Origin of the sequence: Nonomuraea longicatena (assembly GCF_039525605.1) — a bacterium.
Taxonomy (GTDB): domain Bacteria; phylum Actinomycetota; class Actinomycetes; order Streptosporangiales; family Streptosporangiaceae; genus Nonomuraea; species Nonomuraea longicatena.
On the sequence record NZ_BAAAHQ010000013.1, the window covers coordinates 1 to 56,186 of the forward strand.

Consider the following 56,186-nt stretch of genomic DNA (forward strand, 5'->3'; position numbering starts at 1 on the left):
CCGCCGACGGCCTTCAACTACTCGGTTTCACAACATGAGAACGCATCGGCCCTGTCAAGGGGGGAGATGGGAAGGTTGGACTTTCCGGCGATCCGGTGGCAGACGATAACCAATGTGTGGATCTTCGGCCAGGCGGGGATGCGCTTGTATTTGCCGCCGACCAGGTCGCAGGCCGTAGCCCTGGGTAGGTGGCGGAAGAAGTCGCGGTCCGTCGCCTCGGCGATGACCGTCTCCGCCGTTTTCTCCAAGGTCAGATAGGTGGGTTCTCCGGCTTCCACGCGGTACAGCTTGCTGATCCTCGCGGCGAGCAACGTCAGATGCCTGCCGCCGCGACTGGTTCCACCCATGATCATATTCATCCAGATCACACGAGATTTACGGAAGTTTCCGGACCCGGGGCTGTGGTGAGTGAATGTGGCGACTCGGCCCCAAGAGGCAACTCATGGTGTCACAGGTTGGGGCGCTGACGGCTGCCGTTTCTGGCGGTCCGAAAGATCATTTACAGGGAAATATCCGAAGATATCCGGATACATCCGGGTAACTTCCGTGACTGTCCGAACCATGATCAACGCCCGAACCCGTGCTCGTGACACTGCTAGATGTTCATGCCGTCGAATCGGTGTCCGACGTGAGGAGCTACGGGTCAATGAACAGGACGAGCATCGTTTGGTGCGTGGTGGCGGGCTTCCTGCTCGCACTGCTGATCGGGGTCGCGGGTACGCTGCTCGCCGTCGGCGACGGCAACACACTGACCGGGGCTGTGATCGTGGGTGCGGGTGCGGCGGGAGGGGCGCTCGCGCTCTGGGTCACGGTCAGCCTTGCCGTACACAGCCTGCTGAGGGGCAAGTGAGCGGGCGTCTCGCCGTACAGGCCCTGCTGAAGGGCACGTGAGCGGGTGCTACGGGCGGCCCAGGGCGCGGTAGTGCCATCCCGCCGTACGCCACGCCGAGGCGTCGAGGGCGTTGCGGCCGTCGACGATCCGGCGCTGCGCCACGGCGGCCCCCGCCACCTCAGGGTCGAGCTCGACGAACTCCTGCCACTCCGTGAGCAGCAGCACCACGTGCGCGCCGCGCAGCGCCTCCAGCGCCGACTCGCCGTACGCGAGCTGCGGGTGGGCCTTGCGGGCGTTGTCGAGCGCGATCGGGTCGTACACCGTCACCCGCCCGCCCTGCTGGCTGATCGTGACGGCCACGTCGAGCGCGGGGGAGTCGCGGATGTCGTCGGAGTCGGGTTTGAAGGCCGCGCCGAGCACCCCGACCGTGCATCCCTGGAACGAGCCGCCCGCCAGTTCGCGCGCCAGGTCCACCATGCGGGCGCGTCGCCGCATGTTGATGGCGTCGACCTCACGCAAGAACGTCAGCGCCTGGTCGGCGCCCAGCTCACCGGCGCGGGCCATGAAGGCGCGGATGTCCTTGGGCAGGCAGCCGCCGCCGAACCCGAGCCCCGCGTTGAGGAACTTCCCGCCGATCCGGTCGTCGTAGGACAGCGCCTCCGCCAGTTGCCGCACGTCGGCGTGGGCGGCCTCGCAGACCTCCGCCATCGCGTTGATGAAGGAGATCTTGGTGGCGAGGAAGGAGTTGGCCGCGGTTTTGACCAGTTCGGACGTGGCGAAGTCCGTGACCACCATCGGCACCTCGCCGAGCGGTTCGTACACCTCGCGCAGCACCTTCTCGGCCCGTTCGGAGCGCACGCCGATGACGATGCGGTCGGGCGCGAAGGTGTCCTGGACGGCCCGGCCCTCCCGCAGGAACTCGGGGTTCCAGGCGAGCTCGGCCTGGGCGCCGATCGGGGCCAGCCGGGCGATCTTGTCGGCGAGTCGTGCGGCGGTGCCCACGGGTACGGTGGACTTGCCCACGATCAGGCACTCCCGCGTCAGATGCGGTGCGAGTGATTCGATCGAGGCGTCGAGGTATGAGGTGTCCGCGGCGTACTCGCCGTGTTTCTGGGGTGTGCCGAGCGCGAGGAAGTGCACGTCGCCGAACTCGGCCACCTCCTCGTACGACGTGGTGAAACGCAGCCGTCCCGAGCCGAGGCCGCGCCGGAGCACGGTTTCGAGGCCCGGTTCGTGGATCGGGAGCTCGCCATTACGCAACCGACGGATCTTCTCGGCGTCGATGTCCAAGGCCAGGACGTCGTATCCGAGGTCTGCCATGCACGCCGCATGGGTGACGCCCAGATATCCGGTCCCGATCACCGTGAGGCGATATGGCACGAGTGAGCTCCTTTCGGTCGCCAGGCATGCTACCGGTCCTTTACTCCTCTGTGCCTCCTGTGTAAACGGGCAAACCGTACCGACTGGTAACAAGATGTTCGGACGTCCTAGTATCTGTGTTATGAGCTTCCCTCTCTACGCGCCGGCCGAGGAGCACGCCATGCTCCGGGAGACCGTACGCGCCCTGGCCGATGAGAAGATCGCCCCGCGCGCAGCGGCGGCCGACGAGACCGAGGAGTTTCCCTGGGACGTCTACAAGGCGCTCGTCGCCTCCGACCTGCACGCCGTCCACGTGCCCGAACAGTACGGCGGCGCGGGGGCCGACGCCCTGGCCACGGTCATCGTGATCGAGGAGGTGGCCAGGGCCTGCGCGTCCTCGTCGCTGATCCCGGCGGTCAACAAGCTGGGGACCGTACCACTGCTGCTGTCGGCGTCGGAGGAGCTGAAGGCCCGCTACCTCGCGCCGGTCGCCGGCGGCGAGGCCATGTTCTCGTACGCGCTGTCCGAGGCCGACGCGGGCTCCGACGCGGCGGGCATGAAGACCCGCGCCGTCCTCGACGGCGACCACTACGTGCTCAACGGCACCAAGATGTGGATCACGAACGCGGGTGTCTCCGAGTACTACACGGTGATGGCCGTGACCGCGCCGGGAGAAGGGGCCCGCGGCATCTCCGCCTTCGTCGTGGAAAAGTCTGACGAAGGGGTCTCCTTCGGTCCCAAGGAGAAGAAGCTCGGCATCAAGGCATCGCCGACGCGGCAGGTCATCCTGGAGAACGTCCGCATCCCGGCCTCCCGCCTGATCGGCGAGCCCGGCTCCGGCTTCAAGACCGCCCTGGCCACCCTCGACCACACCCGCATCACCATCGCCGCCCAGGCGCTCGGCATCGCGCAGGGCGCGCTGGACTTCTCCATCGGGTACGTCAAGGAGCGCCGCCAGTTCGGCAAGCCGATCTCCGACTTCCAGGGCGTGCAGTTCATGCTCGCCGACATGGCCATGAAGCTGGAGGCGGCCAGGCAACTGACCTACCATGCGGCGGCCAAGTCCGAGCTCGCCATGCACGGCAGCCCGCAGAAGGATCTGACCTTCCTGTCGAGCGCCGCCAAGTGCGCCGCCTCCGACGCCGCCATGGACATCACCACGGACGCGGTCCAGCTCCTGGGCGGGTACGGCTACACCCGCGAGTTCCCCGTCGAACGCATGATGCGCGACGCCAAGATCACCCAGATCTACGAGGGCACCAACCAGATCCAGCGCATGGTGATGGCCCGCCAGCTCCTCAAGTAGTCCCTGACCTGCGAAAGCCCCGCCTTCCTGTCGTAGGAGGCGGGGCGCGCCGTGCGGTCGTCGAAGCTCAAACGATCACTGTTCCGTCCCTGTTCCGTGAGAGACGCCGCGCGGACGGAACAGGCGGTCGTCGATCGCTCTGCGGGCACGGTCATGTGAGCCCGGCATCAGGTGGGCATACACACGGAGGGTGAAGCCCGGGTCGGCGTGGCCGAGGTACTCGGCGAGTTCCTTGTCCGGTGCCGGGATCACGCCCGCTGTCACCAGAGCGGGCTTCCAGACGGGTCCGCTGTAGCTCCTGGCCTTGATGAAGCGGTCATCCATTCACATAGGCCAGGCCGCCGACGTCCGCGCGCTTCTCAACCGCAGATGGCTCCAGCTAGGCCGCGCTCATTGCCGGGTCCTGCGGGTGGTTTGTGCAGCGGGCGGGGCTTCCGCCGGCCCGTACCCCAGATGACGGGCGGCGGAAGCCCCGGGCCGCTCCCCTGGGGACCTGTGCCAAGGGGAAGGCGCCGGGCCGTGCTGGGGATGGATGTGCACGGCCGGGCGCGAGGCTCTCAGAGTTGGAGTGTGGGTCTCTGCCAGGGTTGGAGCTGACGGCCTGGCAGAGACCCTCCCCTCGGGGGTCCCGGCCCCGAGGGGATGCCCGGCCTCTCCTCCATCTGCGGAGGCCGGGAGTCTTGCCCCGCTCCGGGTGAGGTCGAAGCGGGGATGGCGTGGGTCAGGGCGAAACGGAGGGTTCGCCCGGAGTCCGCGCGGTCGAGCCCGGCCGGAAGCCTGGGTCCTCGTCCGAGGCGGCAGCCGGGAGCTTGGGGGTCAGCGCATCCGGCGGGGAGCAGGTCTCGCAGCAGAAGTCGCCGCAGTGGTTGAGGCAGCCCGGGTATGCGCACCGGTGGGTGTGCTGGCACAGATGTCGGCCACGGCGCACCCGCCCTTCCTCCCTGGGGTCGAGGGCCAGGGGCCGGTTGCGGTCGCGCTCGATGTCCACCGGGTCACCGGGTCGATTCCGCGGGGGCTGTCGCCTGGGTCCATGCCTTGGCGGGGATGCGGGGGATGCAGAGCCGTTCGAGGGCGGTGTTGGCCTCCTCGCGGGTGAGGCCGCGCAGGGCGATGAGCTTCAGGTGGCGCTGCCAGCGGGCGTCCGTCCAGGGGTCGTTGACGCCGACCGGCGGGATGTCCGCGTGCTGGGCGAGGGGCATGGAGGTCAGGTAGAACGCGGCCAGGAACGGCAGCCACGCGGCCGGGACGTACAGGGGGCCGATCACCGCCGCGACGAGCGTGCCGACGGTGACCAGGAGGAGCGCGGTGGTGCGGATCGTCCGGAGGTGGCGGCTGCGGTTCATACGGGCCTCCTGAATCTGTGGTGGCGAGAAGTGACGGGGGTGCGTCCCCGGGAGTGTCGCGGTCCCGGGGACGCGCACCCTGAGCCCGCTCCGGCGTTCGGCTCTTCTCGCCCCCACGGGTGGGAGCCGGGCCGGAGCGGACGTGTGCGGGGGCTACTGCGGCATCGCCGCTTCGAGCCCCTGAAGGCGGCACGTCGGCGCCGGGTACCGGGCGACGAGCAGCCGATAGTGAGCGGCGACCATCTCGGCTGCGGCTCGCGGCGAGTCGGCAGGTGCGTAATGCACTGCTGCGGATCTGCGGTCTTTGGGCGTCCAGGAGAAGGTGAGTCCGTCGCAGCGGACCAGAAGACCGGTCCACACCGACACCCAGGTGTCGCCACCATTCCGAGATGGTTGAGGGTCCGCGTTAATGCCCCAGGCTGAAAGCTCAGTCGCGAGCAGTTCGGCGGCTTCGCTGGGTCGCACCCTGCTTCCCGAGGAGGACCGGATTACTGCTGCTGTCAAGGTCATGCATTGAAGGTAAGCCCCTGAGAAATGACTAAGGGGGACTCGTTGTCCCCCCTAGTTTTGAGGCTATATGTCGTTTTCGGGAATAAAGAGTTCTCTCTATGCGGCGACTCCGAGGGCCTCGGCGAGTTCTACGGCGTCGGCCTTCAGCGGGCCGGGCGCAGCCTTGGCGACGTCGGCCGCCAAACGACGCGCCAGCGGGATGTACCGAACTCCTTCAGGGGACACACGGTGCGCCTGGTTGAGGTAGTGGAAGGCTGCCGTCGTTTCGCTCCGCTGGTGGTGTCCTGCGGCGATGTCGAACAGCAGCCGGGAGCGTCGCTCAAGCGACTTGACGCTGGTGGGCGAGATGGCCTCCGCCCTCCTGAGCGCTTCCCCCGGCGTGAGGAGCCCGACGCCCACCGTCACACCGTGAAGGGCGACGTTGGAGGCGTCGAACGCCGACTGCGAGTGCGTGTACCCGGCCGGAAGGCGCTCCGCTGTGTGCTGAGCCGCCTCCAGGTACCGTTCGGCGTCGCCGGACAGGCCGTCCAGGCCACAGGAGACCGCCGCCTGGAGGTTCAGCGCCCCGTAGATGCCGAGCACCTCGGGGTCGCCACCTTCGAGCGTCTCCCGGAGAAGATCCATCCCCGCCTCATCGGTGCGGACCGCCTCCTCGGAGTACCCGGCTGCGCGCTGGCCGATCGCGGTTGACCACGCGGCCAGTGCGAGCGATCGGGGGTCGTCCGCTTCTTCGCTGTGGGCTCGTCCACGGTCCAGGGCTATCCAGTACAGTTCTGGCTCGCAGATGTGGGCCAGCAGGCGTTGCACCAGCCGGTAGAGGTCGCCGGTCGCGGCGTGTGCGACTCGTCTGTCTCCCTCTTGGTGGGCGCGGATGCAGACGTGGGCGTCGTGGATGAGACCGGGCAGCAGCGAACCGACTTCCGTCCTCTGGTGTGTGCTGCTGTGCCACAGGCGCCACGCGGAATCCACCCGGGCCTTGAGAGCCTCCGGGGTGATCGGGGCCAGAGACGGCGTCGAAGGGAGGGAAGCGCCGTGAAGGGCCGCCCGGATTTCGGCCACGGCCGGGTGTGACAGCTTCCCAATGGCGTTGACGGGGATGCTGACCGGATCTCCGGTGAGGCTGGACAGATCGGAGAGGCGTAGCGCTTGGGCGAGACGTACCAAATGGGTGAGCGAATGAATGGGACGCTGACCGGACTCGATCTTCTTGAGCCAGGCAGGAGACATCCCGACAAGGCCAGCGAGTACGGGGCGGCTCATTCCTTTGCGCTCGCGAAGAATGCGGATGCGATCACCTGTCGGAAGACCTGAAGGGAATTCGGGTGTAAGGCTCATCTGACACCGCCGCAGGAATAGGGAATGTCTATCAGCAGGGTACGCTCGCCGTCCTCGTGACGGCAGAGACGAGCGCGATGGAAGCCACGCGCCGGGTCGGGCGGATCGAGACCGTAGCCGATCGCCACTTCGGTACCCCTCACGCGGGTCGGGGCGATCGCTGCCGCGCCGCTTCCGGTGCTCGGGCCTGGCGGCCCTGGGCTCCGGGTCGGCTTGCCACCGGACACGCGGGTTGCCGTGGTCGCCTGTACGGCAGGAGGCGCGGCGATCTTCGATGAAGCTCGGTTCTGTCACCACGGGCCGAGGGCGATCGACATGATGAGCGTTATGATCATCAGACTCCGCATCGTCGCCTATGCGTTCCTGCTCGTGATCTGCGTGACCGCATCGGCTGTCCTGTCCCCATTCAACGTGGGCGTGGGGCGCAGTCTGTGGTCAGACCCCCAAATGCTCGACCAGGTCCTCGGACAATGGCGCACCGTCGCCGCCCTCGCCTACACCTCGGGCAGTACCGTCGGCTACTTCTGCGCGATCATCGCAGGCCGTCTGGCCGCCCGCTGGCGCACGCCGCACCCCCGCCTGGCCTATCTGGCCGCCGCGATCTTGGGCCTGGGCCAGTTGGGCGCTTCGTGGGCGGCCGCCTCGCCCACCCTGGTGAAGGACTTGGAGGCGGACGAACGATGGATGCAGATCCCCCTCGACCCGGGCTTATGGCATCACCCCACCGTCCTCGTCGCGATGGTTCTTGTCTTCGCCACTCTCCTGCTCGCCGCCCGTCTGGCCTTCGACACGGCCGTGGACCCGCCGAAGCGCGGTGACATGCTGGTCGCCGCCTCGTTCGCGCTGATCCCGACCGCTCATCTCGCCGTCCCGCTGCTGCCCGTGCTCATTGGAGTGGGCCCATACCATTAGGGTCAAACCTCGATGCCTGCTGCCACGTGAGCTCCCGGCCCCGCAAGACGCTCGGCTGGGACACCGACATCGCGATTCTCCCGAACCTCGCCGGACCCGAGACCGGAGTCAGGAGACGGAGTGGTGGAAGCCGGCGGCCTCAGCCTCCTTCTCCGTGCAGAAGAACGGACCGTCGAACGGCGTCACCGCGTAGTACTCGTCCCCAGGGACGTCGTAGCTCATGGCTGCCGCGAAGCCGCTGGCCACGACGGGCAGGCCGCCGCACCTGACCACGTGGTACGGATAACGGGCCATCGTGTCGACCAACGGTGTGACCGACACGATCGCGTACACGGCCACGGCCGCCACGAGCGCGCGCAGCCAGTCCGGCCGGAAGCGCAGCAGGGCGAGCAGGATCAGGCCTGCGAGGTAGGCCAGCATGAACAGCACCAGGTACAGCATCGAGAACGGCACCCACGACCGCCCCCGCAACGCGACGATCACCGCGACCAAACCCAGGACGGGCAGCCCGACGACGAACACGGCCAGCCACGCGCTCGCTCGTTGAAACGACCTCATGCGTGATGTGATGATCAGGTTCACGGGTTGGTTCACCTGCGTTGCGACGATTCCTCGAATGCGCCTGATCAGAGCGGGGCGAGGATCATGAGGACCTCGTCGCGGGTGTCGTCGGGAGCGAGCCGGAGTGCGCCCGGGCCAGCGGCCGATCTCACGCCAGCCGAGCCGTCCGTAGAACTCCTCCAGCCCTTGGCCTCCTCGGGCGGCGAGATGCAGTTGTTCCAGCCCCAGTTCGTCTCGGGCGATCCTTCGGAGTTCGTGGACGAGGGCGGCGCCGATGCCTTGTCCGCGCCGGTCCGGGTGGGTCTGAAGATGGTGAACGGTGCCCCAGTGCCGGACGAGCCGGTAGGGGTCGCGGTTGAGGACGGCCCATCCGGTGAGGACGCCATCGGTCCTCGCGACGAGAAGCCGACTCCGCTGCGGGTCGAGTCCGTCGAGAACCTTGTCCGCGACGGGGGCGACGTCTTGGCAGCCGACCGGCGGAAAGGGGAACCCGGCGGCGCCGCCCGCGTTGGTGACGGCGATCCAGCAGTCGATCAGCTCCTGCCGGAGCCCGGCCGTGACGTCGTGCAGGCTGGTGATCTGGACGAGGTCGGGGGTGCTGTCGCGCGGCATGGGAGGGATCGTGTCAGACCCCTCTGACACGATCCCTCGTAAACGGCGAGGACGGCGGTGGGTTCATGGACTTGGACGGCTTCTGGGAACTGGTGGAGCGCTCCGCCGAGGAGACGGGCAGCCGGTCGGCGCGGCTGGAGTGGCTTGCGCGCCGCCTGTCCGCCCTGCCCGCCGAAGAGATCGTGGACTACGAGTGCTGGTTCACCCGCTGCGCCGACCGGGCCTGCACCTGGGACGTGTACGCGGCGTGCTGGGCGGTCAACTCCTCCTGGTCCTCCGACGGCTACGAGTACTTCGTGCGCTGGCTGATCAGCCTCGGCCGAGCCGACTTCGAGAAGATCGTCACCTGCCCCGACCTCGTCTTCGAGCTGCCGCAGATCCGGCACGTGGTCGAGCTGAAGCGTACCTACGCACACAAGCGGACCACCTGGTCGGCCGATGGCGGCTTCCGGCTCGACCGGGTGACGCACACCCGGCGGCAGCGCGTGCCTGACGAGGTGTACCCGGAGTTCGAGGCGTTCGCCTACGTGCCGTACGAGGTGTACGAGGCGCGCGGCCTCGATCCGGCGGACCTGTACGAAGCGGTGGCCGCGCGGGGGGTGTACAGCAAGTTCCCCTTCTTGAGTAACTACGCGCATCCCGACGGCGAGAGATGGGACTACGGAGACGAGACGGAGTTCCGCCGCAGACTCCCTCGGATCGCCCGTCAACTCGGAATGTTCGATATATCGCCCGACCCATCGGAAAAAGAAAGGGGGGCATTGGAAATCACAATGTGTCCACCACTCGGGTAGGCCCGCCGTGGGCGTCCACGAACGCTTTTGCCGACCGTGCGAAAGTCCGTACCAACTCCGTCTCCCTGTTGGTCGGCCAAAGGACCAGATACTCGATGGGCGGCGCGTCGCTGAATGGCACGAAGGTGAGGCCGGACCGGTTGAAATAGCGCTCGCCCACGGCCGACACCGGACTCACGCCCCGGTCGGCCGTGATGAGTGACAGCGCGTCCTCCCAGGTGGCGATGACGTGCCCGCAGCAGGGGATCGGCCTGCCGCTCGGGGTGTGGTGCGGATAGTGGTAGTCCAGCCAGTACGCGGGTGAGCGGTCGTTGGGGGCGACCAGCCGGGTGTCGGCCAGGTCTTCGAGGCTGACGGACTCCCGCGACGCGAAGGGGTGCGAGGAGGCCACCAACAGCGAGCGCGGCTGGCTGACCAGCATGGGCCCGACGGTGAGGTCCTCCTCCTCGACGGGGAACTCGGTGATCTGCAGGTCGATCTCGCCGGCGCGTAGCGGCCCGAAGATCGCGTAGAACGGCACTTCCTGGATCTCGATCTGTACGTTCGGGCACACCTCGGCGAAGGCGTCGGCGATCTTGACGAGCAGGTGCCCGGTGAACGCCGCGGAGTATCCGACCCTGAGTAGCCCACTGGTGCCCCGGCCTGCGGCGGCGGCCCGGTCGGCCTCGTCGAGGATGCGGCGGTAGGCGGGTCCGATGCCGTCGCGCAACTGCCTGCCGACCGCGGTGATGGTGACGCTGCGGCTGGTGCGCTCGAAGAGCCGGACGCCGAACCGCCTCTCCAGTTTTGGCGATGGTCTGGCTGACCCGGCTCTGGGACACGCCGGTTCGCTCTGCGGTACGGCCGAAATGCAGTTCTTCGGCGAGAGTCAGAAAAATTTCGATCTCATGCCGTTCCATGCCCCCTCCCTCGGAACGATGAGTTAAGCGAATGGATCCTTACACAACTCGTCGTTGTTCGGTAGCCGGAATCTCCCCGATGGTGAATGTCACACATCTTCGGCCGCCCGATGCGGGGCGGCCGGCATACCTCGAAAGGCATATTGTGACAGTCACGCTCGGGGCTCCGCCCCAGCTGGGCACCAGAGGCCTGCTCACGTTGGTCACGTTGTGCGGGGCGACGTTCATGACGGGCCTCGACTACTCCATTATCGTGGTGGCGCTGCCGGAGATCGGCAGGGACCTCGGTTTCGCCTCGGCGGGCGATCTGCAATGGGTGGCGACGGCGTGCGTGCTGCCCACGGCCGCGTTGCTGCCGCTCTGCGGGCGGTTGTCCGACCTGGTCGGCCGCCGCAACCTGTTCGTCGGCGGTGTGGCGGCCTTCACCGTGATCTCCCTGGTCGCGGGGCTGGCGGTCTCGCCCGCCATGCTGATCGTGGCGCGCGTCGGCCAGGGTGTGGCCGCCGCGGCGATCGGCGCGACCGCGATCGCGCTGATGACCACGACCTTCCCCGAGGGCCCCCAGCGGACCAGGGCGCTGGGGATCAACGGCGCGCTGCTGTCGCTGGGCTTCGTCGCCGGGACGATCGGCGGCGGCATCATCACCAACGGACTGAACTGGCGCTGGACCATGCTGATCCTGGTCTTCATGGGGGCGCTGATCCTACTCGGCGCGCTGGCCCTGCTGCCGCGCGACGGCGAGCGCGGTACGGCGCGGCTGGACGTCCCGGGCGCCGTCCTGGTCAGCACCGGCCTGTTCGCGCTCGTGTACGCCTTCACCGTCGGGGCCGAGAGCGGCTGGACCGACCTGTCGACGCTGGCCGCGCTGGTGGCGGCGGTGGCGCTGCTGGGCAGCTTCCTCAGGGTGGAGGCCCGCCACAGCGACCCGCTGGTGCCGCTGCGCCTGCTGAACCGGCCGACGGTCAAGTGGAGCAGCCTGATCGGATTGATCACCTTCGGCATGTGCGGCGGCACGACCCTGCTGCTCAGCCTGTACATGCAGGACGTCCTGGGCTACTCCCCGCTGGCCAGCGGATTCGGGTTCCTCGGGGAGGGGATCGCCGCGCTGCTGGCCGGGGCGGTCGCCTCGCGGCTCATCGGCGTGCGCGGCGCCACCCAGGCGATGATCATCGGACTGGTCGTGCAGGGCGTCGGAACCGCCGCCATGGTGTTCCTGCCCGCCGAGGGCAACTTGCCGCTGTTGCTGTCCACGTCCTCGGCGATGGGGTTCGGGCATGTCCTCACCGTGGTGGCGGTCATCACCACCATGACCTCGGGCCTGCCGGACACCGACCAGGGGGTGGCGGGCAGCCTCGCGCAGATGCCGCAGTTCGTCAGTGCCATCGGCGTCGCGGGCCTGGCCGCCATCACGGCGGCCACGACCCGCTCCCTCGCCCCGACCACCACGCCGGAACTGGCCGCCCTCGGCGGTCTGCAGACCGCCATGCTCACCGCCGGTGTCATCACCCTCGCCGGAGTGGCGCTCACCGCGCTGCTGCCCCGCCAGGCGAAGAACCGCACCCTTTCGGAGAGATCACTGTGACGAGCAAAGACGCCAAGCTCGCGGCCATCAACGCGTTCTTCGCGGCATACGCCGCCAACGACCTGGACGGCATGCGGGCCGTACTGACCGAGGACGTCGAGTGGACCATCCCCGGCCACCACCCGCTGTCCGGCACCAAGTACGGAGTGGAGGAGGTCGCCGCGTTCTTCACCCAACTCGGCAAGAGCGGCTTCCAGGCCGAGCCCCTGTTCCTGGAGGCGGACGACGACCACGTGGTGGACATCCACCGGGGCTGGACCACCGAGGGCGTCGGCAGCGTCGACACCGTGTGGGCGCTGGTCTGGCACTTCGACGGCGAGGGCAAGGTGGACCGGGTGTCCAACCTGTCCGGAGACCAGCACCAGATGGACGCCTTCATGTGGGCCAACTACAGCCTGGCCCCGATCCCGGACCGCCTCTCATGAGGGCGCTGCTGATTCTGGGCGCCTGCCTGGCCGTCGGTGCGTGCAGTGGGGGGACCGCACCGGAGAGGGCACTCACCGAGATCAGGCTCACGGCACCGACCGCCTCCGCCGGCGCGGAGGACGTGGAGGCCGCTGCGGCCGTCGTCGACCGGTTCATCGCGGCGGCCAACAGCGGCGACGTACCGGCTCTGCGTGAGGTGTTCGCGACCGACGCCCGCTTCGACCGCGCGGGCGCGGTCTTCACCGGCCGCGACGAGATCATCGATCGCTTCCTCAAACCCGACGTAACCGACGCGGGCGGTCGCTACAACGAGACGGGACGGCTGGTCGAGGGGGACCGGCTGACCGTCGCCTTCACCTTCGACACCGGCGGCGGCACCGAGCGGTTCACCTACAGCGTGCTGGTGCGCGGTGAGCAGATCGTCGACGTCATCGGCCGCTACCTCCCGTCAGTGTCGGAAGGCGGTTCGTAGGGCCCGGATGGGTTCGGTGTCGGCGTCCTCGGTGCGGTAGGCCAGCCCGACGATGATCTCCCAGCGCGGCAGGTCCGCGAGCGGCACTTCGACCAGGATGCCCGTCGCCAGGTCGGCCGCGACGGTCGAGCGGGTCAGCAGGCCGACGTGAGTGCCCCTGCGGGCGAGGTTCGCGACGGTCTCGGCGGGAGAGACCAGATGCAGACGGGACGACGGGATAGCCGCGGCACGCAGCAGCGACAGGAACCGCGCGGCGCCGTCACCCCAGGTGTTGCACGCGACCGCGAAGGCCGCGAGATCGCGGATGCCCGGCCGCTGCGCTCTGGCGAGTTCGTGGCCGGGGCTGACGACGCACACCACAGGGGTGGCAAGGAACGGTTCCACGGTGACCGTACTCGGGTGGGGGCAGGGCACCACGAACCCGGCGTCGGCACTGCCGTCGTGCAGGAAGCGCACCACGTCCTCGCTGTGGGCGTCGGTGCAGGTGACCTCGACGTCGAGGGGCGCCAGCGCGTCGAGAACCCGTGGGATGGTGCTGGGGGCGAACGTGGCGTGCATGGCCACCCGGAGGCGGGGCCGCTCGTCCTCGGCGCGCGCGGCCGTGACGGCCTCGTCGGCGAGCGTCAGCAGTCTGTCGGCGTACGGCAGCAGGCGCTCGCCGGCGGTGGTCAGCCGGACGCCTCGGCCGCTGCGCAGGAACAGGCGTTGGCCGAGGTCGCGCTCCAGCCGGGACATACGCTCGCTGACGGTCGGCTGACTCAGGTGCAACAGGGCCCCGCCTCGCCCGAAACTGCCGGCTGCCGCGACGGTTTGGAACACTTTGAGGTCATCCAGCGACAGGTTCATAGGGAAACCCTATTACCGGCAATCGGAAAGCGGTGTCTTCCCTTTCAGTCGGCCGTATACGACGCTGGATCTCGCGGCCCTACTCACATCCTGTCGGGTGGGGCGCGAAACGTCAGCCTGGAGATGTGGCCGGCCTGAACCACCGGCCCGAGGTGTACCCCGCCGATGATCGAGTTGTGCACATCCGCCGCCCGCGTGGTGGGCGGTGAATCCAGGGACGTGAGCAGATGCACGAACCCGGCCGCCGTCTCCGGATCCGACGTTGACAGGCGGCGCAGGCGGAGCCGCCATTCGGCCTCGATGTCCGCCGCCACGGCGCTGTCGCCCTGCTCGTGTGCGGCGACCAGTTCGCCCCGGGAGGCGTCCAACTCCGTCAGCAGGCTCCCATTGCCCGAGAACAATCGGGCGAACACCTTCTTCGCCTCGGTCCAGGATTCTGTGAGCATCAGGCCGACCAGAGCGGCTGCGGCCGAAGTCACGAGTCGCGCCTCCACGATCCACCTCCGGAACATCGGTTACGCGGGCTCGTCCGGGGGGTCGGCGGGCTTGGACGGTGCGTCGAACCGGGACGCCAGGTCGGCGGCCAGATCGTGCTTTCCATGCGCGGTGAGCAGGTCGGCGAAGCTGCTGCTGAACAGGGCGCGCCGGTTGTCGTCGGGGAAGCCGGTCGCCAGGAACGCCGAGAAAACCTCAACCCACTCGTCCCCGTTCGCCGACGCCGCCGTGGGCTGGGGACGGTCCGGCAGTTCCCGGTTGTTCGCCGCAGAGGTCACCTGGGCGAGGATGCCCAGGTCCTCCACCACCTTATCGACCTGTTCGTCGTGTTTGGCGAGCCACCAGACCACTGCGCTGCCGGGATCCTTCAGCACGTCGCCGCCGAGATACTCCCGCCTGCTCTGCTCGTACTTGCGCTCGTGTTCCCACACGGCCTTCTTCTTGCGGATCTCGGCGAGCTTGGTCAGCCGCCGCTGGTCACTCTCCGAGATGACGACCGTCACCGCCTCGGCCATCGCCCGGACCGTTCCCGCGTCATTCGCCTGCATCGTGCCGAGGGCGCCGTTCAGTTCGTACTGGACGAGCGCGGCCCGCTCAGGGGGACTCTTCTCCGCGACGCGGATGGCACGCTCCAGAATCGCGTCCATCGCGAGGTTGCCGAGATTCGCCGAAGAACCACCCGGTGACCCGGACGTCGGCGACCAGCGCACCGTCGCGGAGAAGAGGAAGTCGTAGTCCTTCTCCGCACTCGGTATCGGAACGAGTCCGATCGTCAGCTCCTGCGGGAACGCGGGCGGCGGCGGAGAGAACACCACTTCTCTCGGTGGTACGGCGGGCGCTCTGCGTTCGGTGAGTTTCACCGCCAGGAACACGATGACGCCCGCCGGTGCGGCGATCACCAGCCACGTCCAGGGTGGCAGTGGGGCGAACACCATGAGGCCGGCGAGCACCAGCCCCGCGAAGACGGACAGGTAGACCACCACCGTTCTACGGCCGGAGTCCATGCCGATGTCCTCTCGTTCGTCGAAGTGAAATGAAGCTCACGCGGCCTGGAGCCCGAGAGCGAGGTTGATCTTCTTGCGGAGAAGGGCGACATGACGCCCGGTGTCGCCCGGGGTGCGGAAGGCCAGGTTGCGGGCGAGCGCGTATACGGGCGCCAGCAGGTCCACCCGCCCGCGCCCGCCGCCGACGAGTACGTCGAAGAGGGCATCGCGATGCGCCGCCACCTCGAACGCGGTCTCGATCCAGTGCTCTGCCCGCTCACGCCAGACCTCGTGAGGGCAGCGCAGGAAGACGCCATGCCAGCCGTCGGCCAGGCCGGCGCGCACACTGCGGTAAACCAGAGGGGACCTGCGCCCCGGTTCTGCGATGGTGAACGCCGTCGGATCGGCGAACTCCTGGAAGAGGTCGGCGTCGAAACGATGCCAGGGGCTGGTCTCGGTGATCAACCCCTGGGCTGCCCTCTTCAATATCAGGAGCCGGAACTGGGTGTCGAGATTCACGAGTCGTGTCAGGGTGTCCCTGGCGTGAGTGGTTTCGCCTTCCCTGCGGGCCAGGTGGTGCAGCCGGACTATGGCCTGGTCCGGGTGACGGACGGCCATCACCTGCCAGCACGCCACGACCATCACCTGGCTGAGCCCTTTTGGCGGAGCGGCCTCCTTCGCCCAGTCCAGAAGCCTGGTACGGAAGAAGCGGCCGTGCTCCTCGTGTTCGAGCCCCTGCCGCAACGCCTGGTAGGCCGCGCTCATCCTGACGTTGTTGCTGGCGTCCTCTGTGCACTGGCGCACGAAATCAGGTAGTGCATCCCGGTATCGAGGCTGAAGACAGAGGTCGGTGAATCGGCTGACGAGTTCTTTGCGATCGCCCTCCTCCAGGCCGGGCATCGCCACGGTGTCGGCGACCCAGGTCCGGAGTGACTTCCGGAGGGGAGACCAGTGGGTCCAGAAGTGGGATCGAATCGCGAGGTCGTAACCGAACGTGTCGAAGTGCACCTTGCCCGCACGATCGGTCTTCGCTCCGATCTGGTTGAGGCGAATGCCGAGATCCTGTTGCTCCAGCAGGGGGCGCGTGTCCTGCGGATGCCTGAGTGTCTTCAGAATCGCGTCGGCGGCCTGGTGGATGGCGTCGATGTGGGATCCGTGCAGCATGGACGTGGCGAGCAACAATGCACGCTGTGGCCCCTCGCTGAGTGCTGCGAGATTGTTCGTGGTCGATGCGTGCTGACTGTCAGTCAGCACATCCAGCGCTCGCTCGCACCAAAGGGCGAAACCGCCCTCCGTCTCCGACTGATCCCGTGCCTCGACGATGAGCGTCGCGAGGTACGCGACCTTCTCCATAGATGGTGTCCTGGCCAGGAACGTGGAGAGTCCCTCGGGCGTGGAGGCGGTTTCGGAGACCGGGATGCCGCCTACACGCAGATGGTGTCGCAGCACTCTGAGGCTCGAAGGACGGCTGATTCGCACGCAGGCGCCGACCTCCGCAGAAGGACGTTCGGACATGCGAGTGGGAAGGACCACCACCAGGTAGGCGCTCTGCTCGTGGATGACTCTGATGAGATCGGGCAGTTCTCCGAGGAGTACGGGCCACTCGTCGGTGATCCCAGCCAGGTCCACGAGGACCAGAGAGCCCTGGCTGACATTTCCGGGGTCGAGGCGGCGCCCGCTCTTTTCCGGGACGATTTCAAGGAAGGCCCCGGAGCCTGAAGACAGCTCATCCAGGAGCATCCAGGCGGTGGTCCTTCTGCCGGAACCCTGCGCCCCCTCCAGAAGCACGGCTCTCTGGGCTTGAATGGTGTGCAGTGCTCGGGAGAACTCGTCCGGCGGGACGAAAAGGTCGCGAAGGCATGCCATCTGCTCGGCCGCGATGTGCCGAGGGTCCTGTCCGGTGGCCTGTGCGTGTTGGACGAAGATGTACTGGTCCCCGACGCCGGTGTGAAGATTGCCGTAGTTAGCATCGACGAACGATCTAGACTGATCGCTCACCGTTTGTCCTTCTTGCTCTTACGAGATCCGCGGAATCGGTCGCCGACGCCGCCCCGGTTGTCGCCGGCGATGTAGGTCCCCCTGTCTCCCAGGAACTGGGGAGAGCCGTAGTTGTAGGAGTCTCCTTCGCCCGTGTTCGCTGTGCCGTTGTTGGTGTGGATGACGGTGCTGATGCCACCGGTGGAGACGCTGTGGCCCTGTACGGCCGGTCCGTAGACGGAGTCGGCGCTGTTGGACACAGCACCGGGATCAGGTTGCGCTTGGACAGCGGTGAACGCCCTGAACTCAGGCATACATTCGGCGAGCTTGGCGACAATCCGGGTGAGGTCGGTCTTGAGAGTTTCGACGTTCACCCGTTCCGAGTTGGCTTTGGCGAGCCAGTCGAGTGCCGGAGGCAGATCCGCGACGTACAGTCGTCTGGCCCCCACTCCCTCCAGAAGGGGGACGATCCGGATGTCGAGCCGGTGCGCCTCGACGAGTTCCTTGACGACCCAGTCGTCCGGATCGTTTAGTTTCGGCGAACCGAGCCAGGACGGGCCGATGACGGCGAAGACGACACTGGCTCGCCGTACGTTACGGAGCAGGACCTTCTCGTAGTCCTCACCGGGCGGAATCGACCTGGTGGCCCGGAAGATCCGGCCCTTCTCACCGAGGATCTCCGAGAGTTTCTCGTCGATGAGGAGAGCGGTCTTCTCGCCGTCTCCGGTTCGGTAGTTGATGAAGACAGTGGGCATGCGATTTCCTCCTAAGGGGTGATGAGCTGGACAGCGGTGCCGAGCTCGGGCGTGAGCTCACGCACCGACGGGTTGCGCGGATACCGGGCCAGCACCCGGGCGAGCCGGCGCAGGTCCGTGGCGACCGTGGCCGAGCCGACGGTCATGACGCCGTCGAGCAGCCCGTTGGTCAGCGCGCACGCGTGCTCGACCTCCCCTGCCGCGGCGTGGGCGAGCGCGCAGCGCACCCCGTAGCGAACCCGGGTACGCAGCGCCTGGAGCGGCACCTCGGCCAGCTGCGCCTCAAGGACGCGGGCGGCCTCGGCCGGTCGCCCCAGGTCGTAAAGGCACCAGCCGGTGACCATCCCGACCGAGTCCTTCAGATGGGTGGTTCCGATGACGGGGCCGTCCCCGTCGGCGGTGTGGCTCGCGAGCAGCGCACGCGCCCGATCCAGCGCGCCCATGGCGGCGGAGTGGTCGCCCGCGAGCGCGTGGCCCTGCGCCTCCCGCTGCGCGGCCAGACCGCGGATCCGGGGCGGCAGGCCGCCGGTCTGTGCGCATTGGGCCAGTTCGATCGTCTGTCGCGCGTCCTCGCGATAGAGCGTGACCAGCGCGCGGCGCACCAGGCCGTACGCGGCCAGGTCGTGGTCGCCGCCGGCGGCCGCGAGATCGACGGCCCGTTCCGTCCACCACAGGGTCGCCTGCTCGTCGCCTCCCTCCTGTACCAGCCAGCCGACGAACTCGGCGTACCGCGCCCCGAGCCTGAGCAGCCCCCGGCTGGTCCTCGGCCCGGCGCGGGACGACAGCTCCCGGAGTGTGTGGGTCTGCGCGATGAGCGCCGGAAGCAGCAGCCCGGGATCCACGGCCTGGCCGAGCCTGCGGTAGTGGTCGAACAGCGACCGGGACGTTCCCAGCAGCGAGGTGTCCTCGGAGCCCGGCGGGAGCGCCGTGCCACCGATGCTCATCCCCGCGACCGAGGCCGCTCCGGCGGCCACTGCCTGCCTCCTGCTCACCGGTTGGAAGCGGCTCTCCCCGTCTGCGGACAGGCGCATCAACCACACCTCCTCGTCGTCGTTCTCCCGCGTGAGCTCCCCGCCGGAGGGACGCCTGTGGGCAAGGGCGGCGAGCCGGCCTCCGGCACCGAGCGTGGTGTCGCATTGGGCGGCCAGCTCGCGGCTTGGTGCTTTGATGCCTCGCTCGACCTTGCTCAGCTGGCCCTTGCTGTAATGAACCAGCCTGGACAGGTCGGTAAGGGTGAGATCGGCGGCGAGACGTCGTCTGCGGAGCTCAGTCCCGAAGGACATGGGCTGCTGGGCCACGCGTACCTCCGTACCGTCTGTCCGCGCAGCCTCGAAGCAGTGCTCACAAGCGTGCTTCAGCGGGCGCCGGGCAGACAAGGCTCGTCCGGGTGTTTCCCGTTTCCACCTTGGAGGTAATAGGGCATGGCAAAGCCTGTCCAGAGCGCTCAGGGCAGCGCCGTGGACAGGCTTGGAAGGCGGTCAGGCCAGGTCGGCGGCCTCGGCGCGGAGTGCGGCGCCCTTGGCGTACGCCTGCTCCTTCAGGGCTTCCTGGAAGCCCGTCATCCGCTCCCGCAGCTCGGGGTCGGAGACGGCGAGGATGCGGACGGCGAGCAGCCCGGCGTTGCGGGCCCCGCCGATGGCGACGGTGGCGACGGGCACCCCGGCGGGCATCTGCACGATGGACAGCAGGGAGTCCATGCCGTCCAGGTACTTCAGCGGCACCGGCACCCCGATCACCGGCAGCGGGGTGACGGAGGCGAGCATGCCGGGCAGGTGGGCGGCGCCGTCGGCGCCGGCGATGATGACCCGGATGCCGCGCCCGGCCGCCTGGCGGCCGTAGTCGATCATCTCGGCGGGCATGCGGTGCGCGGAGACCACGTCGGCCTCGAAGGGGAGGCCGAACTCGGCCACGGCCTCGGCGGCCAGCCGCATCACCGGCCAGTCGGAGTCGCTGCCCATGACGATGCCGACGGTCATGTGTACTCTCCCGTGGTGAGGTAGACGGCCGCGTGGCGGGCCCGCGCGCGTACGTCGTCGAGGTCGGCCCCGTAGGCGGTGACGTGCCCGATCTTGCGTCCGGGCCGCACCTCCTTGCCGTAGAAGTGGACCTTGACGCCGGGGTCGTGCGCCATCACGTGCTCGTACCGCTTGAACAGGTCGGGGTCGTCGCCGCCGAGCAGATTGACCATGACCACGTGGGGGGCGGTCAGGGACGGCGAGCCGAGCGGCAGGTCGAGCACGGCGCGAAGGTGCTGCTCGAACTGGGAGGTGCGGGCGCCCTCGATGGTCCAGTGGCCGCTGTTGTGGGGCCGCATGGCCAGTTCGTTGACGACGAGCCCGTCCTCGGTCTCGAACATCTCGACGGCCAGCAGTCCGGTGACGCCCAGCTCGTGGGCGATCTTCAGCGCGATGCGCTGGGCCTGGGCGGCGTCCTCGCCGTCGAGGCCGGGGGCGGGGGCGAGGACCTCGACGCAGATGCCGTCCTCCTGGACGGTCTCGACGACGGGGTAGCTGACGCCCTGGCCGTGGGGGGAGCGGGCGACGAGGACGGCCAGCTCACGCTTGAAGGGGACGAATCCCTCCGCCAGCAGCGGGATCCCGGCGGAGAAGGCGTCGGCGACGTCGGCGGGGGTGCGGCACACCCAGACGCCGCGTCCGTCGTAGCCGCCCCTGACGGCCTTCAGCACGATGGGCAGGCCGTGTTCGGCGGCGAAGCGCTCGGCGTCGGCGGGGGTGTCCACGCGCGCCCACGGGGGGCACGGCACGCCGATGGCGGTGAGCCGTTCGCGCATCACGGCCTTGTCCTGGGCGTGGACGAGCGCGTCCGCGCCGGGGTGGACGGAGTGGCCGGCGTCGGCGAGCTCCCGGACGAGTTCGGTGGGCACGTGCTCGTGGTCGAAGGTGATCGCGTCGCAGCCCTGGGCGAAGTCCAGCAGGTCGGCCGACGAGCGGTGGTCGCCGACGCGGGTGTCGACGACGACCCGGGCGGCGCTGTCGTCGAGCGAACCGGCCAGCACGCGCAACTCGATGCCCAGCGCGATGGCGGGCTGCTGCGTCATCCTGGCCAGTTGCCCGGCGCCGATCATGCCGACGACGGGCCCGATGGGGCGGTACGAGGGGCTGCTCACGCGTCCAGAGCATACCGGCGTCGGGATCCGAGGTTTCGGACATCCCCGGCGTGGGGCCAACTGTCCGAAAATCCAGCCTGTACGGCAAGCCTCCCTGACACGCCCCGCCGTACCGGGTGGCCCTTGAGGGAGCGGCGCCACGCGGTCGGACGGGGCGCCCGCCGTCACGGGCGCAGGACCTCCAGCACCCGCTCGACCTGAGCCAGCGGCTCGGCCCCCACCGGCCGCAGGACCACGGTGTCCGCCCCGGCCTCCCACAGCCCGCGCACGTGCGCCGCGGCCTCCGGAACGTCGCCGACTGCCATCCCGACCTGGTCGGGCGCGACCTTCAGGAACGGGGAGTACTCGGCGGCGACCGCCGCGCGTACCTCGGCGGGGGAGTCGCCGACGTACAGGTGGGTGATGGCGACCAGTTCGTGCGGACGGGTGGCGCCGATGGCGGCCCGCACCCCGGGCACCCGTGCGGGCAGGAATCCCTCGGGGATGACGGTCCCGTCGGCGAGCCGCCCGGAAAGCGCCAGCGAACGCGGGTTGAACACCCCGGCGAGCAGCGGCGGCGGCTCGGCGGGCGGATGGACCAGCGACACACCGTCGAGCCGTACGGCCCGGCCGTCGAGCGTGACCGTCTGCCCGCGCAGCAGCCCGGCCACCGAGGTCAGGGTCTCCTCCAGCAGCGCGAGCGGCGACGGCACGGCGGCACCGGCCTGCCGCATCCACTCGGGGACGCCGTGGCCGATCCCCGCCGCCAGCCGTCCGGGGTGCAGCCGGGCGAGGTTGCCGACCTCCATGGCCAGCAGCACCGGGTTGCGCAGGGGCGCGGGCGCGATGCCGAGCCCGACGCGCAGCCGCGAGGTGACGGCGAGCGCGGTGGCGGCGGAGGAGATCCCGCCGGTCCACCCGAGGTCCTCGACCACCCACAGATCGTCGACGGCGGCGCCGTCGAGTGCCCGCGCGAACGGCACCAGTTCCTCCGGCGGCCGGTCGCGCTCGAACATGACGCCGAGCCTCACGACACCCTCCTCGGCCCGGGTACGGGACCGTCCGGCCAGTGGGTCACGGTGCCCGCCAGTAGTAGCGGAAGCGCCTGCCGACCTCTGAGTAGCCGGCGGCGAGGAAGGCGGCGGCCGTCGGCTTGTTGGCGACGTCCGTGCTGGCCGAGATGACGGCGACGCCCGCCTCCGCCAGCGTGCGGGTACCCCGGGCCAGCAGGTCGGCGACGTAGCCGCGCCCGCGCATCTCGGGCACCACGCCGATGTAGGCGATCGAATGGTCGTCCGGCACGACGAGCCCCGCGGCCTGCTCGCCCGCGTAGCCGACGACGAACCAGTCCGGCTTGCCACGCCGGTTGATCAGGTCGGCGTACATGGCCCTGGCCTCCTGCTCGGCCCCGACGGTGGCGAGCTCGACCTGGGTGTCGTAGTCGAGCGAATCATGCGAGATGCGCACAAGCAGGTCGAGCAGCGCAGGCTGGGGCAGTTGCCTGGCGGGCCGGTAGTCGAGCCGCCCGGACTCGGACGGCAGGTCGGTTCCGGCCCGCCATTCGAGGTCGAGGCGTTCGACCTCCAGCGTGAATCCGGCGCCCATCAGCGCGTCGTGCTCGACGGGCCGGTCGATCGTGGGGGTCATGCCGGGCGGCAGGGCGATGTCATGGATGATCTTGGTGAGGCCGAGGGTGGCCAGGCTGTGTCTGAGGAGGTCGGCTCCTTCGGCCGGGTTGGGCCCCGGATCGAAGTGCCGGGTGACGACCGGATCGGCGCCCCGATGTGGTGCCCAGAAGGCAACCCGTGCCCCGCCCTCGGAGAAAGCCCAGTCGGGCTTGGTCTTGCCTTCGTCGTAGGCGGTGATCAGCTGGGATCTGGCGGGCTCGGGGAACTGGTCGAACAAAGTGCGGCCTCCAGGGAACGACTGGCGTCACCGTGAGCTTAGGCGGCTGCGATCACTTCTGCCCATCCATTTTCCCCCGGACCGCCGCTTCGGATCCGTGTTCTCGGGACCTCCGTGTTCCCCGGACCGCCGCTTCAGGCGGCCGCGACCAAGGCGGCCCGTGCGGCGCCGAGGGAGGCGTGCGTCTCGAAGTGCCGGTCGAGGTTGGTGATCGCCAGCAGGTGCGTGATCATCCCGGGGGCGACGACGAGGACGAGCCGCCCGCGCGCCCGCCGGGCGCGGTTGTGCGCCTCGACGAGTACGCCGAGCCCGACCGAGTCGCAGAACGGCACCCCGGTCAGGTCCACGATCGCGTTCGGCGCCCTGGAGGCCGGCAGGACGGCGGGCGCGGCGGTGGGCAGGGCAGCGCCGGGCAAGGAGCCGGGCAGGGCGGCAGGCAAGGCAGCGCCGGACAAGGCAGCGCCGGGCAACGTGCCGGGCAGGGCGTGAGGGAGGGCATTGGAGCGGGCGCCGGAGAGGGCTGCGGACAGCGCGGTCCGCAGCAGGGGAGCGCTCGACACGTCGAGGTCGCCCACGGCCTGGATCACTGTCGCTCCGTCTTCGTGCGCGCTCCTGACCTCCATACCGGTCACCTGCCCCAGAGGTGGGGGTTTATCCCTGCTTACGGCAGATGTTCTCGGCGGCGGTCTTGGTGGTGGGCGTCGCGACCGCCGACGGCTTCGGCGACGGCTTGGCCCCGGGCGACAGGTCGCGGATCCTGGGCTGGTCGGCGCCGATGATCACCTCGATGCCGTCGATCCCGACCTTGCGCAGCTCGGCGCCGGGGATCGCGGTGGCCACGGTGCGCGCGGCGTCCTCGCGGCCCTCGCCGTACCGGATGATCGTCTGCTTGTGGTCCTTCTTCGTGGTGTTACCCGGCTCGTCGGGCACCTGGAAGCCGGAGGCCACGAGCGCGTTCTTGGTGCGCAGGCCGAGGCCGGTGATCAGGGTGCCGTTGAGGACCTTCAGCCTGATCCGCTCCGGCGCGAGCGACGGCTTGGCCGAGGGTGTGGCGGTGGGCGTCGGCTTCGGGCTCGGCCGGGTGAGGTCCTCGCCCGCGCTGATGCGGCGGAACATGTCCTTGGCGGCGTTCTTGTCCCACAGCACGGCCGACTCGCCCGTCGGGGCGCGGAAGTCGGCGTCGGCGATGGGGATGCTCGCGAACCGGATGTTCCCGAGCGACACGTCGCGCAACTGGGAGGCGAGGCCGAGCAGGCCGTCGTCCGGATCGACCTTGATCGTGCGCAGCGTCGTGTTGACGAACGAGGCCAGCCGCCCGGGGTTGGCGAAGGTCTCCGGGCTCAGCGCCTTGTCCATGAGCGCCGAGACCACCTGCTGCTGGCGGTCGATGCGGTCGAGGTCGGAACGTACGGTCGCCCGCGTCCGCGCGTAGCCGAGCGCCTGCGCCCCCGCCAGCTCGTGGGTGCCCGCCGCCAGCTTGAGCCCGGTCTTCGGGTCGTCGATCGCCACCGGCGTGCACACCGTGACGCCCTTGAGCGAGTCGACCACGTCGATGAAGCCGAGGACGTTGACCTCGATGTAGCGGTGGATCTTCAGCCCGGTGGCCTGCTCGACGGTCTGTTTGGCGAGTTTCGCCCCGCCGAACTGGTAGGCTGAATTGATCTTGTGATGGCCTTTGCCCGGCACCTCGGTCCAGGTGTCGCGCGGCAGGCTCACCACGGTCACCTTGCTGTGGTCGTCGGAAAGGTGGATGAGCATCATCGTGTCGGTGCGCTCGCCCGCCGACCGGCCCAGCTTGAGCTGGTTCTGTTGCTTGCGGGTGAGATCGTCGCGCCGGTCGACGCCGACGAGCAGGATGTTCATGGCCCCCGTGGCCGGTGCGCTCTCGCCGATGCCCGCGTCGACCCCCGCGATCTGCTGCGGCGTCGCCCACACCACGCCGGTGCCGACCAGCACCGTCGTCGAGAGCGCGGCGGCGAGGATCAGGTTGCGGCGTCTGGACCTGGCGCTCCTGACCGGCTTGCGCTTGCGGCCGGTCGCGAGCCTGACGCCGCCGTAGGCGTCGCCGCCCACGTGCACTCCCGCGTCCTCCTGGCCCGGGTCGCCCATGCCCTGCCCCCTTTTCCGCCGGAGGGGTTCTGACGTTCGATTGCCTTCCTCCCCTGCCCGTACAGTAGCGTGAGGCCCGCCATGAAGCAGTTGCCCGACTCGCCGCACGCGCACGCGGAGACGCGCGCCTGGCCGCCGATCTCCGTCGTCATGCCCGTCCTCAATGAGGAGAGGCACCTCCGCGAAGCCGTCGACATGATCCTCGCCCAGCGATATCCGGGTGAGATCGAGGTCGTGCTGGCGGTGGGGCCCTCCCACGACCGCACCCAGCAGGTAGCCGACGCCATCGCGGCGGCCGACCGGCGGGTGACCGTCGTCCCCAACCCGACCGGACGCACTCCCAACGCGCTCAACGCCGCCATCGGCGCCTCGCGCAACGCCGTCGTCGCCCGCGTCGACGGCCACGCCCTGCTGCCCGACGACTACCTCAGGGTCGCCGTCGAGACACTGGAGCAGACCGGCGCGGACAACGTCGGCGGCATCATGGCCGCCGAGGGCGTCACCGCCTTCGAGCAGGCCGTGGCCTGCGCGATGACCTCCAAGATCGGCGTCGGTGCCGCCGCCTTCCACGTCGGCGGTACGGCGGGTCCCGCCGACACCGTCTACCTCGGCGTGTTCCGGCGCACCGCGCTCGACCGGGTCGGCGGGTACGACGAGCACTTCCAGCGCGCCCAGGACTGGGAGATGAACCACCGCATCCGCCAGACCGGCGGCCTGGTGTGGTTCCAGCCCCGCATGCGCGTCACCTACCGGCCCCGGCCTGACGTGAAGGCGCTGGCCAAGCAGTACTTCCACTACGGCCGCTGGCGCCGCGTGGTGGCCCGCACCCACGAGGGCACGATCAACCTGCGCTACCTCGCGCCGCCCGCCGCCGTGCTCGCCATGCTCGCCGGGCTGGTGGCGGCGCCGTTCCTGCCGATCACGCTGATCGTGCCCGGCGGGTACGCGGTGGCGATCATCGGCGGCTCCGTGCTGACCGGCGCCGGACTGCCGCTCGCGGCCAAGCTCCGGCTCCCGCTCGTCTACGCCGCCATGCACGTCTCCTGGGGCTGGGGTTTCCTGACCAGCCCGCGCAAACTGGCAAGACCGCCCCGCTGACCCTGCTGCCTGAACCTGCCGCCCGTCGTTGGCCGCCCGTCCTGGTCGCCCGTCCGTTACGGGCGGCCGGGACGGGCGGCCTCATCAGCCCTTCTGCCCGAGGAGCGCGTCGAGCGCCGCCTCCGCCGTGCCCCCGTTCACGCAGGCGACCTCGATCCCGTCGGCCGCCCACTCTCCGGCCAGCGCCTCCGCCAGCGCCGCGACGGCGGCGCCGGTCGCCGCCGCGAGGTCGTGCTCGGCCGCCGCGTCCAGCAGCAGGCTCCCCCCGCTCTTGCGCAGGTACGGATGAGCCGCCCTGGCCACCGCCGACCCGACAAGGTCACCGGGGGCGGTCTCGACCACGTGGTCGACCCGGCCCAGCCCGGCCAGCGCCTCCTCGGCGGGGGCGCCGGCGGCGAAGCGGTGGACGGCGGCGCCGTACGAGGAGAGCAGTTCGGCCAGTTCTGACCCCCACGGGGCCGCGCCGAAGATCGCCACCGTGCGTCCCGCCAGCACCGAGCGGTCGCGCGCCCCCGCCGCCTCGGCGGGCAGGCGCAGCAGCCGGTCGGCGATGGCCAGGTCGATCGGGTGAGTCACCTTCATGTTGCGCTCGCTGCCCGCCACCAGGAAGACCGGCACCTCGGGCAGGTAGCGCAGCACCACGCCCGCATCGTCCGTCGCCGGACGGTCGGCGAAGCCGGGGTCGGCCATGGCCCGCTCGAACGCCTGCCTGATCACCGACAGCCGGAAGCACTGCGGTGTCTGCGCCCGCCGCAGCCGGGTCCTGTCGGGTACGTCCCCGACGACCTCGCCGCCCTCGGCGGGCACCGCCACGAGCACCGTGTCGGAGCTCGGGATCGCCACCTCCACGGCCCGGTGGGCGGAGAGGGCACGGACACACTCGGTGATGATCCGGGGCTCCAGAAGGGGCCGCACGGCGTCGTGCAGGAGCACGTCGCACTCCTCGTCGCCCAGGGCCTGAAGCGCCCGCCAGGTCGTCTCCAGGCGGCTCGCGCCGCCTTCGAGGACCCGGCTCACCTTGCCGTAGCCGCCCCGCGCCACGATCGCCTCCACCTCGGCCGTGTGGCCGGGTGTCATCAGCACGATGACCTCGTCGATCTCGGGTGCGGCGTCGAACAGCGCGATCGTGTGCTCGATGATCGGCCGCCCGCCGATCTCCACAAGCTGTTTCGGGGTATTCATCCCGACACGCCGGCCCACTCCGCCGGCCAGGACCACTCCCACAGAGCGCAATCGAGAACTCATGCCGTGAGCGTAACCGCCTTGTTCCGTGATATCGCGTCGTCGGATCGCTACGCTGTGTCCACGCGCTGTCCACGCGCTCCCGCGCGTCCGGGAGGAGACCCGCGCCTTGCCTGACTCACTCACGCGTGAGAGCACGACCACCTCGGTGATCGTCCTCGCCACGACTCCTGCCGCCCGGCTCTCCTGCGCCGACGGCACCCTGCTCGACCGCATCGGCGACCAACTCGCCGCCATGCCCGTGCGCGATGTCCAGATCGTCCCCGCGGGCAAGGGCCTCGGCGCCGACCTGCGCGGAGTGGCGAGCCTGGCCCGCATCTCCTCCGGGCCCGTCGTCGTGCTCCCCGCCGACCTGGTGGCCCACAACGAGGCGCTGGCGTTGCTGCTCCAACACCCGGCGCGCGTGTCGGGGGCACTGATCAGCTACGACGCCGCCACAGCCCCGCTGCGCCCGCCCGTCAGGGTCGAGGGCGGCCGGGTGGTCGCGGCGGGCAGTTCCTTCCACACCGTGCCGGAGGCCAACGCCACCTTCCGGGGCGTGCTGCAGGTGGGCGAGTCCGACCTGGTCACCCTGGCCGACATCGCCGACGAACTCGCCGAGCTGGCCGACACCGGCAGGTTCGGCCCGGTCAGTCCCGTCGAGGCCGTGGACCTCCTGCTGGTCGGCCTGGTCAGGGCCGGGGTGCCGGTGCGCGCCGCCGCCCTCGGGCCGCTCCACTGCGACCGTGTGACCGCGCAGGGCGCCCTCGACGGCGCCATCGCCCGGCTGTCGGAGGTCGACGAGTCCCGCGTGCGCCTGGACGCCGCCGTCAAGCGCGACGACGGCTTCTTCGCCACCTTCTTCGTCTCAAGCTGGTCGCGCCACCTCATCCGGCCGGCCGCCCGGGTACGGCTCACGCCCAACGCGGTCACGGGCATCTCGATCGGCCTGGCCGTGCTCTCGGCCGTGTGGTTCTCGGCGGGCACGCGCGGCGCGCAGATCGTCGGCGCGGTGCTGCTCTACCTGTCGTTCGTGCTCGACTGCCTCGACGGCCAGCTCGCCCGCTACACCCGCACGTTCTCGCCGCTCGGCGCCTGGGTCGACGCGATGGCCGACCGGCTCAAGGAGTACGTCGTCTACGTGGGCCTGGCCATCGGCTACACCGCCGGACTGAGCTGGGCGCACGGCGGCCCCGACCACATCTGGTACCTCGCGGTGGCCGCCATGGTCGTGCAGGCCGTCCGTCACATGATCGACTTCTCTTTCGCCGGGGCGCTGACCGACGCCGCCCGCATCGGCTCGTCCTGGGCCAGGCCGCCGCGCTCGCTGCTGGAGGCCGCCGACGCGGGCCGCTTCGGCACGCCGAAGAAGGGCGTGCTCGGGCTCGCGCGGCGGATGGAGCGCGAGAGCGTCCTGCGGTGGGCCAAGAAGGCGGTCGTGCTGCCGATCGGCGAGCGCATGGCGCTCATCGCGGTCACGGCGGCGGTGTTCAACGCCCGCATCGCCTTCCTCGCCCTGCTCGTGTGGGGCGGCCTCGCCATGCTCTACACCCTGACCGGCCGGGTCGCGAGGTCCCTGGCATGAGACGAGCGGAGCGGCCGTGAGCACGATCTCGGTTCACCTGACCCCGGTGCCCGTCAGCAGGGTCGTCGCCTACCGTGACGACGGGCCGCTCTCGCGCGGCATGGGCGCCCTGGTGGCGGGGCAACTGCCCCCGCTGCCGCCGCTGATCGCCGGCGCCTTCGTCACCGGCATCCTGCTGATGATCGGTTTGGCCGGCTCCAGCGGCCTGGCCGTCTTCGCCCCGGTGGTGACGCTGCTGCTGGCCGGGCCGGGCAGCAGCGCACCCCATGACGGCAGGCTCGACTGGCTGTGCCCGCCGATCCTGCGCCTCATCGAGTACGCCTTCGTCGCCAGTTGCTGCTTCGCCCACGACGTGCACCCCGTCGTGGTCTTCGCGCTGCTCGGCGCGCTCGCCTTCCACCACTACGACCTCGTCTACCGGGTCAGGCAGCAGGTGTACGCGCCGCCGTGGCTGTCCACCTTCGGCCTGGGCTGGGACGGCCGGATGATCGCGGTGTCCGCCGCGGTGCTCATCGGCCTGCCCACCCTCGGAATCGTCGTGCTGACCCTCTACCTGTGGTTGCTGTTCGGTTGGGAGAGCGTTACCTGCTGGCTCGCCGCGCCCCGTTCCGGGATGGAAGCGCCCGATATGGGAACACAGGACTGACAGCGGATTACCCGCACAGGCCCAAAAGGCAACTAACCTTTTGGGCCTACGGTCGCGTCATGGCGACCCGCCGCACGTTACGTAACTGAGGAGTGCACGTTGCTGGGAATGGTGCTGGCCGCCGGAGCCGGACGACGCCTGCGGCCGTACACCGACACGCTGCCCAAAGCGCTCGTGCCGGTCGACGGCGAGACCACGATCATGGACATCTCCCTGCGCAACCTCGCGGAGGTGGGCCTGCGCGACGTCGTGGTGATCGTCGGGTACGCCGCGCAGGCGGTGGAGGAGCGCAAGGACGCCCTTGAGGAGCGTCACGGCGTCAAGCTCACACTCGTGTACAACGACAAGGCCGAAGAGTGGAACAACGCCTACTCCCTCTGGTGCGCGCGCGACTACTTCGAGCAGGGCGCGCTGCTGGTCAACGGCGACACCGTGCACCCGGTCTCGGTCGAGAGGACGCTGCTGTCGGCGCCCGCGACCAGTGACCTGCTGCTCGCGGTCGACGACGTGAAGAAGCTCGCCGACGAGGAGATGAAGGTGACCCTCGACGGCGGCGCGCTGGACCGCATCACCAAGCTCATGGACCCGGCGCAGGCATACGGCGAGTACATCGGCGCCACGCTGATCCGCCCGGGTGCCGCCGACCGCCTGGCCGACGCGCTGAAGACCACCTTCGAGCGCGACCCGCAGCTCTACTACGAGGACGGCTACCAGGAGATGGTCGGGCGCGGCGAGCGCATCCACGTCGCCCCGATCGGAGAGGTCGCCTGGGTCGAGGTCGACAATCACGACGACCTCGCCAAGGCTCGCACCATCGCCGTCGACTACTGAGGGAGGCGCATATGCCGCTCCTCGCGAGGATGCTGCCCGCCCCTCTCACCATGGAGGTACGGCGGGGCGCGGTCGCCCAGCTCGGCGCGCTGCTCAACGACAGCCGCGTGGCGACCTCCGGCCGGATCGCGGTGGCGGTCGGCCCGGGGCAGGGCGACCACATCGAGGGTCTGATCACGCCCACGCTGGGCGAGGCGAAGGTGTTCAAGGTGCCGGGCGGCTCGGTGGAGGCCGCCGTGTCGCTCGGCAACGACCTGCGCAAGGGCGCCTACGAGGTCGTCGTGGGCGTCGGCGGCGGCAAGACCATCGACACCACCAAATACGCCGCCTCGCTGGCCGGCATCCCGATGGTCGCGGTCGCCACCAACCTGTCGCACGACGGCATCTGCTCGCCGACGGCCTCGCTCACCTACGACGGTGGCAAGGGGACCTTCGGCGTGCCGATGCCGCTGGCGATCCTGGTCGATCTCGACTTCGTGCACAGCGCTCCCGACTCCCTGGTGCGCGCCGGGGTCGGCGACGTCGTCAGCAACCTGTCGGCGATCGACGACTGGCACCTCGGCAACATCGAGCGCGGCGAGCCCATCGACGGCCTGGCCTGCTCGATGGCCCGCACCGCCGCCGAGGCGCTGATCGGCCGCTCCGACTCGATCGAGTCCGACGCGTTCCTGACCGTGCTGGCCGAGTCGCTGATCCTGTCGGGCATGTCGATGGTCATCGCCGGGTCCTCGCGGCCCGCGAGCGGTGGCGACCATGAAATCATGCATGCCGTGGACCAGCTCTTCCCCGGCACCTCCAACCACGGCGAGCTCGCCGGCATCGGCGCCGCGTTCTGCTACTTCCTCCGGGAGGACGACTCCCGCCTGAACCAGGTGGTCGACTGCCTCAGGCAGCACCGGCTCCCGGTCACCCCCGGCGACGTGGGGCTCAGCGAGGAACAGTTCACCGAGGCCGTCATCCTGGCGCCCTCCACGCGCCCGGGTCGCTACACGATCCTCGAACACCTGCGCCTGTCGGACTCCGAGGTACGCGGACGGGTGGCGGACTATGTCCGGGCCTTCGGTAGCTGAGCTGCGGGCCGTCGCCCAGCCCGACGGCCATCTGGCGCGCGTCAACGGCGAGCATTGGGCCGGTGTCCTCTACATGCGCGCGATCTCGATCCGCGTCACGTGGCTGTTCACCAAGACCTCGGTCACGCCCAACCAGCTCACCTGGATCATGACGTTGGCCGGGATCGCCTCAGGCTTCGTGGTGGCCCTGCCGGGGTTGTGGGCGGCGCTCGGGGCCGCCCTGCTCATCCAGGTCTACCTGCTGCTCGACTGCTCGGACGGCGAGCTGGCCCGGTGGACGGGCAAGACCTCGCTCACCGGCGTCTACCTCGACCGGATCGGCGCCTACTTCACCGAGGCGGCGCTGCTGGTGGGGCTGGGCTGGCGGGCCTCGGCCACCCTGCCCGACTGGTACACCGTGATGGGGGTCGCCGCCGCGCTCGGCGCGATCCTCATCAAGGCCGAGACCGACCTGGTCGACGTGGCGCGGGCCAAGGGCGGGCTGCCCTCGGCCAGTGAGGCGTCCGGCGGCCAGTTCCGCTCGGGGCTGCTGGGCCTGGGCCGCCGGATCCTGGGGGCGACGAAGTTCCACCGGATCGTGCAGCCGATCGAACTGTCGCTGCTCGTGCTGGTGGCGGCGGTGATCGACCTGATCACGGGCGATCTGGTCGCCACCCGGGTTCTCACGGTCGCCTGTCTGGTGGCGGCGGCGCTGCAGACGGTCCTGCATCTGGTGAGCATTCTGGCGTCGAGGCGGCTTGCGTGATCGTTTCCCGGAACCGGTTGGGCGCGCCAGCCGTCGTATTGATCGAACATCCGCCGTTCGGTGGGGGTTCGCGAGTGGTTCCGATACGCTTGGCTCCACCCATATCAGGAAATGACGGTCAGAACATCAGACTCGGTGATCATGAAAGCATGCTCCGCCCGTGCCTTCGACGCGTCAAGGCGATGACGCGTTGAAGATCTCGTGCGTCATCCTCACCATGGGCAACCGGGTCGCGGAGCTGGACCGGGCGGTCGAGTCCGTCCTGCACCAGGTCGACGGCGACGTCGAGGTGGTCATCGTGGGCAACGGCGCCGACGTGCCCGCGCTGACGGCGACACCGCCCCCAGGCTCGGCGGCCAGCGTGAAGACGCTCCGCCTGGAGCACAACACCGGCATCCCGGCCGGGCGCAACCGGGGCGTCGAGGAGTGCTCGGGCGACGTCGTGCTGTTCCTCGACGACGACGGCTGGTACGCCAACCAGAAAGTGGTCGCGCACGTCCGCGACCGCTTCGCCACCGAACCCGACCTCGCGGTCATCTCCTTCCGGGTGATGGACCCCGACGGCGGCGTCGGCCAGCGCAGGCACGTGCCGAGGCTGCGGGCGGGCGACCCCGAGCGGTCCTCGCCGGTCACGACCTTCCTCGGCGGCGCCTCGGCGATCCGGCGCTCGGCCTTCCTCCAGGTGGGCGGGCTCCCTGAGCGGTTCTTCTACGCTCACGAGGAAACCGACCTGGCCTGGCGGCTGCTCGGTGAGGGCTACCGCATCGAGTACGACGCCGAGACCGTCATGTACCACCCGCAGGTGCCGCCGACCAGGCACACCGAGTTCTACCGGCTCAACGCCCGCAACCGCGTCTGGCTGGCCCGTCGCAACCTGCCGTGGCCGCTGGCCGTCCTCTACCTGGCCAACTGGGCCGCGCTCACGGTGGTGCGCGAGCGCGGCTCCGGCGCGCCGCTGCGTGCCTGGTTCGGCGGCTTCGCCGAGGGGCTGCGCGCTCCGGCGGGCGAGCGCCGTCCGATGGCATGGAGCACGGCGTGGCGCATGGTCAAACTCGGCCGCCCGCCGATCGTCTGACACAGCGGCGACCACCGGCCCGCTCACGTGGCACCCTGCGAGACGGGAGGTGCCGTCCGTCCTGGCGGGCCACACGCCGCACCTGGGGTGCCCTCATAGCGTGACGGCGGCGTCCCATTCCATCCTCGTCCGCTCTGCCGTGACGCTCAGCAGCGCGCGCTTCGGCAGGCCCAGCTCACTGAGCTCCTTCGCCACCGGATGGTTGCCCAGCCGGATGAGCGCCCCGCCCGGCCGGGCCTGGACGCCGTGCACGGCCATCCGCCCGGTGATCCGGCGGGTCACCCCGTCACGATGCGTGTACGCCGTCAGCGGCAGCCGCGCGGGCGGCGCGGGCACCCCCGGCCTGAGCAGGAGATCGACGACCAGCCGCCCGTCCTTGCGCACGACACACCGCTTGTAGGGCGACGACAGCCGCAGCCCGATCTCGGCCAGTTCCTTGGGAAAGCCCCACAGCGACCGCCCCGCCTCCATCGTGAACACCTGGTCGACCGGCAGCCAGTGCACGAACGCCCCCACCTCGCGCGGCCCGCGTGACTCGGAGCCGGGCGGACGCACCAGGAAGGCCACCCCGAACTCGTGGTAGGCGTCGAGATCGCTGTCGCGGTAATCGGCGAAGACCAGCGCGCAGACGGCCTTGCCGGGCAGGATCTCCGCCGCGTCCAGGCCCGAGTAGGCGATGACGGCGCGAGCGGCGTCGGCGCGCACGGGGAAGAAGGCGCTGCAGACCGTCGCGTCTCTCACCCGGACCGGCAGGTGCACCATACGGCCCTGAATCAGCTGCGATGCCATGCTTCCAGTACATCAACCGGCAAGCGCTGTGACCATTCCCGCCCGGGTGCCGTCTGCACTGGTGTGAACATCGAAACCGCGTGGAGGCCCCCATCATCGAGGAGCTGTACCGCGAGCATTGGACGCTCGTGTGCGGGTTCTTGGTGCGCCGGACCCGTGACCCCCACCTGGCGGAGGACCTCGCGCAGGACACCTTCGTCAGGGCGACCAGAGCGCTGCTCGGCTGGCGTGGCGAGAACCCGGCCGCGTGGCTGCTCACCATCGCCCGCAACGTCTTCATCGACCACGTACGGCGTACCCGCACCGAGGCGCCGCTGCCCGACCCGGACGAACTGGGCGTCCCCGCGCTGGGTCCGCCGGCCCTGGAGGTCCGCGACGTGCTCGACCGCCTGCCCGCCCAGCACCGGCGCCTGCTCGAACTCGTCTATCTGGAGGGCTTCTCGATGGTCGAGGTGGCCGCGATGACCGGAAAGAAGCACAACACGATCAAGACCGCCGTGTGGCGGGCGCGAGCCGCGTTCGCCGAGATGTACGGAGCCCGCTGATGAGCGACCCCCAGGACCTCGACCTCGACGACATCCCGGACTTCAACCCCAAACGCGTGAAAAGGGCGGTACGTCGCGGCCTGGTCAAGACGGCCGCGATCGTGCTGGCCGCCCTGGTCGTGGCGGCTGGGGTGCTGGTCGGGGTCCCGATGCTGATCCAGCAGAGCGGCGACCGCCAGGAGCGCATGATGGACGTGCTCGGCACCGCCTTCCAGCTGTACAACCCGTCCTACCAGATCACGGAGCTCTGGTGCTGCGATGTCACCCCGTGGTCGCTCAGCATCGAGGTCGGCGCCAGGCCGCTGCAGGCCATCGGCGGCTTCGAGGTCAACCCGGCCGCGCGATACACGATCACCCAGGACCTCTTCGGCCGGGTCGGGCGGCTGCCGCTCGGCAACTCCGGCGCCACCACGCTCACCAGGGCGCTGATGATGGTCGGGCGCGACCCGGTGAACAAGAAGAGGGACCAGGAACTGCTGGCGGGCCTGCCGCAGAACCTGCGCACGCTGGCGGTAGTGGAGTTCACGAAGCCGATGACGGCCGACGAACTGGCGGCGTTCGGCAAGGGCGTCAACGCCTGCCCCGATCGGCTCGTCATGGAGTCCAGGCCGGGCTCTGTCCCCATCACCTGGGGTTACGGGATGTGGAGCAAGGGCATGGTGAAGCAGAAGTCGCGCTACTGCTACGACAGCCCGCCGACGACGGTGGCGGCGTTCCGGGCGTGGCGGGGCATCCTGCGTGACGAGGATGGGTCCGACCTGCGCCACTTCGACCTCACGCTCGCCCGGATCGAAGCTGCGGCCCAGAAGGGTCTGATGTACGCCTACGTGGATGAGACGGCCACGGTCGCCGAACTCCGCAAGGCCGCCGCCGACCCCCGGGTCAAGACCGTCAGGGTGGCCGACGCCACCTTCGACGTGGTGCGCTTCTAGACGGTCGGCCACAGTCCCCTGGGGATCCGCTCGCGATGCCCGCACCTGCTTGAGCGGTCAGTCCTGATCCCGAGAGGCAGTCTGCGATCACTCCTCGATGAAGGGGCGGTCACCGGTTGGCAGATCGGGCGTTCGACGGACGCCGGCCACGGCCGGGTCGGTGATCGGTCTCGACGAAGGGGTGGTCACCGGCTGGCAGGGCGGGCGTTCGACGGCGCCGCCGTCGGTCGGCGCACGTCCTGCGGAACCACCGGGTGGGCGAGCTCCGCGTACGACTCCATCCGCGCTACGAAGGTCCGGGCGTGGTCGGGCCAGTGGTGGTGCAGCGCGGCGTGGCGGTGGCCATTGGCGCCCAGTTCCGCGCGCAGGGCCGGATCCTCCCGCAGGTCGAGCAGCGCCTCCAGCACGGCGGCGGGGTCGCGGCGGACGACGAGGCCGCAGCGGGCGGACCGTACGGGCTGGGCGGCCTGTGCGGTGGCGACGACCGGGATGCCGCGCCCCATGTAGTCGAGCACCTTCGTGGGGACGCCGGTCACGCTGTCGGCGGCGAGCGACAGCCCGGCCAGGGCGCCTTCGGTCATCCGCAGGGCGTGCCGGTGGGGGACGTGGCCGTACCAGTCGAGCAGCCCGGCCCGCTGGGCGTCGCGGAGCAGCACCCGCGTCCGGTGGTCGGCGGGGCCGATGAGGTCGAGCCGGAGACCGTACGGCACCAGCCGCTCGGCCAGCCCGACCAGCTCGCCCGCGCCGCGTTCGGCCGTCAGGCGGCCGAGGTGGACCACCCGGGCGTCGCCGGAGGGCGGCGGCATCTCGGCGACGGTCGTGGCCTCCGGGACCACCTCGGGCGAGATCACGTGGTGGCGGCGCGCGGCCCGGACGGCCCGCCGGGCGTCGCGGGGCTCACGCACGTCCCACACGACCGGCGGACACCGGTACGGCACCGCCCGCATCAGCCGGGCGTCGTGGACCAGCAACAGGTCGGCATCCCGCACGCCCCGGCGCAGCGCGGCGCGCGCCCGGCCGTGACCGGCGCCGCGTGGCAGGTCGATCGCCGTGATCGGCGGTGGCGGGGTGACGTTGTAGTAGGTGAACGGGGCCACGTAGGCGACGTCGTGGCCCGCGTCGAGCAGCGCCCGGATCTGCCTGTGCATGATCCGGGCGTCCTCGGGATGGTGATCGGTGGTGGCGACACAGACCCGCATGCCTCCGATGCTGCGCCGCGTCCCGGTCGGCTGGGTGACAGCGGTCGGAACTGCCGGTTAACTTCGCGACGGTCGCCGGTACAACCAGGTGAGCCGGGGTTCCAGCACCCATTTGAAGATCGTCCTGGTCTCCGGCAGGCACAGCACGATCGCCAGCGCGAACATCAGCGAACTGATCGCGAGAGTGCCGAGCGGCCCCTCCAGCCACGGGAAGGCGAGCCAGCCCATCTCCTTGGCGATCAGGACGGGGATGCCGTGGAGCAGGTACGCGTACAGGGTGCGGGTACCGAGGTCGGAGTACCAGGTGTCGCCGCGCGGCACCAGCGCGAGCACCGCGAAACACATGGCCAGCGAGCACACCAGCAGGCCGGAGCGGACGCCGAGGCCCATCCACCACGACAGGTCCATGTCCTGATAGCTGTGCTTGAAGTAGAACGGCTTGAGCGACGGGTCCTTGATCGCGACGAAGATCGAGACCGCGGCGGCGGCGACCAGCGTGACCGCGCTCACGATCTTGATCCACAGGCGGTTGAGCAGCTCGAAGTGCTCGGGCTGCATCACCAGGCCGATGACGAAGAAGGGCATCAGGCCGAAGAAGCGGTCCATGCTGAAGTCGCCGCTGATCTGGGAGTATCCGGCGAACAGGTAGATCGCTATCGACACCGGGATCGGGTAGCGCATCCGCTTCCACACCGGGGCCGACAGCCGCCAGAACAGCAGCGCCAGGAGGTACCAGTTGAGCCAGGCCGGGTCGATGATCGTCAGACTCCACTTCTGCCCGAGGGCGGTGCGGAGTCCGGCGTAGCCGAGTTCGACGATCACGTAGGGGATCACGAACGTGTCGACCAGCTTGTTGGTCTTGGCGTTGGAGTTCCAGAAGTTGCGCGAAAGGTAGCCGCTGATCAGTACGAACAGCGGCATGTGGAACATGTAGATGAAGACGTACAGCGCCCGCGAGGAGGCGGTGTTGAGCGTCGGCACCAGCGAGTGGCCGACGACCACCAGCGCGATGAGCACGAATTTGACGTTGTCGAGGTACGGGTCGCGCTTCTTCTTGGGCTTGGGCACGTGCTGGGCGACGGGTGTGGCCTTCTCCCAGACGCTCTTCACGCTCTGCGGCAGCGGCCACCGGTTCTTGGCGTCGGTGGTGTCCTGGGTGGTTTCCTGGTCGGTGGTGGCAGGAACCGTCGGAACAGTAGACCGGGTGTCAGACACGAGGTGGACGCTCAGCTTCGTTCGGGGTCGATGGAACGCGACCGCTCCGCCGCGGCAGGACGCCTGGACGGTGTCCCGCGACCGCTGTCGCCGACCCGCCAACTGTAGCCCGTGTGCTCACTCCTGTCTCATCAGGCGCTCCAGAAACGCCGACACACACAGGGAATTCGGAGGTTAGGTGCAGACATTCTTCTGGTTTGCGCTGACTGTGTTGTTGGCGACGCTGTCAGGGAGTTTGGTGACCTTCACCCCGTTGAAGTCGTCGCCGACGATCAGCTGGATCACCGGCGGCTTGCCGCCGTCGGCGGGCTTGGCGCCCTCGGGGACCGTCGAGGTGTACGGCTCGGTCGTCAGCGGCTTCACGCCGCCCTGCGTCGCGGTGACCTTCGGCGTCATGGCCTTGCCGACCACGGCGGCGTAGTCGGCGCCGTTGACGGCCCGCTTGCCGAAGCGCAACTGGGTCTTGGCGCTGCCCTCCGGCGCCTTGAAGTTGCCGAGGCCGATGACCCGGAAGCCCTCCTTGGTCAGCGCGTCGGCGACCTCCCTGGCCTTGCCGGGGGTCGCGGTGCCGTTGAGCACCTGGATCTGCACCTGGTCGGGCTTGGGGGTGACCTTGGGCGCGGCACTGGCGGTGGTGCTCGGCTGCGGCTCGGCGATCTCGACGTCGTTCTTGATGGCGTTGAACAGGTCGTTGGCGTCGGGCTGGGTCCACACCACACGGTTCTTGTCGGCCGGGTCCTCGCCCCAGGGCACGGTGATGAACTTGACGTCGCCCGCGGTCATCGCCTTGGCGCTCGCGGCGATGTCGAGCAGCTTCTGGGTGTCGTTGGCGAGTTCCTCGTCCATCGTCACCGACTGGGCCGCCGCCTTGATGAGGCTGGTGAGCCGGGCCGGGTTGCCCAGCAGGTCGCTGCTGGTGGCCTTCTGCACGACCTTGGTGAGGAACAGTTGCTGGCGCCTGATGCGCTGGATGTCACTGCCGTCGCCGTAGGCGCGCAGGCGCACGAAGCCGAGCGCCTTCTCCCCGTCGAGCAGGCTTTTGCCGGGCGGCAGCGTGAGCTTGGACTTCTTGTCGTTGACACCGCTCTTCAGGCAGACCTCGATGCCGCCGAGGGCGTCGACGATGTTCTTGAAGCCGCTGAAGTCGACCTCGGCGAAATGGTGGATGCGGATGCCGGTGAGCGTTTCGAGCGTGGACATTGTGCAGGCGATGCCGCCCTCGTTGTAGGCGGAGTTGATCATGTCCCGCTTGGGGGCCATGACGACGCCGGTGGTCTCGTTCTTGCAGCGGGGGATGTCGACCATGGAGTCGCGCGGGAAGCTGATCAGCTTGGCGCCGTCGCGGTTGGGCGAGATGTGCATGAGGATGATCGTGTCGGTGCGCTTGCCCGCGCCGCGCCTGGCGTCGAGCTGGCCGTACCTCGCGTTGCCTTCGCCGTCGCGGGTGTCCGAGCCGACCAGCAGGACGTTGACGGCGCCGCTGTTGTTGACCGGGCGGGTGTTGAGGATGTCCTTGTCGACGTCCTTCTTGTTGACGCTGCCCCAGGCGTCGCGGTAGACGACGTAGCCGGTCAGCGAGCCCGCCACGATCACGCCTGTGAGCGCGATGCTCGTCCAGGCGAGGATGCGCATCTTGTCGCGGCCGCCGCCGCCCTTGGCACGACGGCCGCGCGGCTCGCCGGGAGGGGGCGGGGCAGGGGGCGGCGGCGGGGCACTGCGTGGCCCGCGCAGGCCGCCCGGCTGGGTCGTGGCCGTCCTGCGGTCCTGACCGGGAAGCATTCTGTGGTCACTCATACGCCCCCCTCAGCTTCATACGGCCCTCCTCGGCGCGAAGATCCGCCAGGCCGTACACGAGCTGGCTCGGTCGTACACTCACTGCGCCACGAGACTAGGTCACACGCGGCACGCCCGGCGCCATGATCGAGCGATTCGGTCGTGACCCGAGCGTGACGAAGCATAGTCAGAGTTGGACATAACGTGGAATATCAACGTCAAACTCTTTACGGTCGCCCCTGGTCGGCGCGGGTGCTGAGCGCCGCCGCGAGACAGATCAGCGGCACCGCCGGCAGTACGTACCGGTAGTCGAACTCCGCCACCGCCGCCGGGACGGCCAGCAGCGCCAGCCCGGCGGTCCAGGGCAGCGGCCACGCCCGCCCCCGCCGCATCACCAGCGGCACCACCAGGGCGCCCAGCAGCACCATGCCGGGCAGCCGGGCGACGTCCTGGTAGGCGCGCATCCAGCCCGCCCACGGCTCCACGACCGAGGTCGCGATCGGTCCCCGCTCGTACTCGCCGGCCCGCTGCACGCCGAGCTGCGCCGCGTGCCTGCCGGGCGGCGGCGGCGTGGCCTCCGGGAACTCGTAATGGGCGTAGATCTGCGCGTCGGGGTAGACCGGCCGGTCCCAGACGAACGTACGGCCCAGCTCCGCGAGCGTCGTGGCGGCGAAGTCCAGCGGCTGGCTGCGGATGGCCAGGGCGGCGAACCTGCCCGCGAGGTCGTCGTTGGCGTCGGTGAAGGTGATGCCGGGCAGCTCGACCAACGGCGAGTCCTTCGACCAGATGTACTCCTGCGACGGCGGCCGCTGGTCGGGCGGCCTCGGGTCGCACAGCACCCGCAGGTCGGGCGGGGGATTCATCTCGGCGCAGTCGGCGAAGGCCATCGTGCGCGCGTACAGGAACACCCCGTTGGCGCCGACCAGCCCGAACCGGTTGTGGGTGGCGGAGAACCAGGTCATGTACGCGAGCAACGGGACCAGCGCCGCCACCGCCAGCACACCCGTCGCCGTGAACCTGCGGCGCAGCAGGAACCACGCGGCCACGACGACGATGAGCGGCTGGCCGACGGTCCTGGTCAGCGTCGCGGCGGCCAGCAGCAGGCCGACGGCGAGGGCCGTGCGCCACGACAGGCTCCGCCCGATGGCGAGCACGACGGCGGCGGCGACCAGGAACATGAACAGCGTGTCCGAGACGAGCAGGTGCTCCAGCTCGACCTGGTAGGCGTCGAGCAGCACCGGGACGGCGGCGAGTGTGCGCACCCAGCGGCGGGCACCCCGCGCCGCCGCGTACACCATGACGCCGACGGCCAGGCCCATCAGGTGCTGGACCGCCGTCACCACGGCGAAGCTGTGGAACGGTTCGAGCAGCTTGAGGAAGAAGGAGTACCCGGCCGGTCTGACCAGGTCGGGGCGGGGGCGGAAGACCGTGACGATGTAGGTGTAGGAGTCGGGGAACCACAGCGCGGGCCGGAAACCGAGCATCGCGAGCACCCGCAGCAGCACCCCGACACCGAGAACCCCGGCGAACCACGGGTGCGCCGCGACCAGGTCGCGCGCCCTGCGCAGCGCCCCTGACACGCGCACGGCTGGGGAGGCGGCCGCCTCCGTGTCGGCACTCACCGCGTGCTCCCCTCCTGCTCGACGGCACCTTTCACGGCGTATGTACGCTACCCGGGGTGCGACGCGCACCGGGTGTGTCGCGGGCCGGAACACCGACCGGGGCACGGCTCCGGTGATGTCGAGATGAGACGCGCACCAGGTGTGTCGCGGTCCGTCTCGCGGTGAGATGAGGGGATCCGTCTCGGATACGCCTGCCACCTCGCGGTCCGTCTCGCGGGGAGTTGAGCGGGTCCGTCTCGGATACGCTCGCCAGCAGTGATGGCACCCTTCTGGCTCGACGAGACGCGGAGGCCGTCGGCGGGCAGGGTACTCGCCGTGGCCTCGCTGCTGCCCGCCCTCCTGGTCGCGGGGTGGCTCCTCGCGGGACTGCCGCTGCTGATGCTCGGCCTCTTCCGGCCGCTGCCGGTGACGCTGCTCGCGGCGGCGTTCACGGCCGTGCTGGCGTGGATGGTCGTGCGTGACGGCTCCGGACGCGGGTCCTCCCGTGACGCCGCGCGCCCGCTCTCCTGGAGCGTTGCCCTGCGATGGCCCCTCTGCGACGCCACGCCATGGCAGACCGTGGGAGTCCTCGCCGCCGCCCTCGCTTCCGGGGTCTTCAACGCCCTCCTGCACAGCGAGCAGCTGATCGTCAGGCGCGACCCAGCGACCTACGCCCAGTACACGACGTGGATCGCCGAGCACGGCTCGCTGCCGATCCCGCGCCAGGAGTGGGCCTTCGGTGGTCCCGACCCCGGCCTGGAGTTCCTCAGCGTCGGGTTCTACGACCACGGCGGCGCGGTCGTGCCGCAGTTCATGCCGGGCGCGCCCATGCTCCACTCGGCCGCCGCCTGGCTCGGCGGCCTGATGATCGGGCCCGCCGTGCTCGGCGCGCTGGCCGTACTCACCGTGGGTGGGCTGGCCGCGCGGCTCGCGGGCGGGCGCTGGGCCCCGCTCGCCGCGCTGACCTTCGCCGTCAGCCTGCCGATCCTCTACACCTCGCGCACCACGTTCAGCGAGATCCCGTCGCTGATCCTGCTGTTCGGCGGCCTGATCCTCCTGCACGACGCACGAGCCGCCCTCCGGGGAGCCGGAGCGGCGCCCAACGACGCGGGTGCCGTGCGGGGCGCGGGTTCTTCATCGGGTGAGGCGTATCCAGCGGGGACTTCGCCGGGTGAGGCGCATCCGGGGGCGGGTCTCCTGGGCGGGCGGCGGGGTGCGTGGTGCGCCGGGCTCGCCGGGCTGCTGTTCGGGCTGGCGACGCTGGTGCGCATCGACGGGCTGCGCGACGTGCTGCCCGTGCTGGTTTTCGCCGGGCTGCTCATCGCCCTGCGGCGCCTCGGCCGCCCTGGCGGCCAAGCTGTCGGTCGCCCTGCCGTCCAAGCTGTCGGCCAAGCTGTCGGCCGAACTGCCGGCCACACCGTCGGCCACGCTGTGGGCGTGCTCGGCGGGCCGCTGCTGGCGGGGCTGGTCGCCGGGGTGGCGCTCGGGTTCGCCGCCGCCCTCGTCTTCGCCCGGCCGTACCTGTCCTACCTGTCCAGGTCGGTGGTGCCGCTGCTGGTGATCTGCGGCGCCGTGCTCGTTCTCACCCTCGCCGGTACGGCGCTCGCCCCCCGCGTGGCCCGCAGCCTGGCCCGCCTCCGCCGGCCCCGCCTGCTGCCCGAGGCCGGCGCCGCGCTGGTCGTCCTGGTGATGGCCGGGTTCGCCGTACGGCCGTGGCTGCAGACCGTGCGCCGCGAGCCCGTGAGCCAGGCGGACGTGCTGACCGCCCGCTTCATCGCCGACACCCAGAAGGCCAACGGCCTGCCCGTCGACGGCACCCGCCTCTACTTCGAGGACTCGCTGCTCTGGGTGGTCTGGTATGTCGGCCTGCCCGTCGTGGTGCTGGCCACGCTGGCCGCCGCCGTCCTGGTGCGGCGGATGCTGCGCGACGGCTCCTCGCCCGAGTGGCTGCTGCCGCTGGCGGTCATCGGCTTCACCACCGTGACCACGTTGCTGCGTCCCGAGATCACCCCCGACCAGCCGTGGGCCTCGCGCCGCCTGGTGCCCGTGGTGATCCCCGGGCTGGTGCTGCTCGGTGTGTGGGGGCTCGGCTGGCTGCGCGACAAGACCGGCAGGCTCGGGTACGGTCCCCGCACCCGCTCCTGGGTCGCGGGCGTCGGCGCCGTCCTGGTGCTGGTGCCGCCCGCCGTCACCTCGATCGGCACCGCGTTCACCCCGATCGAGCGCGGCGAGCGGGCGGCCGTCGAGGCGATGTGCGCCCGGATCCCCGCCGACGCGTCGGTGCTGTTCGCCGAACGGGTCACCGCCGACCGGTTCACCCAACTCGTCCGAGGCATGTGCGGCCGGCCCGCCGCCTCGGTACGCAGGGAGGAGGGCGACCTGCCGGCCCCGGACGAGGTGCGCCGCCTGGCCGCCCGCGTCGCGCAGACCGGCCGTACGCCCGTGCTGCTGGCCGCCGCGCCCGAGCAGCTCGCGGAGTACGGCCGCCCGGTGGAGATCCTCTCCCTCAGCACCCGTCAGGACGAGCGCTCGCTCGTCAAACCCCCGGACGGCACCTGGCGGCTGCAGGTCAGAGTGTGGATGGCGGTCCTTTGATGCCGGTGAAATGGACCTGGGTCCCAGCTGGGCAGAGTAACCTCGACGCACGTGAGCACGCCTGAGACCCCCCAGAGTGGACCCGCCGTGGAAGAAGCGCCCTACGTCACGATCGTCCTGCCCTGCTACAACGAGCAGGACCACGTCCTCGACGAGGTCGAGCGGATCACCAAGGCGATGGACGGCAGCGGCTACACCTACGAGCTGGTCGCGGTCGACGACTGCTCCACCGACCAGACGCTGGCCAAGCTGGAGGACGCCGCCCCCCGCTACCCCCACATGCGGATCAGGGCCTTCCACCGCAACGGCGGCGCGGGCACCGTGCGCAGGATCGGCACCCAGGAGGCGCGCGGCGAGATCGTCGTCTGGACCGACGCCGACATGACCTACCCCAACGAGCGTATCCCCGAACTGGTGCAGATCCTGGAGAAGGACCCGTCGATCGACCAGGTCGTCGGCGCCCGCACCTCGGAGGAGGGCTCGCACAAACTGCTGCGGGTGCCCGCCAAGTTCGTGATCCGCAAGGTCGCCGAGATGCTCGCGGGCCAGCGCATCCCCGACCTCAACTCCGGACTGCGGGCCTTCCGCCGGACGGTGGCGCGCCCCTACCTGCGGCTGCTGCCCCCCGGGTTCTCGTGCGTCACGACGATCACGCTGTCGTTCCTGTCGAACCAGCACGACATCCACTACCTGCCGATCGACTACGCCAAGCGGGCGGGCAAGTCGAAGTTCTCGTTCGTGTCCGACGCCTACCGCTACATCCTCCAGGTGCTGCGGATGATCATGTACTTCAACCCGCTGAAGGTGCTCATGCCCCCGGCCCTGTGGCTGGTGGGCATCGCGGCGGCGAAGTTCGTCTACGACATGATCAACAAGCCGTTCTACGTGCCGTCCAACACCATCATGATCTTCCTGTCCGGCATGCTCATCGGCGCGGTCGCGCTGCTCGCCGACCTGATCGTGCGCAGCCGGGGGGAGTAGGTGCGGATCGCGATCGTGGGCCCGGCCCACCCGTACAAGGGCGGTGGCGCCCAGCACACGACCGAGCTGGCCCACCGGCTCGACGAGCTCGGCCACGACGTGGTGATCGAGTCGTGGCGGGCGCAGTACCCGTCCTTCCTCTACCCGGGGCAGCAGACGATCGACGTGCCGGACGGCCGGCCGTACTCACGGGTGCTGCGGCGCCTCGACTGGCGGCGGCCGGACGGCTGGGTGGGGTGCGGGCGCCGGCTCAGGGGCGCGGACCTGGTGATCCTCGCGGTGCTCAGCCCCGTGCAGGTGCCCGCCTACCTGGGCATCCTGTGGGGGCTCGGCGGCCGGGCGCGCACTCTCGCGCTCTGCCACAACGTGCTGCCCCATGAGCGCAAGCCGTACGACAGGCCGCTCATGAAGGCGCTGCTGGGGCGGGTCGACGGGGTGCTGACGCACTCCGAGCCGCAGGCGGCGCTGGCCCGCGAGCTCACCCCCCGGCCGGTCAGCGTGGCCGCCATGGCGCCGCACCTGCCCACCTCTTCTGCCGCTTCCTCCGGAAGGAGCGGGCGGGAGATCCGGCGCAACCTGCTGTTCTTCGGCCTCGTCCGGCCGTACAAGGGGCTCGACCTGCTGCTGCGGGCGCTTCCCGAGGGCGTGCGCCTCACGGTCGCGGGGGAGTTCTGGGGCGGCGTCGAAGAGACCAGGAAGCTCATCGCCGACCTCGGCCTCGGCGACCGGGTCGAGCTGCGGCCCGGCTACGTGGCGGCCGAGGCGGTGCCCGCGCTGTTCGCCGAGGCCGACGCCCTGGTGCTGCCCTACCGCCACGCGACCGCCAGCCAGAACGTGTGGCTCGGCCACGAGCACGGCGTCCCGGTGATCGCCAGCCGGGTCGGCGCGCTCGGCGACCACATCACCGACGGCGTCGACGGCCTGCTCGTCGAGCCCGGCGACGTGGGGCAACTGCGCGCGGCCATCGAACGGTTCTACGCCGACCCCGAGGCCCTGCTCTCCGGGGTGAAGTCCGTCGATCCCGAGCCGTTCTGGTCGTCGTACGTCGGCACCCTGCTGGCCGCCTGACGGCCGAGCACGATCGCGGCACCCGCCGCGACCAGGTCGGTCAGCGTGAAGACCAGGCGCGAGACCAGCGCCACCGCGAACGCCGCCCCGTCGCCCACGACGGGGCGCAGCACCAGCACCAGCGCGCCGTCGCGCACCCCGACCCCGGCGGGCACCAGGAAGAACAGCAGCCCGGTCGCCCACGCGAAGGCGTAGGCGCCGGTGGCCAGCGGGTAGGCGACCCCGGCCAGCGCCCAGGTGTGCAGGCCGTACCCGAGCCAGCCGAGGACGGTCCAGCCCGTGGCGACCAGCACCGTGCGGCCGGGGAGCGCGCTGTCGAGCGGGTCCTCGCGCGCCACGCGCAGCACCAGGTTGAGGCCCCAGGTCAGCACCTTCGGGTGCAGGCAGACGACGATCACGGGCACGAGCAGCAGCGCGTACCACGAGTCGCGGACGACCTGCTGCGTGGCGAGCGTCGCCGCCGCCACCGTCAGCGCCACCCCCAGGTTGATCACCAGCGACAGCGAGACACACGCGAACGTACGGCGCGGCGGGCTGCCGTGGTCGCGCCCGAGGTCCATCATCGCCGCGTAGGCCCACACCGAGCCCGGGATGTACTTGCCGAGCTGCCCGACGAACATGATCCGCCCGCTCACCCGCAGCGGCAGCGGCGAGCCGAGCCCGGCCAGCACCTCACGCCAGGCCAGCAGCATGCAGAACTGCCCGGCCAGCACGGCGGCGAACGCGCCCGCGAGCGCCCAGGGCGGCATCCGGGCCAGCTCGGCCGTGGTCTCGCCCCAGTTGCGGGCCAGGCCGTACCCCAGGAAACCGAGCGCGAGCAGGGCCAGCGCGACCCGCACGAGGCGACGGAGCATGAGCCGAATCTACGCGCGGATCACCCGCTCGGCCAGATCAGCACGCCGGGCGGCGGTACTGTGGGTCACCGCGGGCGCGAAAGGAGCGGGCGGACCACCCATGAGCAGGCAGCAGCAGCTCGAATACTCGGAGTTCCAGTCGGCGATGCTCGACGAGGGCAAACGCCGCCGGAAGGCCGCCAAGATCATCGCAGTGCTCGAACACTTCCACGGCCCGCTGAGCGGGCTCACCGTGGGCGATGTGGGCTGCTCGGCCGGCTTCATCGCCGACGAGCTCGCGAACGCGGGCGCGGCGCACACGCTCGGCATCGACATCGACGTGCCCGGCCTGCGCAAGGCCGCCGACCGGTTCGGCGCGCGGGTGGCCTTCATCTGCGGCGACGGCACCGCGCTGCCGTTCCCCGACGGCTCGCTCGACGTGCTGGTCTTCAACCACATCTACGAGCACGTGGTCGACCCCGACGCGGTCGTCGCCGAGATGCACCGGGTGCTGTCCGACGACGGTGTGCTCTACCTCGGCCTCGGCAACCGGCTCGGGATCATGGAGCCGCACTACAAGCTGCCGTTCCTGTCCTACCTGCCGCCCGCGCTCGCCGACCGCTACGTGCGCGCCTCCGGCCGCGCCGACCACTACTACGAGCGCTTCCGCACCCGGCGCGGGCTGCGCCGGATGCTGCGGGCCTTCCACGTATGGGACTACACCTTCCCGGTGCTCGCGACCCCCGACCGGTTCGCGGGCGGCGAACTGTTCCCCGGCGCGGCCGGCCGGGCGGCGCGAGCGGTGCTGTCCCGCACCCCGCGCGCCGTGCTGCGCCTGCTGCTGCCGCTCGTGCCGACCTACCTGTGGGTCGCCACCAAGACGCCGCGCCGCCCTGCGGGCGCCGCCCTCCCGCAGCCGCCGGACCGCCTCCGTTGAGCACCACCGCGCCACGCTCCCGCACCGGCCTGAAACGGGCGGTACGGCTCGCCTTCCTGGCGGTCGCGCTGGGCTTCGGCGCCTGGGTGGTGGCCTCGCAGTGGGACTCCGTCGTGGCGGGCCTGGCCAGGCTGTCGTGGCCGCTGCTCGCCGGATCACTCGTCGCGGTCGTCGGCGCGCTGCTCGGCGCCATGCTCACCTGGCGCACCCTGCTCGGCGACCTCGGCTCGCCGCTGCCGCTGCGCCCGGCCGCCAAGGTCTTCTTCGTGGGCCAGCTCGGAAAGTACATCCCCGGCACGGTCTGGCCGATGCTCGCCCAGATGGAGATGGGCCGCGACCTCGGCGTGCCCCGCACCCGCAGCGCCGCCGCCTTCTTCCTCATGATGCCGATCCAGCTCGCGACCGGGCTGCTCGTCACCCTCGTCACGCTCGGCTGGGGCGCCTACGGGTGGCTGCTGCTGCTCGTCCCCGTGCTGCTGGTGCTGCTCGAACCCAAGGTCGTCAACGCCGTCGTCGGCTTCGGCCTGCGCAAGCTGCGGCGCGAGCCGCTGGAGCGCCCGCTGAGCAGGCGCGGCATGCTCACCGCGCTCGGCTGGTCACTGGCCGGGTGGATCTGCTACGGCCTCCACCTGTATTTGGTCGCGCCGGAATTGGGGCCGGTGTTCGCCGTCGGCGCGTTCGCGCTGTCATGGTGCCTCGGCATCATGACCGTCGTCGTCCCCGCCGGCGCGGGGGTGCGGGAGGCGGTCATGGTGACCGTACTGGCGCCCGCCATGGACGCGGGCGCGGCCATCGCCGTGGCGCTCGTCTCGCGGGTGGTCATCATTCTGGGCGACCTGATCTGCGCTGGTATGGCGGGAATAACCGCTCGGCGCGGTCGTGTGTGATTTGGCCCACGTTTTTGGGGAGGCTGGTCATAGGCTGAACCACGGAGGGGGACATCAGGTCCCACGTTGATCTTGAGGGGAGAAGATCTTCGTTATGCCTCGCATTCTTGTCGACGCGGCGGCAGTCCCTGCCGACCGCGGCGCGTTGATCAGATACGTAGACGGCCTCATCGCCGCTCTCCACCAGGCCGGAGCCGACCTCGCGGTCGTCTGCCAGCGGGCCGACGCCGAACGCTATGGCAAGTTGGCGCCCACCGCCCGTATCATGCCCGGCCCCGTCGCGATCACCAACCGGGCCGCCAGGCTCGCCTGGGAGCAGACCGGCGTGCCCCTGCTCGCCAAGCAGGCCGGCGCCCAGGTGATCCACGCCCCCTACTACTCGATACCGCTCCGCTCCGGGATCCCGACGGTGGCGACCGTGCACGACGTCACCTGGTTCACCGAGCCCGACCAGCACGGCACCACCAAGGCCGCCTTCTTCAGAGCGGCCACCCGCACCGCCGTACGGCACGCGCGACGGGTGGTGGTGCCCTCCAAGGCGACGAGGGACGAGCTCATCCGGGTCCTGTCGGCCGACCCCACCCGCATCGACGTCGCCTACCACGGTGTCGACCAGCGGCTGTTCCACCCGCCCACCGAGGCGGAGACCAGGCGGGCGGGCGATCGGTGCGGGCTGCGCGGGCAACCGTACGTGGCCTTCCTCGGGGCGCTGGAACCCCGTAAGAACGTGCCCAACCTGGTGCGCGGCTTCGCCGCCGCCGTCAAGGCCCTCGACGAGCCGCCCGCGCTGGTCATCGGCGGCGGCGTGCACGAGGACGACGTCGACGCCGCCTGCCGCGAGGTCGAGGCCACCGTCAAGGTCGTCCGGCCCGGCTACCTGCGGGTGCCCGACCTGCCCGGTTTCCTCGGCGGCGCACTGGTGGTCGCCTTCCCCTCACGCGGCGAAGGGTTCGGGCTGCCCGTCCTTGAGGCCATGGCCTGCGGGGCACCCGTCCTCACCACCCATCGCACCTCGCTGCCCGAGGTGGGCGGCGACGCCGTCGCCTACACCGAACCCGACGCCGACAGCATCGCCGTCGCGCTCGCCGAACTGCTCGGATCGACCGCCGAACGGTCCCGGCTGCGTGCGGCGGGGCTCGCCAGAGCCCGCGAGTTCACCTGGGAAGCGTCGGCTGAGGCACATCTCAGCGCCTATCAACGCGCCATCGAATAGTCGGGTAACCTCGCGGAGTGATGGAGAGCTCTTTGCCAGACCTAGAGGCGATTCTCCTGGTCGGCGGCCAGGGCACGCGCCTGCGTCCGCTGACTCTCGGCACGCCTAAGCCGCTGCTCCCGACGGCCGGTGTGCCGTTCCTGGCCCACCAACTGGCGCGGGCGCGGTCCTTCGGCGTACGGCGCATCGTCTTCGCCACCTCCTACAAGGCGGCGATGTTCGAGCCCGTCTTCGGCGACGGCGCGGCGTTCGGGCTCTCCATCGAGTACATGACCGAGGAGACCCCCCTCGGCACCGGCGGCGCGATCCGCAACGCCGCCCAGGCGCTCGGCAGTCCGCCCGACGCTCCCGTGCTCGTCCTCAACGGCGACATCCTGTCCGGCCACGACATCGGCGACCAGGTGCGCACCCACGTCGCCGGGCAGGCGGCCGTCACCCTCCACCTGACCGAGGTCGACGACCCGACCCGCTTCGGCTGCGTCCCCACCGACGGCGACGGCCGGGTCACCGCCTTCCTGGAGAAGACCCCCGATCCCGTCACCAACCGGATCAACGCCGGGTGCTACGTCTTCACCCGGTCGGTGATCGACGCGATCCCCGAGGGCGAGGTGGTCTCCGTCGAGCGGCAGACCTTCCCCGGCCTCATCGAGTCAGGGGCGCTGGTGCTCGGCTACGCCGACCGCACCTACTGGCTCGACGTCGGCACCCCGGCCGCCTTCGTCAAGGGCTCGCGCGACCTGGTCCTCGGCCGGCTGGCCTCGCCCGCGCTGCCCGGACCGGCTGGTGAGCGACTCCTGCTGGCCGGGGCGGAGGTCGCGCCGGAGGCCGAGGTCGGCGGCGGTACGGTCGTCGGCGCCGGGGCGCGGGTCTTCGCGGGCGCGTCGGTGAGCGGCAGCATCCTCCTCGACGGATGCGTCGTCGAGGAGGGAGCCGTGGTGAGCGACTCCGTGGTCGGCGCCGGGGCGCGGGTGTGCGCCGGAGCGGTGCTGCGCGACGCGATGGTGGGGGACCGGGCCGTCGTAGGGTGCCACAACGAGCTTCAGGCGGGGGCGCGGATCTGGCCGGAGGTAGAACTGCCCGCGCGCGCGGTGCGCTTCTCCAGCGACGTCTGATCTCGCCGCGACCATAGCTCCCGCGTGCGGACTGTTCGGCGTGGAACGATCCCGGCCGCGGTCTCCGGCGGACGGTGGTTTTGGACGCGGCTTCGGCGGTTTTCGGACCGGGGTCTGAGTTGCGTCGTTTTGACCTGCTAGCGTGGACGGCCTCGGATCCGCACCCTTTTCCCGACGAGAGCACATGCTCCGGCAGCGGGAGAAGGCGCAAGATCTCCGTTCACACTTGGAGAGTCTTGCCATGCCTGAAATCAAGCGGATCGAAAGTACGCCGGAATCCGGACGACTGCGGCTGCTGACCGTGGTCAGCGCGCGGAAGGACGCCGGCAGCAGCCCGACGGGGATCGTCGGACGGAGCCTGGCACGTCAGCTGCTCGCCGCCGGTGATCGCGTGCGCGTGATCGCCGAGCCCGACCAGTTGGCCGACTGGCCTGACGCCGTCGAACTCGTTGAAGGGTCCATCACCCGGCCGGGAGAGTACGCCGCGGCCTTCGACGGCGTCGAAAGCGTCTTCCTCGCCGGTGCCCTGCCTTCGACGGTTCAGGACGCGCTGGCGCTCGCACTCGCCGCCGGTGTCCGGCGCATCGTGGTGCTGTCCTCGCACGGGCCGGAGTACGAGGAGGCGTATCCGCCGGAGACGTGGTTCTGGCTGGCCATCGAAAGGGCCGTCGAGCGTTCGGGGATGGAGTGGACGCACATCCGCCCGTCGGCTGTGATGGGGTCCGTCCTCGAAGGCACCTATCCCGCCACGGGATCGGACTGGCCGGACACCATCCGACGCGAGCAGGCCGTCCGGGAGGCATTCCTGGGCGAGGGCCACTATCCGTTCATCCACGAGGACGACCTCGCCGCCGTCGCCGTGCCGGCGCTGCGCGAGGACGAGTACGTCGGCGGCGTTCTTGAGGCGGTCGGCCTGCCGATCAGCAGCCTCTCTCGGGTGCGGAGCATCGCCGAGGCCATCGGCCGCGACATCGACGCCGTCGAGCTGACCCCTTCGGAGAGCCGTGCGATCTGGCAGCGTCGTGGCTGGCCGGACAGTGGCATCGACGTGACGCTGTACGCCCTTGAGGAGTACTTCGCGCAACTGGCCGAACTCACCCGCTGGACGCTTGAGCAACGGCCTTCCATGAAGGAGATCATCGGCCGCTCGCCGCGCACCTACGACGACTGGGCGATCGAGAACGCCGACCGCTTCCGCTGACTCCCGGCCTACGCCGTCAGTACCGCGAGCGCCATCGGACTCCGGGCCCATGCCGGCAGTACCGCGAGCACCGTTGGAGTCCCGGCCCACGCCGGAGTACCGCAAACACCGTTGAAGTCCCGGCCTGCGCCGGAGTACCGCGAGCACCGTCCCCGGCCACCGCTGCGCTCGGGGGCGGCGAGGCGTGGGCGGCGCGGATCCGCTCTACGTGGGCGAACGGGTCCCGCCGCTCATCACCGCCGCGCCCGCCGAACGCCGGGAGACGTTCTTCTCCTGGCTGAGTTCACACCAGAAGGGAAATGTCATGAAAAAGGGGATCAACTATGACACGGGGTTCCTCCCGGGGGACGCCTTCAGCCGCAAGGTGTTCGACGCCGAGACCGTGCGACGCGAGATGCGGGTCATCGCCGACGAGCTGCACTGCCAGGCCGTCCGTGTGTCCGGTGACGTCCCCGCCCGGCTGAGCGTCGCCGCTCAGGCGGCCGCAGAGGCAGGGCTGGAGGTCTGGTTCGCGCCCTTTCCCGTGGACCTGTCCGACCAAGACCTGCTGGCCCTTTACGCCGACTGCGCCGAGCGCGCGGAGGCGGTACGGCGCGACGGAGCCGAGGTGGTGCTCGTGACCGGCTGTGAGTACACCACCTTCGGTCACGGCTACATCTCCGGCGACACCTACACGGAGCGCATGTCGGCCATGATGGCCGACCTGTCCTGGTTGGAGACGGTGAGCACGACGGCGGACCGCTTCAACGCGTTCCTCGCCGAGGCGGTCGAGACCGCGCGGCCGTTGTTCGGCGGCCGGATCAGCTACGCCTCGGGCCCGTGGGAGTCCGTCGACTGGACCCCGTTCGACGTGGTGGGCGTGGACGCCTACCGCGCCGCGTACAACGCCGGCTCCTTCGTCGAGGAGATGCGCGGCCACTTCAAGCATGGCAAGCCCGTCGTGGTCACCGAGTTCGGCACCTGCACCTGGCGGGGCGCGGCCGAGCAGGGCGGCTCCGCGATGCTGGTGCCGGAGGGGGCGGTGCGGGACGAGGGCGAGCAGGTCCGCTACTTCGAGGAGTTGATGGACATCTTCGACAAGGTGGGCATGGACGGCGCCTTCTGGTTCAGCTTCGCCGGATTCGAGCTTCCAGGCGAGGCCGACATGGGCTCCTTCGGTGTCGTGAAGATGCTCGACGCGACCGGATGGGAGCGCAAGGAGGTCTTCCACGCCATGGCCGCCAGGTACGCGCGCGGCTGAGGCCGAGGTGTGACCGGGACCTGCGGAGGCCGGGCCGTCCGATGACCGGTCGGGCTGCTCGGTCCTCCTGCTCCGGGGGTGGTCCCGGCCGACGGAGATCCCGGAGTCGCCGGATTTCCTCGATCTGTTCGAGAACCGACGGCGACTCCGGCTTTCGCCTCGGTACAGTGGCTGCGCATGACCGACACCGAGTTCGATATCACCGCAGACCTGGTCCGAGAGCTGCTGCAGGAGCAGCATCCAGACCTTGCGGGGTTGACCATCCGCGAGGTGGCGGGCGGCTGGGGCAACCAGATGTGGCGCCTCGGGGACGAGCTGGCCGTACGTATGCAGCGCATGGACCCGACCCCGGAGCTTCAGCTGAAGGAGCGGCGGTGGCTACCCGTGCTGGCCCCGCGCCTGCCGCTCCCGGTGCCGACCCCGGTGCGGTTCGGCGAGCCGTCCGAGCGCTTCCCCAAGCACTGGACCGTGATGACGTGGGTTCCCGGCGAGCCGCTGGACCACGGCGCGATCAGCCGTGGCGACCACGCGGCCGACACGCTGGCGGGCTTTCTCCGGGCGCTCCACGTGGAGGCGCCCGCCGAGGCCCCGGCCAGTTCGCACTTCGGCGCTCACCCCAAGAGGTGCACGGACGGTTTCGAGCAGTTCTTGCAGGCCGTTGACCACGACGCCGTCGGCGATGCCGATGCCGTCCGGGCCGTCTGGGCCGATGCCGTCGCGGCCCCCGAGTGGGCGGGCCCACCGGTGTGGGTGCACGGCGACCTCCATCCCGCGAACGTCGTCGTCTCGGACGGGACGCTCTCGGGCATCGTCGACTTCGGCGACCTGTTCGCGGGTGATCCGGCGTGGGACCTCGCCGCCGCCTGGGTGCTGCTCCCGGCGGGCGCGGCCGGACGGTTCTTCGACGCGTACGCGCAGGCGGACGAGGCGGCGATCCGGCGTGCCCGAGGGCTGGCCGCGATGAAGAGCCTCTTCCTGATGCTCATGGGGCAGAACGGAGACCGGGGCCTTCCCGGCGGGAAGCCGAACTGGGGACCTGCGGGCCGGGCGGCCCTCGATCGTGTCCTGAAGGGCGTCTGACACCCGCTCGTGCGGTGGTTCTCACTCCTGTGGGGGAGGACGATCGAGGTGATCGGCTTCGATCACCGGGGCACCGACCGCAGCAACCCGATAATGTGCAGCCTTGACCTGATCGCCGAGATGCGCAACCCGCTCATCGCCGACGAGGCCGCCTTCGCCCATTGGCAGGCGTTCAACGAGCGGTTGCGCGAGGACTGCCGGAAGCACACCGGCCCGCTGCTACCTGATCGACCGGGAGGTCCCGCCCAAGGACGCGCGCTGCCCGGCCGAGCCGATCCCCGACACCGTCACCCGAGGCACCGCCGAACCCCTGCTCGGCTGAGCCGGAGTCCGGCCCCTGACGTGGTCGCCCGGGACGCCAGGGGGCGGCCGAGTCTGGCTACCTGGCGCCTGGAGTGACGTCGACCCTGGTCGGCCGCGTGTTTCGGCTCTCGGGCCTGGTCTGGTGCCGTGTGCTCGCGGGGGGCGGGCATACGGCGCCAGGCCGATTCGCTTCATCCCTGGGGTGGATGCCGAATTCCCTCTATGGCCTGATTTAATTTGACATCTCCCAGTAAATGATCGATGTATGCGAAGACTCGTCACGCTCTTCATGGGCTTAGCCGTGTCCCTACCGCTGCTGTCCCTGCCGTCACAGGCCGCGACCCCCGAGCAGATCGCCTGGTCGCCGTGTCCCGAGGACGCGAGTGCCGAGTGCGGCAAGCTGGCCGTACCGATCGACTGGTCGAAGCCCTCCGGCCCGACGATCGAACTGGCCGTCGCCCGGCGTAAGGCGGCAGACCCCGCCAAGCGGCGAGGGGCGCTGTTCCTCGGCGCCGGCGGGCCGGGCGGTTCCGGCATCGACATGGTCATCCACGGCAGAGGGTACCTGTCACCCGACCTGTCCAGCAGCTTCGACCTGATCGGCTTCGATCACCGAGGCACCAACCGCAGCAACCCGATCCTCTGCTCGACCGACCTCCTGGCCCAGCAGCCCAGCCCGCTGCTCACCGGTCAGGCCGACTTCGACCAGGCCCGCGCCTACAGCGACCGGCTGCGCGCCGACTGCCGGGCGCGTACCGGCCCGCTGTTCGACCGGGTGGACTCGCGCAGTGCCGCCCACGACCTCGACGCCTTCCGGGCCGCGCTCGGCGAGCAGAAGATCACCTACTACGGCATCTCGTACGGCACGCTGCTCGGCCAGATGTACGCGGAGTCCTACCCCCAGCGGGTACGCGCCATGACGCTCGACAGCACTATGGACCACAGCGTGGACACCCGCCGGTTCATGGACACCGAGACGTGGGGCATCCAGGACGGCTTCGAGGAGGTGGCGGCCTGGTGCGAGAGGTCGGCCTCCTGCGCGCAGCACGGCAGGGACTTCCGTGACTTCTGGGGCGGGCTGATGGCCCGCGCCGATCGCGGCGAAATCCCCGTCCCCGGCGTACCCGGAGCGAAGATAAGCGTGTTCGACCTGGTGCAGGGGATGAGGAGCGCTCAGTACGACCCGGCCGACTGGGCGGCCTTCTCCAGGGCGCTGGCCGAACTCGACGCCGGAACCGCCACGGCCGCCACTCTGACCGGACTGCTCGGAGAGCAGCGGGCCAGGACGTTCG

54 protein-coding genes and 1 pseudogene (1 of these 55 running past the window's edge) are annotated in these 56,186 nt (G+C 70.1%); 28 read left to right on the forward strand and 27 right to left on the reverse strand.

The window, feature by feature from the left end; genetic code table 11:
- Window positions 1–17: 17 nt before the first annotated feature.
- Window positions 18–359 carry a hypothetical protein gene (locus tag ABD120_RS14745; protein WP_343950422.1) on the reverse strand — a complete coding sequence of 114 codons (342 nt, stop codon included), beginning with the start codon at window positions 357–359 and terminating at the stop codon, window positions 18–20.
- A 287-nt stretch (window positions 360–646) separates the two neighbouring features.
- Between ABD120_RS14745 and ABD120_RS14750 the strand changes: the two genes are divergently transcribed.
- Window positions 647–850, forward strand: a complete 204-nt coding sequence (locus ABD120_RS14750; RefSeq protein ID WP_343950423.1) for a hypothetical protein — start codon at window positions 647–649, stop codon at window positions 848–850.
- Window positions 851–898: 48 nt separating this feature from the next.
- On the opposite strand, the gene ABD120_RS14755 is transcribed toward ABD120_RS14750, so the two are convergent.
- Entirely contained in the window at window positions 899–2,212 is a 1,314-nt protein-coding gene (locus tag ABD120_RS14755) for a UDP-glucose dehydrogenase family protein (protein ID WP_343950424.1), read from the reverse strand.
- A 121-nt stretch (window positions 2,213–2,333) separates the two neighbouring features.
- Here ABD120_RS14755 and ABD120_RS14760 point away from each other — a divergent pair, with 121 nt between their 5' ends.
- Window positions 2,334–3,497 carry an acyl-CoA dehydrogenase family protein gene (locus tag ABD120_RS14760; RefSeq protein WP_343950425.1) on the forward strand — a complete coding sequence of 388 codons (1,164 nt, stop codon included), beginning with the start codon at window positions 2,334–2,336 and terminating at the stop codon, window positions 3,495–3,497.
- Between the two features lie 75 nt (window positions 3,498–3,572).
- Here the strand turns inward: ABD120_RS14760 and ABD120_RS14765 are convergent, their stop codons facing one another.
- The 3 genes from ABD120_RS14765 to ABD120_RS14775 form a co-directional block, all read right to left on the reverse strand.
- Window positions 3,573–3,821: a hypothetical protein gene (locus ABD120_RS14765; protein ID WP_343950426.1), complete on the reverse strand. Its 249-nt coding sequence runs from the start codon at window positions 3,819–3,821 to the stop codon at window positions 3,573–3,575.
- 668 nt (window positions 3,822–4,489) lie between these two features.
- On the reverse strand, window positions 4,490–4,840 hold the full coding sequence (locus ABD120_RS14770; RefSeq protein WP_343950427.1) for a hypothetical protein: 351 nt from the start codon (window positions 4,838–4,840) through the stop codon (window positions 4,490–4,492).
- A gap of 606 nt (window positions 4,841–5,446) precedes the next feature.
- The gene (locus tag ABD120_RS14775) at window positions 5,447–6,685 is read right to left on the reverse strand and encodes a helix-turn-helix domain-containing protein (protein ID WP_343950428.1); all 1,239 of its coding nucleotides are present in this window, start codon (window positions 6,683–6,685) and stop codon (window positions 5,447–5,449) included.
- Between the two features lie 327 nt (window positions 6,686–7,012).
- Between ABD120_RS14775 and ABD120_RS14780 the strand changes: the two genes are divergently transcribed.
- Window positions 7,013–7,597, forward strand: a complete 585-nt coding sequence (locus ABD120_RS14780) for a hypothetical protein (protein WP_343950429.1) — start codon at window positions 7,013–7,015, stop codon at window positions 7,595–7,597.
- A 108-nt stretch (window positions 7,598–7,705) separates the two neighbouring features.
- Here the strand turns inward: ABD120_RS14780 and ABD120_RS14785 are convergent, their stop codons facing one another.
- Complete coding sequence (locus tag ABD120_RS14785) at window positions 7,706–8,770, reverse strand: GNAT family N-acetyltransferase (protein ID WP_343950430.1); 1,065 nt, start codon at window positions 8,768–8,770, stop codon at window positions 7,706–7,708.
- A gap of 65 nt (window positions 8,771–8,835) precedes the next feature.
- Between ABD120_RS14785 and ABD120_RS14790 the strand changes: the two genes are divergently transcribed.
- A complete protein-coding gene (locus tag ABD120_RS14790) occupies window positions 8,836–9,564 on the forward strand; it encodes a DUF4240 domain-containing protein (protein WP_343950431.1) in 729 nt (242 codons plus the stop codon).
- Here ABD120_RS14790 and ABD120_RS14795 read toward each other — a convergent pair.
- Both ABD120_RS14795 and ABD120_RS39785 read right to left on the reverse strand, forming a co-directional pair.
- Window positions 9,539–10,273 carry a substrate-binding domain-containing protein gene (locus tag ABD120_RS14795; RefSeq protein WP_343950432.1) on the reverse strand — a complete coding sequence of 245 codons (735 nt, stop codon included), beginning with the start codon at window positions 10,271–10,273 and terminating at the stop codon, window positions 9,539–9,541. The two genes, ABD120_RS14790 and ABD120_RS14795, sit on opposite strands and share 26 nt — an antisense overlap.
- 121 nt (window positions 10,274–10,394) lie before the next feature.
- A pseudogene (locus tag ABD120_RS39785) lies at window positions 10,395–10,463 on the reverse strand (hypothetical protein); the annotation flags it as partial.
- Window positions 10,464–10,608: 145 nt separating this feature from the next.
- On the opposite strand from ABD120_RS39785, the gene ABD120_RS14805 reads away from it, so the two are divergent.
- Genes ABD120_RS14805 through ABD120_RS14815 form a run of 3 tightly spaced genes read left to right on the forward strand, consistent with a single transcriptional unit; the run spans window position 10,609 to window position 12,943 of the window.
- On the forward strand, window positions 10,609–12,045 hold the full coding sequence (locus ABD120_RS14805) for an MFS transporter (RefSeq protein ID WP_343950434.1): 1,437 nt from the start codon (window positions 10,609–10,611) through the stop codon (window positions 12,043–12,045).
- Window positions 12,042–12,470 carry a nuclear transport factor 2 family protein gene (locus ABD120_RS14810; RefSeq protein ID WP_343950435.1) on the forward strand — a complete coding sequence of 143 codons (429 nt, stop codon included), beginning with the start codon at window positions 12,042–12,044 and terminating at the stop codon, window positions 12,468–12,470. The genes ABD120_RS14805 and ABD120_RS14810 overlap by 4 nt, the downstream gene beginning before the upstream one ends.
- Window positions 12,467–12,943 (forward strand): nuclear transport factor 2 family protein, encoded by a 477-nt coding sequence (locus ABD120_RS14815; protein ID WP_343950436.1) that lies wholly within the window; start codon window positions 12,467–12,469, stop codon window positions 12,941–12,943. The genes ABD120_RS14810 and ABD120_RS14815 overlap by 4 nt, the downstream gene beginning before the upstream one ends.
- Here the strand turns inward: ABD120_RS14815 and ABD120_RS14820 are convergent.
- The 12 genes from ABD120_RS14820 to ABD120_RS14875 all read right to left on the reverse strand — a co-directional run bounded on the left by ABD120_RS14820 (window position 12,920) and on the right by ABD120_RS14875 (window position 25,119).
- Window positions 12,920–13,789: a LysR family transcriptional regulator gene (locus tag ABD120_RS14820; protein WP_343950437.1), complete on the reverse strand. Its 870-nt coding sequence runs from the start codon at window positions 13,787–13,789 to the stop codon at window positions 12,920–12,922. The two genes, ABD120_RS14815 and ABD120_RS14820, sit on opposite strands and share 24 nt — an antisense overlap.
- Before the next feature lie 83 nt (window positions 13,790–13,872).
- Window positions 13,873–14,235 (reverse strand): hypothetical protein, encoded by a 363-nt coding sequence (locus tag ABD120_RS14825; protein ID WP_343950438.1) that lies wholly within the window; start codon window positions 14,233–14,235, stop codon window positions 13,873–13,875.
- Window positions 14,236–14,304: 69 nt separating this feature from the next.
- Window positions 14,305–15,288, reverse strand: a complete 984-nt coding sequence (locus tag ABD120_RS14830) for a hypothetical protein (RefSeq protein WP_343950439.1) — start codon at window positions 15,286–15,288, stop codon at window positions 14,305–14,307.
- 36 nt (window positions 15,289–15,324) lie between these two features.
- Window positions 15,325–17,265, reverse strand: coding sequence for a hypothetical protein (locus tag ABD120_RS14835; RefSeq protein ID WP_343950440.1), 1,941 nt, complete (start codon window positions 17,263–17,265; stop codon window positions 15,325–15,327).
- Window positions 17,262–17,999 carry a toll/interleukin-1 receptor domain-containing protein gene (locus ABD120_RS14840; protein ID WP_343950441.1) on the reverse strand — a complete coding sequence of 246 codons (738 nt, stop codon included), beginning with the start codon at window positions 17,997–17,999 and terminating at the stop codon, window positions 17,262–17,264. The genes ABD120_RS14835 and ABD120_RS14840 overlap by 4 nt, the downstream gene beginning before the upstream one ends.
- Window positions 18,000–18,010: 11 nt before the next feature.
- A complete protein-coding gene (locus ABD120_RS14845) occupies window positions 18,011–19,297 on the reverse strand; it encodes a helix-turn-helix domain-containing protein (RefSeq protein ID WP_343950442.1) in 1,287 nt (428 codons plus the stop codon).
- Between the two features lie 180 nt (window positions 19,298–19,477).
- On the reverse strand, window positions 19,478–19,975 hold the full coding sequence (gene purE, locus ABD120_RS14850; RefSeq protein WP_343950443.1) for a 5-(carboxyamino)imidazole ribonucleotide mutase: 498 nt from the start codon (window positions 19,973–19,975) through the stop codon (window positions 19,478–19,480).
- A complete protein-coding gene (locus ABD120_RS14855; protein WP_425563973.1) occupies window positions 19,972–21,084 on the reverse strand; it encodes a 5-(carboxyamino)imidazole ribonucleotide synthase in 1,113 nt (370 codons plus the stop codon). Before ABD120_RS14855 ends, purE begins: the two co-directional genes overlap by 4 nt.
- 206 nt (window positions 21,085–21,290) lie before the next feature.
- Window positions 21,291–22,136, reverse strand: coding sequence for an LLM class flavin-dependent oxidoreductase (locus ABD120_RS14860; protein WP_343950445.1), 846 nt, complete (start codon window positions 22,134–22,136; stop codon window positions 21,291–21,293).
- A 43-nt stretch (window positions 22,137–22,179) separates the two neighbouring features.
- On the reverse strand, window positions 22,180–23,010 hold the full coding sequence (locus ABD120_RS14865; RefSeq protein ID WP_343950446.1) for a GNAT family N-acetyltransferase: 831 nt from the start codon (window positions 23,008–23,010) through the stop codon (window positions 22,180–22,182).
- Between the two features lie 134 nt (window positions 23,011–23,144).
- On the reverse strand, window positions 23,145–23,633 hold the full coding sequence (locus tag ABD120_RS14870) for an STAS domain-containing protein (RefSeq protein ID WP_343950447.1): 489 nt from the start codon (window positions 23,631–23,633) through the stop codon (window positions 23,145–23,147).
- A gap of 28 nt (window positions 23,634–23,661) precedes the next feature.
- On the reverse strand, window positions 23,662–25,119 hold the full coding sequence (locus ABD120_RS14875; protein WP_343950448.1) for an LCP family protein: 1,458 nt from the start codon (window positions 25,117–25,119) through the stop codon (window positions 23,662–23,664).
- A gap of 81 nt (window positions 25,120–25,200) precedes the next feature.
- On the opposite strand from ABD120_RS14875, the gene ABD120_RS14880 reads away from it, so the two are divergent.
- Window positions 25,201–26,217 (forward strand): glycosyltransferase family 2 protein, encoded by a 1,017-nt coding sequence (locus tag ABD120_RS14880; protein WP_343950449.1) that lies wholly within the window; start codon window positions 25,201–25,203, stop codon window positions 26,215–26,217.
- Window positions 26,218–26,301: 84 nt separating this feature from the next.
- Here the strand turns inward: ABD120_RS14880 and ABD120_RS14885 are convergent, their stop codons facing one another.
- A complete protein-coding gene (locus ABD120_RS14885; protein ID WP_343950450.1) occupies window positions 26,302–27,462 on the reverse strand; it encodes an IspD/TarI family cytidylyltransferase in 1,161 nt (386 codons plus the stop codon).
- 106 nt (window positions 27,463–27,568) lie between these two features.
- On the opposite strand from ABD120_RS14885, the gene ABD120_RS14890 reads away from it, so the two are divergent.
- From ABD120_RS14890 to ABD120_RS14915, 6 genes are all read left to right on the forward strand, one after another.
- A complete protein-coding gene (locus tag ABD120_RS14890; RefSeq protein ID WP_343950451.1) occupies window positions 27,569–29,023 on the forward strand; it encodes a CDP-alcohol phosphatidyltransferase family protein in 1,455 nt (484 codons plus the stop codon).
- Window positions 29,024–29,039: 16 nt separating this feature from the next.
- The gene (locus ABD120_RS14895) at window positions 29,040–29,669 is read left to right on the forward strand and encodes a DUF5941 domain-containing protein (protein ID WP_343950452.1); all 630 of its coding nucleotides are present in this window, start codon (window positions 29,040–29,042) and stop codon (window positions 29,667–29,669) included.
- 99 nt (window positions 29,670–29,768) lie between these two features.
- Window positions 29,769–30,500, forward strand: a complete 732-nt coding sequence (locus ABD120_RS14900) for a phosphocholine cytidylyltransferase family protein (RefSeq protein ID WP_343950453.1) — start codon at window positions 29,769–29,771, stop codon at window positions 30,498–30,500.
- 29 nt (window positions 30,501–30,529) lie between these two features.
- A complete protein-coding gene (locus ABD120_RS14905; RefSeq protein ID WP_343950513.1) occupies window positions 30,530–31,570 on the forward strand; it encodes an iron-containing alcohol dehydrogenase family protein in 1,041 nt (346 codons plus the stop codon).
- Window positions 31,548–32,315: a CDP-alcohol phosphatidyltransferase family protein gene (locus ABD120_RS14910; protein WP_343950454.1), complete on the forward strand. Its 768-nt coding sequence runs from the start codon at window positions 31,548–31,550 to the stop codon at window positions 32,313–32,315. The genes ABD120_RS14905 and ABD120_RS14910 overlap by 23 nt, the downstream gene beginning before the upstream one ends.
- Window positions 32,316–32,505: 190 nt before the next feature.
- Window positions 32,506–33,390, forward strand: coding sequence for a glycosyltransferase family 2 protein (locus tag ABD120_RS14915; protein WP_343950514.1), 885 nt, complete (start codon window positions 32,506–32,508; stop codon window positions 33,388–33,390).
- Window positions 33,391–33,483: 93 nt separating this feature from the next.
- On the opposite strand, the gene ABD120_RS14920 is transcribed toward ABD120_RS14915, so the two are convergent.
- A complete protein-coding gene (locus tag ABD120_RS14920) occupies window positions 33,484–34,179 on the reverse strand; it encodes an acetoacetate decarboxylase family protein (protein WP_343950455.1) in 696 nt (231 codons plus the stop codon).
- Window positions 34,180–34,259: 80 nt separating this feature from the next.
- Between ABD120_RS14920 and ABD120_RS14925 the strand changes: the two genes are divergently transcribed.
- Together ABD120_RS14925 and ABD120_RS14930 are read left to right on the forward strand one after the other, a co-directional pair.
- Window positions 34,260–34,724 (forward strand): RNA polymerase sigma factor, encoded by a 465-nt coding sequence (locus ABD120_RS14925; RefSeq protein WP_343950456.1) that lies wholly within the window; start codon window positions 34,260–34,262, stop codon window positions 34,722–34,724.
- Entirely contained in the window at window positions 34,724–35,656 is a 933-nt protein-coding gene (locus tag ABD120_RS14930) for a hypothetical protein (RefSeq protein ID WP_343950457.1), read from the forward strand. Before ABD120_RS14925 ends, ABD120_RS14930 begins: the two co-directional genes overlap by 1 nt.
- A 185-nt stretch (window positions 35,657–35,841) precedes the next feature.
- Here the strand turns inward: ABD120_RS14930 and ABD120_RS14935 are convergent, their stop codons facing one another.
- The 4 genes from ABD120_RS14935 to ABD120_RS14950 form a co-directional block, all read right to left on the reverse strand.
- Window positions 35,842–36,855: a glycosyltransferase gene (locus ABD120_RS14935; protein ID WP_343950458.1), complete on the reverse strand. Its 1,014-nt coding sequence runs from the start codon at window positions 36,853–36,855 to the stop codon at window positions 35,842–35,844.
- Between the two features lie 57 nt (window positions 36,856–36,912).
- Entirely contained in the window at window positions 36,913–38,070 is a 1,158-nt protein-coding gene (locus ABD120_RS14940) for an acyltransferase family protein (RefSeq protein WP_343950459.1), read from the reverse strand.
- A 174-nt stretch (window positions 38,071–38,244) separates the two neighbouring features.
- Window positions 38,245–39,864: an LCP family protein gene (locus tag ABD120_RS14945; RefSeq protein ID WP_343950460.1), complete on the reverse strand. Its 1,620-nt coding sequence runs from the start codon at window positions 39,862–39,864 to the stop codon at window positions 38,245–38,247.
- A 206-nt stretch (window positions 39,865–40,070) separates the two neighbouring features.
- Window positions 40,071–41,465, reverse strand: coding sequence for a hypothetical protein (locus ABD120_RS14950; protein ID WP_343950461.1), 1,395 nt, complete (start codon window positions 41,463–41,465; stop codon window positions 40,071–40,073).
- Between the two features lie 258 nt (window positions 41,466–41,723).
- Between ABD120_RS14950 and ABD120_RS14955 the strand changes: the two genes are divergently transcribed.
- From ABD120_RS14955 to ABD120_RS14965, 3 genes are read left to right on the forward strand one after another with little or no spacing between them, the layout of a single operon-like run.
- Window positions 41,724–44,039, forward strand: coding sequence for a hypothetical protein (locus ABD120_RS14955; RefSeq protein ID WP_343950515.1), 2,316 nt, complete (start codon window positions 41,724–41,726; stop codon window positions 44,037–44,039).
- 51 nt (window positions 44,040–44,090) lie between these two features.
- Complete coding sequence (locus ABD120_RS14960) at window positions 44,091–45,020, forward strand: glycosyltransferase family 2 protein (protein WP_343950462.1); 930 nt, start codon at window positions 44,091–44,093, stop codon at window positions 45,018–45,020.
- Window positions 45,021–46,088 carry a glycosyltransferase family 4 protein gene (locus ABD120_RS14965; protein WP_343950463.1) on the forward strand — a complete coding sequence of 356 codons (1,068 nt, stop codon included), beginning with the start codon at window positions 45,021–45,023 and terminating at the stop codon, window positions 46,086–46,088. It abuts the gene before it with no gap.
- Here the strand turns inward: ABD120_RS14965 and ABD120_RS14970 are convergent.
- On the reverse strand, window positions 45,995–46,942 hold the full coding sequence (locus ABD120_RS14970) for a lysylphosphatidylglycerol synthase transmembrane domain-containing protein (protein ID WP_343950464.1): 948 nt from the start codon (window positions 46,940–46,942) through the stop codon (window positions 45,995–45,997). The two genes, ABD120_RS14965 and ABD120_RS14970, sit on opposite strands and share 94 nt — an antisense overlap.
- On the opposite strand from ABD120_RS14970, the gene ABD120_RS14975 reads away from it, so the two are divergent.
- The 9 genes from ABD120_RS14975 to ABD120_RS15015 form a co-directional block, all read left to right on the forward strand.
- A complete protein-coding gene (locus ABD120_RS14975) occupies window positions 46,941–47,858 on the forward strand; it encodes a class I SAM-dependent methyltransferase (RefSeq protein ID WP_343950465.1) in 918 nt (305 codons plus the stop codon). The two genes, ABD120_RS14970 and ABD120_RS14975, sit on opposite strands and share 2 nt — an antisense overlap.
- Window positions 47,855–48,745 carry a lysylphosphatidylglycerol synthase transmembrane domain-containing protein gene (locus tag ABD120_RS14980; protein WP_343950466.1) on the forward strand — a complete coding sequence of 297 codons (891 nt, stop codon included), beginning with the start codon at window positions 47,855–47,857 and terminating at the stop codon, window positions 48,743–48,745. Before ABD120_RS14975 ends, ABD120_RS14980 begins: the two co-directional genes overlap by 4 nt.
- 145 nt (window positions 48,746–48,890) lie before the next feature.
- Window positions 48,891–49,958, forward strand: a complete 1,068-nt coding sequence (locus ABD120_RS14985; protein ID WP_343950467.1) for a glycosyltransferase family 4 protein — start codon at window positions 48,891–48,893, stop codon at window positions 49,956–49,958.
- Between the two features lie 32 nt (window positions 49,959–49,990).
- Window positions 49,991–51,070: a mannose-1-phosphate guanylyltransferase gene (manB, locus tag ABD120_RS14990; RefSeq protein WP_425563971.1), complete on the forward strand. Its 1,080-nt coding sequence runs from the start codon at window positions 49,991–49,993 to the stop codon at window positions 51,068–51,070.
- Between the two features lie 241 nt (window positions 51,071–51,311).
- Window positions 51,312–52,271 (forward strand): SDR family oxidoreductase, encoded by a 960-nt coding sequence (locus tag ABD120_RS14995; RefSeq protein WP_343950469.1) that lies wholly within the window; start codon window positions 51,312–51,314, stop codon window positions 52,269–52,271.
- Window positions 52,272–52,455: 184 nt separating this feature from the next.
- Complete coding sequence (locus ABD120_RS15000; protein ID WP_343950470.1) at window positions 52,456–53,511, forward strand: glycoside hydrolase family 113 protein; 1,056 nt, start codon at window positions 52,456–52,458, stop codon at window positions 53,509–53,511.
- Between the two features lie 177 nt (window positions 53,512–53,688).
- Complete coding sequence (locus ABD120_RS15005) at window positions 53,689–54,591, forward strand: aminoglycoside phosphotransferase family protein (protein WP_343950471.1); 903 nt, start codon at window positions 53,689–53,691, stop codon at window positions 54,589–54,591.
- 48 nt (window positions 54,592–54,639) lie between these two features.
- On the forward strand, window positions 54,640–54,990 hold the full coding sequence (locus ABD120_RS15010; protein ID WP_343950472.1) for a hypothetical protein: 351 nt from the start codon (window positions 54,640–54,642) through the stop codon (window positions 54,988–54,990).
- Between the two features lie 169 nt (window positions 54,991–55,159).
- Window positions 55,160–56,186: the 5' portion of an alpha/beta fold hydrolase gene (locus ABD120_RS15015; RefSeq protein ID WP_343950473.1), read on the forward strand. 503 nt of this gene lie beyond the right edge of the window; only the first 1,027 of its 1,530 coding nucleotides appear in the window; it begins with the start codon at window positions 55,160–55,162; its stop codon lies off the right edge, out of view.

Excerpts from the sequence above, each read along its gene's own strand:
- ABD120_RS14770 (WP_343950427.1), bottom strand. The coding sequence starts at position 4,840 with ATGAACCGCAGCCGCCACCTCCGGACGATCCGCACCACCGCGCTCCTC.
- ABD120_RS14830 (WP_343950439.1), bottom strand. The coding sequence starts at position 15,288 with ATGGACTCCGGCCGTAGAACGGTGGTGGTCTACCTGTCCGTCTTCGCG.
- ABD120_RS14930 (WP_343950457.1), top strand. The coding sequence starts at position 34,724 with ATGAGCGACCCCCAGGACCTCGACCTCGACGACATCCCGGACTTCAAC.
- ABD120_RS14905 (WP_343950513.1), top strand. The coding sequence starts at position 30,530 with ATGCTGCCCGCCCCTCTCACCATGGAGGTACGGCGGGGCGCGGTCGCC.
- ABD120_RS14855 (WP_425563973.1), bottom strand. The coding sequence starts at position 21,084 with ATGATCGGCGCCGGGCAACTGGCCAGGATGACGCAGCAGCCCGCCATC.
- ABD120_RS14750 (WP_343950423.1), top strand. The coding sequence starts at position 647 with ATGAACAGGACGAGCATCGTTTGGTGCGTGGTGGCGGGCTTCCTGCTC.
- ABD120_RS14920 (WP_343950455.1), bottom strand. The coding sequence starts at position 34,179 with ATGGCATCGCAGCTGATTCAGGGCCGTATGGTGCACCTGCCGGTCCGG.
- ABD120_RS14880 (WP_343950449.1), top strand. The coding sequence starts at position 25,201 with ATGAAGCAGTTGCCCGACTCGCCGCACGCGCACGCGGAGACGCGCGCC.
- purE (WP_343950443.1), bottom strand. The coding sequence starts at position 19,975 with ATGACCGTCGGCATCGTCATGGGCAGCGACTCCGACTGGCCGGTGATG.
- ABD120_RS14910 (WP_343950454.1), top strand. The coding sequence starts at position 31,548 with ATGTCCGGGCCTTCGGTAGCTGAGCTGCGGGCCGTCGCCCAGCCCGAC.
- ABD120_RS14825 (WP_343950438.1), bottom strand. The coding sequence starts at position 14,235 with ATGCTCACAGAATCCTGGACCGAGGCGAAGAAGGTGTTCGCCCGATTG.
- ABD120_RS14760 (WP_343950425.1), top strand. The coding sequence starts at position 2,334 with ATGAGCTTCCCTCTCTACGCGCCGGCCGAGGAGCACGCCATGCTCCGG.
- ABD120_RS14875 (WP_343950448.1), bottom strand. The coding sequence starts at position 25,119 with ATGGGCGACCCGGGCCAGGAGGACGCGGGAGTGCACGTGGGCGGCGAC.
- ABD120_RS14885 (WP_343950450.1), bottom strand. The coding sequence starts at position 27,462 with ATGAGTTCTCGATTGCGCTCTGTGGGAGTGGTCCTGGCCGGCGGAGTG.
- ABD120_RS14820 (WP_343950437.1), bottom strand. The coding sequence starts at position 13,789 with ATGAACCTGTCGCTGGATGACCTCAAAGTGTTCCAAACCGTCGCGGCA.
- ABD120_RS14955 (WP_343950515.1), top strand. The coding sequence starts at position 41,724 with ATGGCACCCTTCTGGCTCGACGAGACGCGGAGGCCGTCGGCGGGCAGG.
- ABD120_RS14790 (WP_343950431.1), top strand. The coding sequence starts at position 8,836 with ATGGACTTGGACGGCTTCTGGGAACTGGTGGAGCGCTCCGCCGAGGAG.
- ABD120_RS14775 (WP_343950428.1), bottom strand. The coding sequence starts at position 6,685 with ATGAGCCTTACACCCGAATTCCCTTCAGGTCTTCCGACAGGTGATCGC.
- ABD120_RS14945 (WP_343950460.1), bottom strand. The coding sequence starts at position 39,864 with ATGAGTGACCACAGAATGCTTCCCGGTCAGGACCGCAGGACGGCCACG.
- ABD120_RS14970 (WP_343950464.1), bottom strand. The coding sequence starts at position 46,942 with ATGCTCCGTCGCCTCGTGCGGGTCGCGCTGGCCCTGCTCGCGCTCGGT.
- ABD120_RS14785 (WP_343950430.1), bottom strand. The coding sequence starts at position 8,770 with ATGCCGCGCGACAGCACCCCCGACCTCGTCCAGATCACCAGCCTGCAC.
- ABD120_RS14995 (WP_343950469.1), top strand. The coding sequence starts at position 51,312 with ATGCCTGAAATCAAGCGGATCGAAAGTACGCCGGAATCCGGACGACTG.
- ABD120_RS14975 (WP_343950465.1), top strand. The coding sequence starts at position 46,941 with ATGAGCCGAATCTACGCGCGGATCACCCGCTCGGCCAGATCAGCACGC.
- ABD120_RS14780 (WP_343950429.1), top strand. The coding sequence starts at position 7,013 with ATGATCATCAGACTCCGCATCGTCGCCTATGCGTTCCTGCTCGTGATC.
- ABD120_RS14815 (WP_343950436.1), top strand. The coding sequence starts at position 12,467 with ATGAGGGCGCTGCTGATTCTGGGCGCCTGCCTGGCCGTCGGTGCGTGC.
- ABD120_RS15005 (WP_343950471.1), top strand. The coding sequence starts at position 53,689 with ATGACCGACACCGAGTTCGATATCACCGCAGACCTGGTCCGAGAGCTG.
- ABD120_RS14935 (WP_343950458.1), bottom strand. The coding sequence starts at position 36,855 with ATGCGGGTCTGTGTCGCCACCACCGATCACCATCCCGAGGACGCCCGG.
- ABD120_RS14765 (WP_343950426.1), bottom strand. The coding sequence starts at position 3,821 with ATGGATGACCGCTTCATCAAGGCCAGGAGCTACAGCGGACCCGTCTGG.
- ABD120_RS14870 (WP_343950447.1), bottom strand. The coding sequence starts at position 23,633 with ATGGAGGTCAGGAGCGCGCACGAAGACGGAGCGACAGTGATCCAGGCC.
- ABD120_RS14840 (WP_343950441.1), bottom strand. The coding sequence starts at position 17,999 with ATGCCCACTGTCTTCATCAACTACCGAACCGGAGACGGCGAGAAGACC.
- ABD120_RS14745 (WP_343950422.1), bottom strand. The coding sequence starts at position 359 with ATGAATATGATCATGGGTGGAACCAGTCGCGGCGGCAGGCATCTGACG.